The organism is Streptomyces prunicolor NBRC 13075, assembly GCF_000367365.1.
Lineage (GTDB): Bacteria > Actinomycetota > Actinomycetes > Streptomycetales > Streptomycetaceae > Streptomyces > Streptomyces prunicolor.
In genome coordinates this window covers 173,015-228,690 of sequence record NZ_BARF01000074.1, presented here as the reverse complement: position 1 = coordinate 228,690, position 55,676 = coordinate 173,015, and the positions used below count along the sequence as shown (strand labels likewise).

Below are 55,676 nucleotides of genomic sequence, written 5' to 3'. Positions count from 1 at the left end.
GCGCCCCTGAAGGGGCGCGGGGAACTGCGCGACCAGCCACGACGGCGTCGCGCAGACCCTACAAACCGCAACCAACAGGGCACTCCCCCCGCACCGTCACCCCGCCTCCCGCTCCGGTATCGCCGCAGCGTCCCGATCCGCCAGTCTTCGGAGCATCTCCAACACCCGGTCCCGGGACTCGTCCGCCGCGTCGATCGCCTCCATGCACTGCCAGTACGTCCCCTCGTCGTCCGCCGCGCAGGCGATGCCGACGAGGGCGATACCGACCTCGCCCAGCAGGATGCCGAGGCACAGCAGGGCGAGGCGCGCATCACCCAGCTCAGTGAGCTGGGCCGCGCGTAAGTCCTCGATGGCCAGCACCGGGGTGTCCAGCACTCCGCAGCCCCGGCCCGCCAACTCGGTCAACCCCAGTGCCTCGCCCCGCAGTTCGGGCGGCCCGAAGACCGCGAGGCGGCTGCCTATCGCCTGGGCGAGGGCCTGCGCCTGCCACACCTCCGTCATGGTCTGAGACACGTCGCCGCTTCCGGCCAGGGCGCGCCTGCTCGTCACGATGAGCCGCATCGCGTCCATGCGCTGCCCCCGTCATATCCCGACGTGCTGTGCGCACGTCCGCCCGAACTCCCTTGTCCACTACCCAGAGTGAGAGTCCCTGAGACGAAAAGCCAGAGGAAGGCGGAAATCTGTGGACAACAAATCGGTTGCGGACAGATGAATGACTCCGGAGAGTGAAAATGGACGCGCGGACTCCCCCAATCGATCGCCTACGGCGAGGACTTGTCGGCTACGGCGAGGACTTGTCGGCTACGACGAGGACTTGTCGGCTACGACGCCGGAAACCTGCCCTCGTTCCGGTCGATCTTCGCGTCGAGCGCGGCGAGCGGGTCGATGCCGAGCACCTCGCACAGTTGCAGCAAGTACGCGAGCACGTCGGCGACTTCGTCCCGCACCCGGTGCGCGCTGTCCGGGTCGTCCATGACCCGCGTCGACTCCTCGGGGGTCAACCACTGGAAGATCTCGACGAGTTCGGAGGCCTCCACGCTGAGCGCGGAGGCGAGGTTCTTGGGGGTGTGGTACTGCTGCCAGTTCCGCGCGGCCGCGAACTCGGCCAGTCTGTGCTGCAGTTTCGCCACGTCGAGATGTTCTGTCACGGGTCCAGGTGTACCACTGTGACCCCGTCGATCCGGGTGGCCCAGGATGCGTCGCTCACCGCGCCGACCAGCCGGATGTGCCCGCGCTCGCACATCCGCGCCGCGAGCTGCAGCAGTTCGGTCCGTTGCCGTACGTCGAGTGCCCGGTCGAGGCCGTCGGCGAGGACGGTCAGGGTCTGCATCGCGGCCGGGACCTCGCCGGGCGGGTCGATCTCCAGCACCCCGGGGCCGGTGAGGAGCACCAACGCGATTGCCGCGTAGCGGAGTTCACCGTCGCCGAGTCGTTCGAAGCCGGTGCGTAAGCCGTCGCCCCGGTCGAGCACCGCGCGGAGCATCCCGTCGCGGAGTGGTTCCGCGAGCACGTCCACCACGGGTCCGGCGCATCCGGTACGCACCGAGGTGACGAGTTGCCCGTGCCGTCGCCCGCATTCGCTCCGGGTGCGCCACAGCACGTCGGCGAGGTTGCCGCAGTCCCGCAGCAACCGCCCGTCGCCCATCGGTACGGCGTCGCGCATCCGCTCGGGCACCGGATCGCAGGCGAAGACGGAGCGCAGGGCGACCACCATCTGCTCGGCGGCGGCGAGGACTTGGCGCTGCCCGTCGGTCTTGCCGGCGACCCGCAACGGCAACAGGGCGGTACCGAGCCGGTCGTCCGGCAACGGTGCGCGGGTGACCGGCGACGATCCCCCCGTGTGCCAGGAGGCCTGCACCGTACGGCGCGTCGGGTCGCGCAGCGCGGTCTCCAGGAGGACCAGGCCGCCCGACGTCAACCGCTCGCCCACGATGCGCAGTTCGGGCTCGGCCTGGACGGCGACGTCGAGCCGTACCGGCCCCTCGGGCCCGTCCGCCGTACAGCCGATCCGGAACCCGCGTCGGCGTTGGGCGTCGGGCCGGGCCCGCTCCGGGACGCAGGCGACCGGGTCCGGGAACACCGCCCCGACCTCGACCCCGGCGCCGAGCCGCGCGAGCGCCTCGTACGCCAGCAGCGCGCTCGTCTTGCCGTACCCGCTGGGCCCGGCGAAGAGGGTGAGTGGCCCGAGCGGGAATCCGGCGCCCCGGTGCGTGGCGAACGCCGAGAGCCGCAGCTCGGTGAGGTGCGGCCGGTCGGCGTGCGCCTCGAAACGCCCGGGGTTCATCGGCGCGGGCGCCCTCGACGACGGCGGGGTGACACCGTCCGACGGCTCCGGCGCGGGCCGGGCCCGGGGCGAGCGGGCTTCGGGCGATCGCCCCTGTGGCGGCACGGACTCGGACGATCGGGAGGACGTGGGCGAGCCGGAGAAACGGGAGGAGCCCGACGAATGAGATGACTGGGGTGAATGTGCTGACGCGGCCATATCCGGACCGTAGGCCTCCGCCGTCAGGCGAACCGTTCCGCCCCGGGGACCTTCCTACGATCGAGCGACGGGCGCGCTCACCTCAGACTCCCGGGACCCCGGCCCCCTCCATCAGCCCCCGGACTTCCGTCCCGGGCGGTGTGAGCAGGAACACGTTCCGGTCGACGCGGGTCATCCCGCTCGCCAGGCCGAAGACGACGCCCGTGCTGAAGTCCAGCACCCGCTTGGCGACCTCGGTCTCCGCGCCGGTGAGGTCGAGCAGCACCGGTATGCCCGCCATCAGGGTCTCCGCGACCTCGCGCGCGTCCCCGAACACATTCACCCGGAGGACGACGAAGCGGCGGCGCGGCTCGGTCTCGGCCTCGGGTATCGCCCGGTGGCCCACGGCGGACGGCCAGGCGTCACGCCCCCGCAGCGGCACTACCTGGGCGAGCCCTTCCCACTGTTCGTCGGTGACATCGTGGCTGTTCACCGGCATGCTCCGTCCTGGGTCGCGCTGGCAGTCTGCATCCGTCGATTGTTGCGCACTGTCACCCGTTCGGCCCAACTGCGACACACTCCGCGACAAGATCGGGCGCATCTCACACCGGCCCCCGGCCCGTTGTGCAGCGGGTGTAACCCCTCATGATCGAGCCGCGTGACCTCGGCGTAACGGGCAATTCGTAGCGTCTACGGCATGACGACGAGCCTCCAGACGCAGCGGGTACGGACGGTCTGCTCGTACTGCGGTGTGGGCTGCGGGATGCTGCTCGACGTCGGCGCGGGTCCCGACGGCAGGCCTACGGTCCTCAGGGCGTCCGGCGACAAGGCGCACCCGGCGAACGCCGGGCGGCTGTGCACCAAGGGCGCGACCACCGCCGAGATGCTCGCCGCACCGGGCCGGTTGACCGGGGCGCTCGTGCGCGACGAGCGGGGCGAGGAGCCGGTGCCGACGCCCGTGACCAACGCGATCGCCGAGACCGCGCGGCGCCTGCGGAAGATCGTCGACGAGCACGGACCGGACGCGGTCGCCCTCTACGTCTCCGGGCAGATGAGCCTGGAGGCGCAGTACTTGGCGAACAAGCTGGCCAAGGGGTTCGTCCGGACGAACCAGATCGAGTCCAACTCCCGGCTGTGCATGGCGAGTGCGGGCGCCGGTTACAAGTCGTCGCTGGGTGCGGACGGGCCGCCGGGGTCGTACGAGGACTTCGAGCGGGCGGACGTGTTCCTGGTCATCGGCTCCAACATGGCCGACTGCCACCCGATTCTCTTCCTGCGGATGATGGAACGGGTCAAGGCGGGCGCCAAGTTGATCGTCGTCGACCCGCGCCGGACCGCCACCGCGGCGAAGGCGGACCTCTTCCTCCAGATCGCGCCGGGCACCGATCTCGCCCTGCTCAACGGCCTGTTGAGGCTGCTGCACGAGAACGGGCACACCGACCCGGAGTTCATCGCCGCCCACACCGAGGGCTGGGAGGCGCTGCCCGCCTTCCTCGCCGACTACGCGCCGGACGCCGTCGCCGCCCTCACCGGTCTCGCCGAGGACGACCTCCGTACGGCTGCCCGGCTGATCGGCGAGGCGGGCGAGTGGATGAGCTGCTGGACGATGGGCCTCAACCAGTCCACGCACGGCACTTGGAACACCAACGCCCTCATCAACCTGCATCTCGCGACGGGCGCGATCTGCCGCCCCGGCAGCGGCCCGTTCTCCCTCACCGGCCAGCCGAACGCGATGGGCGGCCGTGAAATGGGCTACATGGGACCGGGGTTGCCGGGCCAGCGGTCCGTACTCGTCGACGCGGAACGGGAGTTCACCGAGGAGGTGTGGGGCCTGCCGCCGAGGACGATCCGCTCGGACGGCGTCGGCCGGGGCACCGTCGAGATGTTCCGGAAGATGGCCGACGGCGACATCAAGGCCTGCTGGATCATCTGCACCAACCCGGTCGCCTCGGTCGCCAACCGACGGACCGTCATCGAGGGCCTGGAAGCAGCCGAGTTCGTCATCACCCAGGACGTCTTCACCGACACCGAGACCAACGCCTACGCCGACGTCGTCCTCCCCGGCGCGATGTGGACCGAGTCCGAGGGCGTCCTCGTCAACAGCGAACGCACCCTCACCCTCGCCCGCCCCGTAGTCGCCCCACCCGGCGAGGCGATGGCCGACTGGCGCATCATCGCGGCCGTCGCCTGCGCGATGGGCTACGAGAAGGGCTTCACCTACGACAGCGCGGAGCAAGTCTTCGATGAGATCCGGCAGTTCTCGAACCCGGTGACCGGCTGGGATCTGCGCGGGGTGACCTACGAGAGGCTGCGGTCCACGCCGGTGCAGTGGCCGGCGGCGGCGGAGGACGGGCCGGACCGCAATCCCATCCGGTACGTGGGCGGGGGCGACCTGCGCTTCCCAACTGCCAGTGGGCGAGCGGTCTTTCACGCCCGCGCGCACCTGCCCGCCGCCGAACTTCCCGACGACGACTACCCGTTCGTGCTGAACACCGGGCGGCTCCAGCACCAGTGGCACACGCTCACGAAGACGGGCAAGGTCGCCAAGCTGAACAAGCTGAACCCCGGGCCCTTCGTGGAGCTGCATCCGCTGGACGCACGGGAGTTGGGGATCGCCGAGGGCGACTCGGTGGAGGTCGCGTCGCGGCGGGGGCGGGCGGTGCTGCCGGCCGTGGTGACCGACCGGGTGCGCCCCGGGGGCTGCTTCGCACCGTTCCACTGGAACGACCTCTTCGGTGAGTATCTGAGCGTCAACGCGGTGACGAGCGACGCGGTGGATCCGGTGTCGTTCCAGCCGGAGTTCAAGGTGTGCGCGGTGTCGTTGGTGAAGGTGGCGAGTGCGGCACCGGTTCCAACACCGGCTCCGGAGAAGGAGCTTGTGCCGACCTCGGTGACCCCGGGCGCGAATCCCTTCGGGCTCGATCCCGCCCCGCCGCCCGTCCTCTCCGCGCAGGAACGCCTCTATCTCACCGGCTTCCTCGCCGGTATCGAGTCCGGCGCCCCGGGTGTGCCCACACTCCCGCCGGACGCGCCCTTCAGTGCCGAGCACGCGCTGTGGGTCAACGGCGTTCTCGCCGGGATGTATTCGAGGTCGACGACACCCACTCCCCCGATGCAACCGCAGCAACAGCCGCAGCCCGCCCGGCAGATAGTCGTCCTGTGGGCCTCCCAGACCGGCAACGCCGAGGAGTTGGCGGCGGTCACCGCCGAACGGCTGGGCTCGGCCGGGCACCGGGCGACCCTGGTCGGCATGGACCAGGCCGACGTCGGCGCACTCCCCGCCGACGCCGATCTCCTCTTCATCACCAGCACGTTCGGCGACGGCGACGCCCCCGACAACGGCTCCGGCTTCTGGGACACGCTCGCCGGTGAACAGGCGCCACGGCTCGACGGAGTGCGGTTCGCGGTGCTCGCCCTGGGCGACTCGTCGTACGGCGACTTCTGCGGGTACGGGCGCCGACTGGACGCGCGGCTCGACGAGTTGGGCGGGGTGCGGCTGGCCCCGCGCACCGACTGCGAGCCGGACTTCGAGCCGTCGGCGGATGCCTGGCTGGGCCAGGTGCTCACGGCACTGGGCACCGAAAGGGCCACCGGGACCGCAGCCGCCAAATCGCCGCCCCGGTCCCCCAAGCCCACTCCCACCAGCGCCCGTCTAGTCGGCAACCGCCTGCTCAGCCGCCCCGGCGCGAGCAAGGAGGTCCGCCGCTTCACCTTCGACACCAGCGGCACCGACCTCACGTACGAGACCGGTGACGCGCTCGGCGTCCGGCCGGTCAACTCCCCCTCGCTGGTGGACGAATGGCTCGCCGCCACCGGTACCGATGCCGCAGCGGTCGTAGAACTGGAAGGCATGGGAGAACTCCCCTTCGCCGAAGCGCTCCACCGGCAGTTGGACATCACCCGTATCACCCCGGACCTGCTGCGCTTCGTGGCCGAACGGGCGCGGGACGACCGGGAGTTGCGTGGGCTGCTGCGGCCGGACAACAAGGACCGGCTCGCGCAGTGGAGTTGGGGGCGGCAGGCGGTGGATGTGCTGGCCGAGTATCCGGTGAAGGCGGGGGCGCAGGAGTGGGCCGGGGTGCTGAAGAAGCTTCAGCCGCGGCTGTATTCGATCTCGTCCAGCCCGCTCGTCGACCCGCACAGCGTCTCGTTGACGGTGTCGGTGGTGCGGTACGAGGGTCTCAACGGCCGTCCGCGCGGCGGGGTTTGTTCGCCGTTCCTTGCGGACGCCGATGTGGAGGCGGACACGGAGGTACCGGTGTTCGTGCAACGCTCCCCGCACTTCCGCCCGCCCGCCGATCCCGCGACGCCGATGGTGATGGTCGGGCCCGGTACGGGCGTGGCGCCGTTCGTCGGGTTTCTTCAAGAGCGGCGCGCGCTCGGGCATCCCGCGCCGAACTGGCTGTTCTTCGGGGAGCAGCATCGCGCGACGGACTTCTACTACGAGGAGGAGCTGGCGGGGTTGCTGGACGAGGGCGTGCTCGCCCGGCTGGACACGGCGTTCTCCCGGGACCAGCGCGCGAAGGTGTATGTGCAGGACCGGATGCGGGAGCACGGGCCGGAGTTGTGGCACTGGTTGCGGGAGGGCGCCCACTTCTATGTGTGCGGGGACGCCTCGCGGATGGCGAAGGACGTGGAGCGGGCGTTGCGTGACATCGCGGTCGCGCACGGCGGGCTGGACGAGGGCGAGGCGGCCGCGTATGTGAAGCAACTGGCGGCGGCGAAGCGGTATGTGCGCGATGTTTACTGAATGAACTGATGGTCACGGCGAGTTGAACAACGCCGTTCGAGTTTGCCCCATTTAGGCCACAACGAGGCCTTCTTACCCCTCTCACACCGGAATCTTCTCGATTGCCGACACCTCGCTCACCAGGCGCGATTAGCGTCTTGTGTCGTGCACTTGGCAGAAACACCTCAGGTGGCACCCGGTCGGCGGACACAGTCGGCGGTGTCCGCCCCGGAACCTCCCGCGCAGTGGCACCGCGTCCTCACCCTGCTCGCCGACATCAGTCTGTTCATCGGCGTCCGCTCGGTGTGGACACAGGCGGCCAGTCATCGGCTCGTCGTGGCGGCGGTCGTCTGCCTCTGCTACGCCTCGATCCTGGTGTGCGGGGTGCTGGCCCTGGTGGTGCGCCGGGCGCGGTCGCTGGCGCGGATCGATCTCGCCGTGCTGGTGACGGCGGTGCTGCTGACGCTGTCGGCGTGGTCGGTGTTCCACAGCGGCGGCGACGAGGCGGTCCTCACCACCCAGGCCGCCAGGGAGTTGGTCGCCGGACACCCGATCTACGGCCAGCCCTGGCCGTGGCTCTTCCATCCGAACCACGGCGTCGCGCTGACCCCGACGGTGACCGGCGGCTACGACTACACGTACGGCTATCCCCCGCTGGAGACGCTCCTGACGGCGCCCCTGCTGTGGATCGGGCACGGCGGCGCCCCCGCGACCGCCGTCGCCACCGCGGCGCTGATCGCCGCCGCGGTCCTCATGTGGCGGCTGCTGCCGGTGCCGTGGCGGTCTGCGGCCACCCTCGCGTGCCTGGGCCTCGGCCTGCTGCCGACCTACGGCCGTCAGGGCTATCCGGCCGTGCTCGCCATGGCGTTGCTGGTACCGGTGGTGATCTGCTGGCCCCGGATCGGCAGGGGCGGCCGACTCGGTCCCGCCGGGATCGCCCAGGCCGCGTGTCTGGGGGCGGCCTGCGCGGCGCAGCAACTCCCGTGGTTCCTCACGCCGTTCCTGCTGGCCGGGATCTACGCGGTGCGGCGCGGTGAACTCGGCGCCCGGCAGGCCGCGTTGATACTGCTGCGCGTCGTCGGGATCGCCGTCACCGTGTGGCTGCTGATCAACACGTACTTCATCGTGCACGAGCCGCGCACCTGGCTGGCGGGCATCGCGCTGCCGCTGACGCAGGGCGCGGTGGTGCACGGCCAGGGCCTGGTGGACATCTCGCTGTACTTCACGAACGGCAGCGACCGGCTCGACTGGTACTCCCACGCGAGCATCCTGCTGGCGGCGGGTCTGCTCGCCGTGTTCGCGCTGTTCGTACGGCGGTTGGGGCCGGCGGCGACCGTTCTGCCGTGGTGCGCCTTCTATCTGGCGACGCGTTCGCAGGACGGCTACTACCTGATGATGACGCCGTTGTGGCTGGCGTCGGCGGTGACCGCTCCGATCACCGAGTTCCGTGACGCGTGGCAGCCGCGCCCCCGGCTGCTGTCCGGTCCGCACCGCCGCGGGGCCAGGGTCGCGGCGGCCGTGCTCCTGCTCACGCCCGCGCTGGCGGGCGCGGCCGTGGCGGCGACGGGGGCGCCGCCGATGACCATGAAACTGACGGGAGTTCGGCGCGCGGTGCCCACCGTCGTGACCCGGCTGACGGTCCAGGTGACCAATTCGTCCGGCACCCCTCTCACGCCCCACTACACGCTCACCACAGGTCAGGGCATGAGCAAGTACTGGTCCCAGGTGGGCGGCCCGGCGACGCTGCCCGCGCACAGCACGGCGACCATCGAACTCCGGCCGCCCGACGGGACGTTCACCCTGCCCCACAAGAAGGTCCGCATCCGGATGCGTGCCTTCACCGCCACCCCGCAGACACTGTCCAGCTCGGACATCCGGCTGCGGCCCGCGAATTGACGGTCTGTCAGACGGCCGTACGCAGGAAGCGGAGCGTGGTGGTGACGGTGGTCAGGCCGCGCAGCATGCCGAGCTGGTTCCAGCCCAGGCCGAACTGGTCGCGGTCCACGGTGAATTCGGCGTCCAGCGTGAGCGCCTCACCGGTCGCGTCCTTGAGGCGGGCCGTGAAGGTCTGCGGGCGGCTGATGCCGTGGACGGTCAGCTGACCGACGACGTGCACGGTGTCTCCGGTCAGCTCGGCGCTGCGCACCGCGAAGGTGATCTCGGGGAACTTGTCGGTGTCGAACAGGTCGGCGGAGCGCAGGTGCTTGTCACGCTTGGCGTTCTTGGTGTCCAGGGAAGCGGCGTCCAGGGTCAGGGTGCCGATCGCGGAGCCGTCGCCCCGGACCTCGCCCTGACCGTTGAAGGTGCCGAAGGTGCCCTTCACGTTGACCAGGCCCCACATCGTCTTGTGGCTGATGCCCACGGTGGAGGCGGTCTGGTCGAGCTGCCACACCCCGGTTTCGACGGCGACGGTCATGATCTCTCCCACTGGTTCCAGTAGTCCAAATTTGAATGAGCCTTATGAGCGCCACGCTAGCCCATTATCCAAATCTGAACAACCATCTCCTCCAAAATTGGACAACAGGTAGACTCGACACCATGGCCGACCCTGTTGAGCGCCCCGCCGACCAGCCCGAATGTCCCTCCCTGCGGGGCGACGGGCTGCTCCCGCCCGAGCTGCGCGCCTGGATGCTGCTGGTGGCGGCGACGGGCTCGGTGGAACAGGAGCTGCGCTCGGTCGTGAAGGGGAACCTCGACGTCTCGCACGACGAGTTCCTGGTGCTGTGCCTGCTGGCCGAGCAGCCGGAGGGGCTGCGGATGACCCGGGTCGCCGAGCTGCTCGGCCGCCCGAAGACCCGGCTGACGTATCAGATCGCCTGTCTCCAGCACGCGGGCCTGGTCACCCGCAAGTCCGTCTGCGGCGACAAGCGCGGCATCGAGGTCGCCCTCACCGAGAAGGCCCGCCAACTCCTGCGCGAGGCCTCGGAGTCACTCGCCGAGACGGTCAAGCGGGGGCTCGTCCAGTTCGTGGGCCGGGAGCAACGGGACGCGCTGACCGCACTGTTCCCCGACCTAGGGCCTGTCTGACGCCACTGTCGGACCCGGCCCCTACAGTGTCGAGCCATGAACTCGAGCGACGTGGGCAGCGGTGCCGATCCTTCCCAACTCGCCGTTCTCCGCGAGCTGTTGGAGACGGGCAAGCCGGTCCGGATACGCAAGGCCATCGGGGAACTCGTCCTGATCCGGGACGACGGATCGGCGCTCGCCCTGGCCGCCCGGTACATCGGCACGGCCGGGTGGAGCGCGGAAGCGCTGATCCGGATGTGGCCCAAGGTGGCCGACCCTGACGGCTTCTGCGCGGCCAGCTGGAGGACGTCAGTGCCCTGCTCGGCATGCCCGACCTCGTCGGCGTCCACGTCGGATCCTGCCCTTCCCTCGAGAACCTCCACCCGCTGCCCGACCTGCCGTTGAAGGAGGCCACGTACCCCTACAGCCTCTACTCCGGACGCCCGGTGCCGCGCCGTCCATGGTCGCCGGTGCCATCGCCGCCGCCGGCAATGGCACCCAGGACGAACCCGTCTCCGAAGTGGTCCGACGCGTTGAAACTGGGCTAGGCAGGTCAGCGCGCTAGAGGGCGCACGCGACATCCTCGTCGGCCAGTAGGTGCACGAGGGTCGCCCGGGCGCGGGCCACCCTCGAACGGACCGTCCCCACAGGGCAGTTGCTGAGTTCCGCCGCCTCTTCGTAGGGCAGGCCCAGGAGTTGGGTGAGGAGGAACGCCTCGCGGCGTTCGTCGGGCAGGACGGCGAGGAGGTCGAGCAGTGCCACGCCGTCGTCGAAGCCGGGGAGGCCCTGGGGTTGGGCCAGTTCGACGGCGAGTTGCCAGTCCTGGACGTCGGACAGGCGTGGGCGGACGGCGGCGCGGCGGTAGCTGTCGATCACCGCGCGGCGGGCGATGGACAGCAGCCAGGTGCGGGCGGAGGAACGGCCCTCGAAGCGGTGCAGGCTGCCGAGCGCCCGCAGGAACGTGTCCTGCGCGAGGTCGTCGACCGCCTGCGGGTCGGCGCCGAGGTACGCGACGTAGCGCAGGACGTCGCGGTGCAGGGCGCGCATGAGGTGGTCGACGGCGACGGAGTCGCCGTGGCGGGCGGCGAGCGCCCAGTTGGTCAGCGACTCGTCGCTCGACTCCGTCACGTCGGGCGAGGCGGGCAGGGTAGGAGTGATCACCTGAGGTCCTTCTCGGTCACCGTGAAAGGGGATCGGCCGTCCCGCGCCGCCCGGCAGAGGCGTGGCGCGGGGGTACGGCCTGGGCCCGAGGCGCGTAGGCGCGGCCCGGGGTGCCGGCTGTCGTCAGGCGACAGCGGTCCCCAGGGGCGGACCCCGAGAGGTGATCGCGTGGACGAGAAGGAGAAGCCGCGGCGCCCGTTCGGAACGGGGGCGGCGCGGCCTGAAACGCGGACGGTGCGGTGGGACAGGGAGCGCGAGCAACAGCCGTAGCGGAGCCGCGAGTCGGCCGGCGACGGACCGCAGGACTCGGAACGCGGCGCGCTCACCGTGTGCCAGCCACAGGCCGCAGAGCAGGGCGGCGAGCAGGTGGGCGGCGAGCATGCCGGGCGAGGAGGTGCCGGTGGTAGTGGCCGACATATGGCCCATGTCCATGGAGTCGGTGGCGCTCATGTGCATGGAGCCCATGTCTGCCGACCCCATGTCCATGGACACCGGCTGCCCGGTCGCCGTCCCCGTCGCGGGCTGCGCGAGCGAGAACGCCGAGTGGAGGGCGGCCTGGGTGGCGACCACCAGGGTCACTATCAGCGTGCGGCCGCGTTCACGGCCCGCCAGGGACCAGCCGGCCACTCCGGTCGCGGCGAGTCCGGCGGCCAGTGCCCACACGGGTACGTGGCGTCCGGACATCAGGACGTGGCCCAGGGCGGCGAGCACCACACAGACGGCCGCGAACATCACGGCCCGCACTGTGCGCGCACACCACCCTGCCCTCATGGCGCCTCATCCTGGCATCCGTACCTTGGTCTCAGCCGTGGGTACGGTAATTCCCTGTCCGGTACTCAGGAGCGGTCGCCGCCGGACCGGTCCTACTCCTCGATCACGAGGCCCTTCGCCGCGAGCACCGGTGCGAGGTTGCACATCTCCACGACCGTCTTTCCCGCACGGTACGCGGCGATGAACCCGGCCTCGGCGTCGACCCGTTCCTGCGAGAGGGCGGCGGCCTCGGCCGCGGCCTCGCGGCGCACGACGACCACGCCGTCGGCGTCGGCGCGCATGAGGTCGCCGGGGCGGACGAGCACGCCGCCGACGGTGATCGGCTCGCACATCGGGCCGACGGTCTCCTTGACCGTGCCCTTGATGGAGACGCTGCGGGAGAAGACCGGGAAGCCCAGGGCGCGCAGGTCCTCGGTGTCGCGGACGCCCGTGTCGGTGATCAGACCGGCGAGGCCCTTGGACTGGCAGGCGTTGGCGAGGACATCGCCGAAGGAGCCGGCCTCCTCGTAGTTGCCCGCCGAGACGACCACGACGTCGCCTGGCTGGGCGTAGGCGATGGCGGTCTGGAGCATCAGGTTGTCTCGCGGTGCGCACTGGACGGTGAACGCCGGGCCGCACAGGGACATGGTGTGGTCGACCGGCTTGATCGCCGAGTCGAGCGCCCCGAGGCGGCCCTGTGCCTCGTGGACGGTGGCCGAGGAGAAGGCGCTCAACTGCTTGACGACGGAGGACTCCGGCCGCTCAAACTTCGTGCTGACGCGGATCATGATGACCTTTCGGAGGGATCAGGCGGTGGGCGCGGAGGTCAGTTCGGCGCACGCCGTCGCGATGCGCTCGCAGGCCTCGGTGAGGACGTCCGTCGACGTGGCGAAGGAGATACGGAAGTAGCCGGGGGCGCCGTACGCGGTTCCGTGGATCACCGCCACCTGCCGGCTGTCGAGAAGGTGCAGGGCGAAGTCCTCGTCGCTCTCGATCCGGGTGCCGGCAGGGGTGAACTGCCCAATAGCTTCCCGGCAGTTGACGAGGAGGTAGAAGCCGCCGTCCGGGACCGTGCAGCTCAGCTGCGGCACGTCGTTGATGAGCTTCACGGTCTCGTCACGGCGGGCGCGGTAGACGCGCACGGTGTCCTGGACGAAGTCCTGCGGTCCGGTGAGCGCGGCGGCAGCGGCGGCCTGGCTCACGGACGAGGGGCACGAAGAGGTCTGCGACTGAAGGGTGTTGATCGCCGTCACCAGGTCGGCCGGGCCCACCCCGTAGCCGATACGCCAGCCCGTCATCGCGTACGTCTTGGAGACGCCGTTGGTGAGGAACACCCGGTCGGCCAGGCGGGGTTCGACCGCCGCGAGGGACGGGGCGTCCTGGTCGCCGTACCAGATCTCGTCGTAGATCTCGTCGGTGAGGACGCCGACGTGCGGGTGGGCGAGCAACACCTGGGCGAGGGCCTGGAGTTCGGCGGTGGTGTAGGCCGATCCGGTCGGGTTTCCCGGGGTGTTGAGGACGACCCAGCGGGTGTTCTCGGTGATCGCCGAACTCAGCCGCTCCGGCGTGAGCTTGAAGCCCTCCGCCTCGGGGCAGTCGACGATGACCGGGGTGCCGTCGTTGGCGCGGACCATGTCCGGGTACGACACCCAGTACGGGGCGGGGACGATGACCTCGTCGCCCTCGTCCAGCGTGGCCATCAGGGCGAGGAAGATGACCTGCTTCGCGCCGCCGCCGACGGTGATGTTCGCGTCGGTGACCGCCAGGCCGTGGCGCTCGCGGAGTTTGCCGGTGATCGCGGCGCGCAGGGCCGAAGTACCGTTCACCGGCGTGTACTTGGTCTCGCCCGCCTCGATCGCCTTGATCGCGGCGGCCTTCACGTGCTCCGGGGTGTCGAAGTCGGGCTCGCCCACGGTGAGGTCGAGGATGGTGAGCCCCTGGCTCTTCAGCTCGCGGACGCGCTGGGCCGCCGCCGTGCTCGGCGAGGGCTTGATACGGCTGAGGCGCTCTGCCGTCTTCACGGTGATCAGCCCTCCCTGCGCTCGAAGTTGAGGCCGCCGGGCACCTGGAAGGTGGGCAGGATCTCGATGTGGCCGATGTTGACGTGCCGGGGCGAGTCGACGGCGAACTCGATGGAGTCGGCGATGTCCTCGGGCTTCAGGGATTCGTAGCCGTCGTAGAACTCGCGCTGGGCGGCCTCCATGTCGCCCAGGAGGCGGCCGAAGATCTCGGTCTCCACGCGGCCGGGGCAGATCTCGGTGACGCGCAGGCGCTTGCCGTAGCCGTCGACGCGGAGCTGGCGGGAGAGGGTGTGCACGGCAGCCTTGGTGGCGTGGTAGATCGTGTTGCCGCCGAAGTTGTAGACGGCGGCGATGGAGCTGATGTTGACGATGTGGCCGCGGTCGCGCTCGACCATGCCGGGCATCAGCAGGCGGACCAGGTGCAGGACGGCCTGGATGTTGACGGCGACCTGCTCGTCGACGGCGAACTCGTCGGCGGTGAGGATGTTGCCGGTCCGGGAGACGCCCGCGTTGTTGACGAGGACGTCGATCTCCAGGCCGTCGAGTGCGGCGGTGAGGGCCGCGGTGTCGGTGACGTCGACGGCGTGCGGGATGCAACCGGTCTCGTCGGCAAGGGTGTTGAGCCGGTCGGCGTTGCGGGCCACGGCGTGGACTTCCAGGCCGCGCTTGGCGAGCCGTTCGACGACCACGGCTCCGATGCCGGTCGACGCTCCGGTGACGAGGGCCGTCCTGTAGTCGGAGATGGGCATGCTGAGGGCTCCTTGCTGTGCGGGGTGGGGGGCTTGTACGGGCGTGCGGGTGCGGGAGTTGCGTGAGGCGTGATGCGGGGCGCGCGGTCAGGCGTCGCGCAGGGGCAGGTGGGCGCGGTCCGTCACGCGGGACACGGCGAGCAGGGTGCCCAGGGCCGTGATCACGGCGTAGAAGGCCGGCATGTTGACGTTGCCCGTGCGGTCGATGAGGTAGGTCATCAGCAGGGGGGCCGTGCCGCCGAAGAGGGCGGACGAGACGTTGTAGCCCAGGCCGTAGGCGGAGTAGCGCACACGGGTCGGGAAGAGTTCGACGAGGAGTATGTGGATGACGCCTGTGTGGCCGGCGAACACAACGGCCATGATGCAGGCGCCGATGACCGCGAGGGCCACGTTGCCGGTGCCGATCAGCAGGTAGCAGGGGATGCCGACGATGGCCATCGCGACGGCGGATCCGGCGAGGACCTTCTTGCGGCCGATGCGGTCGGAGAGGCGGCCCATATAGGGGATGGCGATACAGATCGCGACCAGGCTGGAGGCGGTGACGAGGAGGCCCTGGACCTTGCCGAAGTGCAGCTCAGTGCTCATGAAGGTGGGCATGTAGCTGAACAGGACGTAGTAGCCGGAGCCGTTCATCAGGGGGATGAAGAGGGCCAGCAGCATCGCGCGGCGGTGCTCGGCGGAGGCGAAGGCCTCCTTGAGCGGGTTCTTGGAGAGGCCGTCCTCTTCTTTCAGGCGGGTGAAGTTCGGGGTGTCGCTGATGCGCTTGCGGATGTAGATGCCGGCGATGCCGAGCGGCACGGCGAGCAGGAACGGGATGCGCCAGCCCCAGGACTCCATGCGGGCGGAGCCGAGGCCGCTGGTCATCGCGGCGGCGACCAGGGTTCCGGTGAGCAGCGCGAGGAACGAGGCGATCTGCGCGTAGCTCGTGTACAGGCCGCGCTTGCCCTCCGGGGCGTGCTCGGCGAGGAAGCTCATCGCGCCGGAGGCCTCGCCGCCGACGGAGAAGCCCTGGGCGACGCGGAGCAGGATCAGCAGGGCGGGGGCGGCGATGCCGATGCTGGCGTAGCTGGGGAGTACGCCGATGGCCGCGGTGGCGGCGCTGATCAGCAGGATGACGAAGACCAGCATGCGCTGGCGGCCGATGCGGTCGCCGAGGTGGCCGCAGATGACGGCGCCGAGGGGGCGGAAGAAGAAGGAGACTGCGTAGCCGAGGAAGACGAGCTGGACGGCGTTGTCGGAGCCGGGGAAGAAGACGGCGGCGAGGGATCCGGCCATGAAGCCGAAGATGCCGTTGTCGTAGAGCTCGGCGAAGATCCCGACGCACCCGGCGAGGGTGACCTTGCGGGCTGTTCTGGGATCGACCGTGTTGGGGACTGGCTGAGCGGCCACGGTACTCATGGCGTCTCCTGTCTGGGCAGCAGGCGGGGGATGAGGGGCGTTACGGCTCCGTGCGGGTGCTTCCAGCGGTTTGGCGGGGAGCGGGGTGAGCGGGTGCGGGTGGGCTATGTGCGGGTGGGGAGCGGTTGTGGGTTTTGTGCGGGTCGGTGGGGGCTTGTCGCGCCCGCGCGGCGGAGCCGCAAATGTCACAGCCCCGCGCCCCTTCTTGAACGGGCCTGTGTTCGAGAAGTGCGAGGAGGTGTGGGGGCTTGTCGCGCCCGCGCGGCGGAGCCGCAAATGTCACAGCCCCGCGCCCCTTCGTGAGCGGGCCTGTGTTGGAGAGGTGCGGGGTGTCAGGTCCCCGCGCCCCCTCGTAAGCGGGCCTGTGCCGAAAAGGCGCCGGCTGTCAGGCCCCCGCAGGGGCGCGGATGCGTAGGGCCTCGAAGGCTGTGTGGACCCTGGTTCTCAGGGCGTCTATTGCTTGGCGTTGGGTGCGGTGGGTGGTTACTGCCTGGTCGAGGGTTCGGTGGCGGAAGTGGATGGTTTGGCCGGGGCGGACCTGGGCCAGGGCGGAGAGGCCGGTGGCGGTGACCACGGCTAGGACGGGGTAGCCGGCCGTGACGCCGCGGCCGCGATGCAGGACGAGGAGTTCGTCGCCCGCGGGTACTTCTACGGCGCCGATGGGGACGCCGCGGGAGAGGACCTCGCCCTGGGTGACGCGGCGGGGTACCGCGCCCTGGAGGCGCAGGCCTATGTGGTTGCTTCGCGGGGTGACCGTGAAGGGGGCGTCGAACAGGCGCCGGCCCGTGTCGCCGAACTCGGCCCGGTCGGGGCCGTCGGTGACGTCGATGGTCCAGCTGGTGGGGAACGGGGGGACCGGCGCCTTCAGGCGGAACAGGGGGATGCGGGAGAAGGGGTGGTCGATCGGCGGGCAGGCCGTGCGCAGGGTGAGTTCGTCACCGGCGCGGAGAGCGGGGCCGAAGCCGAGGATCGTGTCGGGGGCGCAGCTGCCCTGGAGGTAGTCGGCCTCGAACGAGCCGAGTACGGCCAGGTAGACGCGGAGGCCCCTGTGGATGCCGGTCACGCGAATGGTTTCGCCTGCCCTGACGGGGATCGGTTCCCATTGCGGACGTACGACTCCGTCCACGGTTACGTCAGCCGGGGCTCCGGTCACCGCGATGAGGGTGTCGCCGGAGGGGACGCACGCGAAGTCCAGGGCGGTGATCTCCAGCAGCGGGGCGCGGTCGTGGTTGCCGCACAGGACGTTGGCGACGCGTGCCGAGTGCTGGTCGGCGGCTCCGTTGGCGGGCAGGCCGTAGCGGGAGCGGCCGACGCGGCCGAGGTCCTGGACGGTGACGATGCCGGGGGTGCGGATGGTGAGGGTGTCAGCCATGGCCGACCTCCTGGCCCGCCAGGTCTGCCGGGTCCGTACAGTCCGCGAGGCTCAAGTTGGCGTAGTCGTCCCACTGTTGGGGGTCGATCGGCCGGAAGCGGAAGGTGTCGCCGGGGCGGTACGCCGTGATCGGGTCGCTGTGCAGGTCCAGGACGCGTACCGGGGTACGGCCGAGCAGTGGCCAGCCGCCGGGTGAGGGCATCGGGCAGATGACCGCCTGGCGTCCGGCGACCGCGACCGAGCCTGCGTCGACCCGGGTGCGGGGGGAGGCGAGGCGCGGTACCGGCTTCGGGAAGGGCGGGCCGTCCGTCATCGGGGCTCCGGCGGGGGCGCCGAGGCAGCGCACGGTGAGGTCGGAGCCGGAGTGCAGGGCGATGATCTCGCCCTCGGTCAGGCCGAGTTGGGCGGCGACCTCGGGGAGGTCGGGGCCGTACTCGCCGCCGTAGACGACGGGGACGACGAAGCGGCGCGGGGGTGTGGTGGGCGCGGGGTGCGGGCCTAGGCGGGCCGCCTCGTGGGCCAGGACGCGGCGGACCGTGTCGTGGTCGGTGGCGGCGCAGTCGAACTCGACGAGGAGGGCGTCGTAGGTGGGCACCACGTCGTGGACGCCGGTGAGTTGGACAGCGTTCAGGGCGTCGGCGAGGGCGTGGACGAGTTGCCAGGCGGGTTCGGCGGCGAGGCCTACGGCCTTGGCGACCAGGGCGGAGTCGCCGCAGTCGGCGATCGTCACGTTGGCATTGGCATTGGCATTGGTGTGGCCGTAACTGCCTTTTGTCGTGGGCCCGTTCACGAGCGGGTCGTCCGCGAGGAGGCTGTTCATGTCGGTCACTCCTTGCCGCTCAGGACTTTGTCGAGGGAGGTGATCTCGACGCCTGCGGTGAGGAGTTGCTCGCGGATGCGGGCGGCGAGCGCGATCGCGCCGGGGCTGTCTCCGTGCAACAGGACTGTGTCGCAGGCGACTTGGACGTCCGTGTCGTCGACGCTGCGGATGACGCCTTCGGTGACCATGCGCAGGGTGCGCCGGGCGACCTCGTCGGGGTCGTGGATCACGGCGCCGGGCTCGGAGCGGGGCACGAGCGTGCCGTCGGCGCGGTAGGCGCGGTCCGCGATGCCGACGATGCCGACGCGCAGGCCACGGGCGCGAGCCGCGTCGGCCAGCTCGCCGTCCTGCGCGAGGACGATCAGTGACTCGTCGAACGCTGCTACGGCGTCCACGACGGCGCGGGCGTAGTCGGCGCGGACGGCGACCAGGTTGCCGAGGCGGCCGTGCGGGGCGACGTGGTGCACCCGGGTGCCGTAGGCGACGGCGAAGGCCTGGAGGGCGCCGATCTGGTAGAGCACGTCCGTGCGGACCTCTTCCGGAGTGAGGTCCATCGCGCGGCGGCCGAAGCCGACCAGGTCGGGGAAGCTCGGATGGGCGCCCACGGCGACCTGCTTCTCCACACACGTCCGCACGGTGGCGTCCATGATGCGGGGATCACCGGCGTGGAATCCGCAGGCGACATTCGCGGACGTCAGCAACTCCAGAAGGGCGGCGTCGTCGCCCATTGTGTAGGCGCCGAATCCCTCGCCGAGATCGGCGACGAGATCAACCATGGGAGTCATGACGTCCTCCGGGAGGGAATGCCGGAAAGGGGGAAATCCGGGGAAGGCGGAACCGGTGAAGGAAGTGACCGGGGAAGCGAAGTCATCACGTCTTCGTGACATCCGGAAAATGATCCGCTCATATCGGACACGGACAATGAGTTTCTCGGCGATTCGTCGAGGAGTTCGTCGAGCCGTTCCGGTGTGGATGTTCCGCTCAACTTATTCCGCCGGTCGCGTGATCGCCAATATGCGTTCGGTCTGGCGTTATCGCGAACGGCTATGACCCCCCTCACACCCTCCACCCACCAGGGCTGTGCTTCGGGGTGAACGCTCCCTACGATGAGGCTTCGCTCCATCTGGAAGGCCCCGCGCAATGGACACCAGGCGTCTCTACTCGTTCATCAAGATCATCGACGCGGGGAGCATCACGCGCGCGGCCGACATCCTGCACATCGCCCAGCCGGCGCTGAGCCAGCAACTGTCCGCCCTGGAGGCACAGTTCGGGCAGCAGCTGCTGATCCGCAGCAAGCGCGGGGTCGCCCCGACCGAGGCGGGCCGGGCGCTGTACCTGCACGCGCAGCTCATCCTCCGGCAGGTGGACCTCGCGCAGGCCGCCGTCGACGTCTCCGGCCGGGCCCCCGCCGGCAGCGTCTCGGTGGGCCTCGCCCCCTACAGCCTGGGCGCGGCCCTCGCGCTGCCGCTCCTGAAGAGCGTGCGCGAGCGCTACCCGGACATCCTGCTGCACATCAACGAGAACTTCGGCGGCGTGATCAGCGAGGCGATCATGACCGGCCGCATGGACATGGCCTTCATCTACGGCGCCGGCCCGCTCCGGGGTGTCCAGTTCGAGCCCGTCCGCACCGAGGACCTGTATCTGATCGGCGCGCCCGCCGACACGGCACCGTGCGGGAAGGGCGAGGTGAACCTGGCGGAGCTGGCGAACCTGCCGCTGCTGCTGCCCAGCCGGATCCACACGATCCGGCAGGTCGTGGACGCCGCCTTCCAGCAGGCCTCGCTCCGACTGAACGTGGTGGGCGAGGTCGAGTCCGCGCTGACCCTCGTCAATGCCGTGGACGCGGGCATCGGCGCGACGGTCCTGCCGTGGTCGGCGGCGCGGGCCATTCTCGACGTCCGCACGCTGTCCGTACGGCGGATCGTGGAACCCGTGATCACGGTGAAACTGTCCGTGGTCACCTCGGACAATCAGCCGCTCTCGGAGCCCGCGCTGGCCGTGCACGATCTGTTCCTGGAGCTGATCGACAGCGACAAGAACCGAGAAGAATAAGGAAGGCCGATAGCGTCAGACGAATCCGCTATTTGTTTCCGGTGACCGCCGCGGCTAGCGTATTTCGAATAACGTCTTTCGAATGATCCGCCCGGCCGGTAATGCACGGCTGTACATGGCTGTACGCGGCTCGTCACTGGAGAAGAACATGAAGAATCGTGTCCTCGCCACCCGTGAAATCCTGCCCGGCGAAGGCCTGCAACGCCTGTCCGAGAGCGCGGAGTTGGTGGCCTGGCCCGGTGCCGCCAAGCCCGGACCCACCGACCTCGCCGCCATCGCCCCCGGCGTGAGCGGTGTACTGGCCCTCGGCAACGACCCCGTGGACGCCGCTCTCATGGACGCGGCGGGCCCCTCGCTGCGCGTCATCGCGCTGGCCAGCATGGGCTTCGACAACGTCGACCGCGTCGCCGCCGCCGAGCGCGGCATCGTCGTCACGCACACGCCCCGCGTCCTCGCGGAGACCACCGCCGACCTCACCTTCGCGCTGATCCTCGCCGCCCGCCGCCGCATCGGCGCGGCCTCCGCGAGCCTCGCGGACGGCTCCTGGGAACTGTTCCGGATGCGCGACTATCTCGGCCTCGACGTCCACGGAGCCACCCTCGGCCTGGTCGGCTACGGCCAGATCGGCCGCGCGGTGGCCCGCCGGGCCCACGGTTTCGGGATGCGCGTGATCCACCACGACCCGTACGCGCCCGACGACGACCTGTCGACCTCGGTGGGCCTGGCCGCGCTGCTCGCCGACTCCGACGTCGTGTCGCTGCACGTGCCGCTCACCGACGAGACCCGCCATCTGATCTCGGCCCGCGAACTGGCCGCGATGAAGCCCACGGCCACGCTGGTCAGCACCTCGCGCGGCGGAGTCGTGGATGAAGAGGCCCTGTTGGACGCCGTCCGTGAAGGGCGGCTGCACTCCGCCGGGCTCGACGTCTTCGAACGGGAGCCGATGGGAACGGAGTTGTCCCCCCTGGTGGCCGAGCCGCACATCGTCACGCTGCCGCACATCGGGTCGGCCACCGAGGCGACCCGGGGCGCGATGGTCGACCTGGCGGTGGACAACATCCTCGATGTGCTGGCCGAACGGCCCGCTCGTACGCCCCTGCCCGGCAGTTCGGCGGTGGCGGGCGCACCGGTCGGCGGCTGAACGCGTCAGTTCACCCGGCTTGGGTGCTGCTGAGGCCGGCCCACTGCAACAGGAACCGGAGCGCCTCGTGCGAGGGCGAGTCCGGTGGGGCCGTGTACGCGACGAGGAACTGCTCCGGATGCGTGTCGACGGTGAACTGCTGGACGTCGAGGGTGAGTTCACCGGCGACCGGATGGACGTAGGTCTTGGTGAGTTGCCGCGGTCCCCGTACCTGGTGCTCGGCCCACCAGGTGCGGAAGTCCGGGTCGCGGGCGGCGAGTTCGGCGATCAGGGTGTCAAGTGCCGGGTCGTGCGGGGTGCGGCCCGCCTCCATGCGCAGTACGGCGACGCACTCGCGGGCGGCCCGGGGCCAATCGGCGTACAGGGCCCGGAAGTTGGCATCCAGGAAGGTGAGCCGGATCAGGTTGCGTTCGGCCGGGGGCAGCGCGCCGAAGTCGGTGAGGAGGGCGACGGCAGCGCGGTTCCAGGCGAGCACGTCCATGCCCCGGTGCAGCACCATCGCCGGGATGTCGTGCATGGTGTCCAGCAACTGTCGTAGCCGCGGGGCGACTTCGCGACGTACGGGCGGCCGGGTGGACGCGCCCGGCGCGACCTCGGCCAGCGTGAAGAGGTAGGTGCGCTCGTCCGGGGCGAGGTGCAGCGCGTCGGCCAGTGCGTCCAGGACGGCGCGGGAGCCTCTGCGGGTGCGGCCCTGTTCCAGGCGGACGATGTAGTCGACGCTCACGTGCGCGAGATACGCCAGTTCCTCCCTGCGCAGACCGGGTACGCGCCGCAGTCGGCCGTCGTCGGGGAAGCCCGCCTGGTGCGGGTCGCGGTCCGCGCGGCGGGCACGCAGGAAGTCGCCCAGTTCGTTGCCGGAGGGGCCGACGGGGTCGGTGGGGCCGGAGGGGTTAGAGGTGGGCGGCGCGTCACGGTCTGCCATGGGTCCAGTGTCCTCGGGCCGGCGCGGGCGTGCCTGGTACAGAACCGCATAGGCAGAGCCGTCCCTGGTGGCGCCGGGTGGGGCGGGACGACGGTGGGGGCATGGCCGTACACCGGCCTCCCTCTCCCCCTCACCCTCACCTCCGACTGGAGTGCATCCCATGCGTACCGATGTCACCTTCCTCAGCGCGGGCCTGAAGCTCGCCGGCCACCTCTACACCCCGGACGAGGAGACGCCGGGGGTGCCGCGTCCCGCGATCGTGGTCGGGCATCCCGGCACCGGGGTGAAGGAACAGGCCTCCGGTCTGTACGCCCGTCTGCTGGCCGAGCGCGGGTTCGTCACGCTCGCCTTCGACGCCGCCCACCAGGGTGAGAGCGAGGGCGAGCCGCGCAGTCTGGAGGATCCGGGGCAGCGGGTCGAGGACCTGAAGGCCGCCGTCTCCTTCCTCGGCACCCTCGACGAGGTCGACCCCGGCCGCATCGGGGCACTGGGCATCTGCGCCTCCGGCGGCTACGCCCTCGCGGCGACCGCGACCGACCCGCGCATCCGGGCCGTGGGCGCGGTCAGCGCCGTAGACATGTCACGGCAGTTCCGGCTCGGCGCGGACGGTGCCCAGGACCCGGCGGTCATGGCAGGCATGCTGGCCGCCGCCTCCGCGGCCCGTACCGCGGAGGCCGGTGGTGCGGACGTCCAGCGTTTCCCGGTCTTCCCCGCCACCGAGGAGGAGGCGCGTGCGGGCGGCCCACATGTCTACGAGGGCTGGGAGTACTACTGCACTCCGCGCGCCGGGCACCCCCGTTCGGCCAAGTCGCTGACCTGGACGAGCGTCGACCGCATCGCCGCCTTCGACACGTTCACGTCCGTCGCGCTGATCGCGCCGCGACCGCTGCTGCTGATCGTCGGGCGGGCCGCGGTGACGTCCTGGATGAGCGTGGAGGCGTTCCAAAAGGCGGACGGGCCGAAGGAGTTGGTGTGGATCGAGGGCGCTTCGCACGTCGATCTCTATGACAAGGAGCAGTACGTGACGCCCGCCGTCGAGAAGCTGGGCGACTTCTTCGCCGCCCAGCTGACCGGGTGATCCACCCGCCTGTTCCGACCGCCTGATCCGACCGCCTGATCCGACTGTGTGATCCAGCCGACAGCAGGAAACTACACAAGTAACTTGGCAAAGTTACTTGTGTAGTTTTACGTTGGATCCATGACCACGAACCCCCCGCCGCAGCAGTCCGTCGCGACCGCTCAGCGGCTCAACGACGCGATGACCCGGCTGCGCGCCCGGCTGCGCACGGAGTCGGGGCAGCACGCGACCGGCCTGACCCTCACGCAGCTCGGCGTGCTGGCGAGCGTCGTACGGGAGGGCCCTGTCACCGCGGCGCGGCTGGCCGCGCTGGAGCGGGTCAGCGCGCAGTCCATCGCGCAGAGCCTGGCGGTGCTCAAGGCCGCCGGGCTGGTCCGCAGCGAGCCCGACGCGCAGGACGGCCGCAAGAAGCTGATGAGCGCCGACCCGTCCGCGACCGAACTGGTCGAGAAGCTGCTCGCGGGCCGCGCCTCCTTCCTGGCCCGGGCCATCGACCAGCTCGTCGCCCCGGACGAGCGCAAGGACGTAGAGAAGGCCATCGAGCTGCTGGAACGCCTCGCCACGACCGAGCTGAACGACGGCGGGATATGAGGACCGGGACCGGCAAGGTGTCTGGCCCGGCGCGCGAGCTCGTGCGCAAGCCCTTCGCCTGGACCTTCACGACCCCGCTCTATGTGGGCGCCGGACTCAACCCGGTCAACAGCTCCATCATCGCGACCGCGCTGGTGCCGATCGCCACCGAGCTGCACGTCGCGGTCGGCAGCACCGCCGTACTCGTCTCCTCGCTCTACCTGGCCAGCGCCGTGGCGCAGCCCACCGCCGGGAAGCTGGCGGAGGTGCTCGGGGCGCGCCGGATCTTCCTCGCCGGGATCGTCCTGGTGCTGCTCGGCGGTGTCGTCGGCGGCCTCGGCCAGAACCTGGCGATGCTGACCGTGGCCCGGGTGCTGGTCGGCATCGGTACCTCGGCCGCGTTCCCCTGCGCGATGGTGCTGATCCGGCGCCGCGCCCAGGACGCCGGACTCGACGCCCCGCCGGGCGGAGTCCTCGGCGGCATCGCGATCGCGGGCATGGCCACCGCCGCCATCGGCCCGCCCATCGGCGGACTGCTGGTGGGCGCCGCGGGCTGGCGCTGGGCGTTCCTGATCAACATCCCGGTGACCCTGGCCGCGATGGTGATGGCCGTGCGCTGGCTGCCCAAGGACCCGGCACTCGACCGCACGGACAACGGTTTCCGCCGGGTCGCCGACCGGATCGACCTGCCCGGCATCCTCGGTTTCGCTGTGGCGATGACCGCGCTGGTCATCTTCCTGATGAGCCTCCCCCGCCTCGGGTGGACCGCGCTCGCCGTCTTCGTGCTGGCCGCGGTGCCCACGGTCTGGTGGGAGCTGCGCAAGCCGGCACCGTTCTTCGACTTCCGCGGCCTCGCCGCCAACGGCGCCCTGACCCGGACCTATCTGCGCCAGGCGCTCTCCCTGCTCGGCACCTACACCGTGATGTACGGCGTGACCCAGTGGATGGAGGCCGCGCACGGCTTCTCCACCGTGACGGCGGGACTCCTGCTGCTGCCGATGGGCGCCGTCTCCGCGCTGCTCTCGCGCCCGCTCGCCCGCCGCAATCTGATCCGCGGCCCGCTGATCGTCGCCGCGGTGACCATGCTGATCGGCTCGGCCGGGATCATGCTGCTCTCCTCGCACAGCCCGGCGATCGCGATCGTGCTGGTGTCCCTGATCTTCGGCGTCGCCTCGGCGACCACCACCGTCGGCAACCAGACCGCCCTCTACCTGGAGGCGCCGCCCGACCAAATAGGCACCGCCTCCGGCCTGTTCAGGACCTTCGGCTACCTCGGGACGATCACCTCCGCCGTGATCGGCGGCATCGTCTTCCGCACCGGCGTGACCGACCACGGTCTGCACATCCTCGGCCTCGTCCTGGTCGGTGCGGGCCTCGCGGTCCTCCTGCTGACCGTCCTGGACCGCCGTCTGATGGGCCGCGCCACCAAGACCACCTGACCGATCCCCCTATGAAAAACCCCATCAAGGAGAACCTCGCGTGAGCACCCCCTCCCTCCCCACGATCACCTCCGAGCGCACCGCCCTGCTGGTCATGGACTTCCAGAACGGGATCGTCCCGATCGCCCCCGAATCCGACGCCCTCGTCGAGCGGGTCAAGGACACCATCGCCGAGGTCCGCGCGGCCGGCGGCGCCATCGGCTACGTCCGCGTCGCCTTCACCGAGGACGACTGGTCGGCGGTCCCGGACACCAACAAGTCCTTCAGCGCGGTCGCCGCGGCGAAGATGCTGCACCACGAGGACGACGCCACGCAGATCGACGCACGGATCGCACCCGAGGACGGCGACATCGTCGTCCGCAAGATCCGCTACGGCTCGGGCTCGACCACCGATCTCCACGAGCAGTTGAGCGACCGCGGCATCGACACCCTGGTGCTCGCCGGGATCAGCACCAGCGGCGTGGTCCTGTCCACGGTCATCGACGCGGCCGACCGCGACTACCGCGTCCTAGTCCTGTCCGACGGCGTCGCCGACCCCGACGCCGACACCCACCGGGTGCTGGTCGAGAAGGTGTTCCCGTCCCGCGCCCACGTCATCGACACCACGGTTCTACGACAGCTGCTGCGCTCCGTCTGACACAGGGCTCACGCTGGTGCCCCGGGCGCCGTCCCGGGGAAGACCACCCGGAGTTTCCGCACCTGCCTGCCTTGGCGGAACATCAGCCAGGCCAGGGTGGGCGGGCAGGGGTTCGGGACGCCGGCCGGGGTGACGGCGTCCATCTCCCAGATGGCGATGTCGCGGCTGGCCACGACATGGCGCAGCTGCTGGGTCACGCCCTTGACCCGGGTGCTCTGCATTGCCGGGAAGGGATGGAGGCGGTCTCCCTTTTTGTTGAGAACGCCGACCAGTTCGGTCTCCGCAGGCCACAACTCCAGGATCTCCGGGGGCAGTTGGCCGCGCATGGCGCCGTCGAGCGTGACCTCGGCCTCCTGTCGGCTCTCCTCGACGAGCGCGGACACGTCGTCGTGGCCCCCGGTCGCGGTCGACAGCAGCACCTTGGCCATCTTCGCCCGGGCCTGGTTGAGCCGGCTGCGCACCGTGCCGACCGGCACCTCGCAGACCTCGGCGATCTCCTGGTACGAGGTGATCCCGCTGAAGTGCCGCAGCATCAGCACCAGCCGCTGCTGCTGCGGCAGTTCCTCCACCGCGTCCCAGATCCAGTCCCGCATCGCGTGCTGCTCGACGACCCGCTCGGGGTGCGAGGGCTCGTCGTCCCGCACCCGCAACTGCTCCAGCGCGTCGAGCCCGGGCACCTCCCGCACGGCCCGCAGCCGCATCCGGGCGGCGTTCCGCACGATCGCCCGCAACCACGCCCCGACGGCCGCGGGCTCCCGTACGTCACCGATGCGCCGCAGCGCGGTCAACGCGGCATCCTGTACGGCGTCCTCGGCGTCGGGGCCGTAGCCGAGCAGGCTCAACGCGACCGCACGCATGGGCGCTTGATGGCGTGTCAGCAACAGACCCAGGGCATCGGACTCGCCGGCCTGGGCCCTGCGGGTGAGTTCCTCATCCGTGGGGTGGTCGAGGGGCACCATGAAGCCTCCATGCGCACACATCACAAGCCCTGGGCCACTCCGGGGAGTTGGACTCATGCTCTCGGGACCCCACTTCTCCCACCCCCCGATGAACGGGAGATGGACCCCACATGTCGGACCGAGGGGACCCTTGTCGAGGAAGATACGCCGCTACGGCTCCTCGACGGGCCCCCTCGACCGGATCGGTCAACTCGCCTCCACATCAGGCCTGTTCAGCGGGTCAGCCCTGTTCGGCGGACCCGGGCTCGGGCAGCCAGCTGCCGTGGAAGCCGGACGGGACCGGGTACGGCAGTTCCACGACCGCCTGCACGGAGAGGTCACCGGCGTTCAGGACGAGGAGTTCACCGGCCGCGCCGTTGTCGTCCGAGACGAGCGACATGAGCCAGCCCGCGTCCTCGTCGGTGCCGTCCGACGCCGGTACGAAGACGGCCTCGCCGGAGTAGCGGCTGCCGGGCGTCTTGTGGACGTCACCGGTCTGGCGCTCCAGGTCGTGCTTGGCGATGCCGTCGCCGTTGACCGTGTAGAGGTAGCGGTTCCGGCGCCCGGTGAGGGTCTCGTTGTGGGTGGGGAACTCGGCCTCGCGGTCGTCCAGTTGGGTCTCGGTGACCCGGCCGGCCACCGGATCCAGGGTCCACCGGTACAGGACGGAGGGGGCCTGGGTGTGACCGGGTTCGCGCACCCCGACCTGACCGTTCGGCACACCGGGGACGCTCGGCGTGCCCTGACCGGTGGGTCCGCCGATGTCGCCCCAGACCTTCCGGAACCCGGCGTCGTCGTAGCGCACCGCGTCCAGCACCACACGCCCCTGCACGTCCTCATAGGCGTTGCCCACATGGAAGACGTAGCAGGGGTCGACGTCGAACCAGCGCACGTCGGTGGAACCGTGCTCGCGGGACATGATCCCGATCCGCGCGCCGTACGCCTCGGCCCACCGGTAGGGCATGCCGCCGCGCCCGGCCAGGGTGTGGTCGAAGACGACGGGCAGGTCCATCCACACGATGTGGTTCTCGGTGATGGCGAAATCGTGCATCATCGTCGGCCCGGGCACGTCGATCGGCCGGCTGTCGAGCAACTCGCCCTCCGGGGTGACCCGGTGATAGGTGAGGTACGGCGGCGCGAACCCGGTCCCGAACAGGTGCAGTTCACCGGTGACCGGGTCCTCCTTGGGATGCGCGGTCATCGCGGTGGTCAGCTTCCCACCGAAGTCGTACGGCCCGACGGTCTCCAGCTCCGGGGTGACCCAGTAGGGCAGGCCCACCTCGCACAGGGCGAGGACGGTGTCGGCGTGCCGGATCACATGGGTGTTGGCGGGCACCGCGGCGAGGTCGACGCTGAAGTCCTCGCGGACGAAGGGATGACCCTCCAACTCCCTTGTCTTGACCCACCTGTTGCGGTACCACTCGGCACGGCCGCCACGCAGCCGGATGCCGTGCAGCATGCCGGGGCCGGTGAACCAGTGGCCCCGGTCCTCGCCGGGCAGCGGGTTCGGGCCGTTGCGCAGATAGCGGCCGTCCAGGTCGGGCGGGAGGGTGCCCCGTACGGTGAGCTCGGCCGCGGTGTACTCCTCGGGGACCGGCGCAAAGCGGCCCTGGAGGTAGAGGGGAGCAGGTGTATCGGTCTCGTTCGTCATGCTGTTTTCCTTAGAGGTTCTGTGGCTCCGTGCGCCCGAACACCCTTGGTCCGGGCCGGAGTTGGCCGCGCGGCGGCGGAGAGGGTTCAGGCGGCTCAGGCGGTGGTGCCCGACGCCGCCTGCTTGATGAACGCGGCGACCTCGGCGGGCTTGGACACGTACACGGCGTGGCTGCCGCCGGTCTCGGTCACGGTCGCGCCGGCCCGCTCGGCCATGAGGCGCTGGGCGGGCGGCGGGATCATGCGGTCGTCGGTGGCGACGAGGTAGAAACTCGGCTTGGTCTGCCAGGCGGGCTCGGTCACCGCGCCCGCCAACGCCGCTACGCCCCAAGGCACTTGGGAGTCGGCGAGGAACTGGGCGTCCTCGGCGGGCAGGTCCCCGGCGAAGGACGCGGCGAACTTCTCCCGGTCGAGGAAGAGGAACCCGTCGACGGGCGGCAGGATCGGCGGAACGGGTGCGCCGGGCGGCGGGTCGGCGATGAGGGTGTTCACGGACTCGCCCTTGTCGGGCGCGAACGCCGCGATGTACACGAGCGTCGACACGTTCTCGTGGGTCCCGGCCTCGGAGATCACCGCGCCGCCGTAGGAGTGTCCGACGAGTACGGTCGGGCCGTCCTGGGCGTCGAGGACCCGTTTGGTCGTGGCGACGTCGTCCTCGAGCGACAGTGTGGGGTTCTGGACGACGCTCACGTGGTAGCCGTCGGCGCGGAGCGCGTCGTAGACGCCCCGCCAGCCCGATCCGTCGACGAATCCGCCGTGCACGAGAACGACGTTCTTTGCGATGCTCACGATGCGCCAACTCCTTTGTGGGGTAAGTGTTTTGGTGCTGAGAGGTCAGGCAGGTCGCGGGACGGGAGCGGCCGTCACTGAACGGCCCGCACCGACGGCTGGGTCTGCTCCGGTGCCTGCGCCAGTGCCATGAGTCGGGCCTGGGCGCGGGCGGGATAGACCTTCGTGAAGACGGCCGGGGCGACCAGGCCGACGACGTGGGCGGTGATGCCCACCCAGGCCGGGGCGTCCACCGCGTTGGCGATGGCCAGGCTCACGGCGATGAAGGTGAAGCCGGCTCCCCAGGCGTTGGTGATGTAGTTGTTGACCTGGACGAACTCCGGCATGTCCCAGTACTCGCGCGGGGTCTGCCGCTTGGCGATGCCCAGCGTGAAGGGGCTGCGGACCACCAGGCTCCCCCACGCGGTGGCGGCCAGCCAGACGAACGAGATGACGTCGGTGTGGTCGGCCAGCGAGGAGTCCGGCCGGGCGACGGAGACGGCGCCGATCACGACGAAGTACGCGAGGGTGCTGATCTCCAGGACCAGCGCGTCGAAGCCGACCCCGCGGCGACGGTCGTTCAGCATCATCAGCAGCCCCGTGACGAGACCGCCTATCGCGCCCCAGCGCCAGTCGAAGGACGAGAGGACGCCGGCGACGATCCAGGGGGCGAACCCGGGCAGGTAAGCCAACATTGATTGCTTCCTCGGTGGAGGGGAATGGACGCCGACTAGATGCACGGCGGCTCTCGAAGTTCGAACCTTGCAATGTGATGCCGATCACACGACCGGCGAACACCCGCGACCTCTAACCGGATAGATCTATCCACTTAATGTAGGGTGGTGAGCATGACCTGTCGAGAGGACCTGTGATGGGAGTTGTGATGGGAACGGAGACGTCCCGCAAGAACTGGCTGCCGCTGGGAGCGGCTGTCCTGGTGCTGAACGCGGTGCAGTGGGTGGTGTCCGAGGCGGTCGCCGCGGCCGCCTGGACCACCCCGCCCTACAGCTACGCCACGAACTACATCAGCGACCTGGGCGTCACGGGCTGCGGCACGAAGTTCCAGGACCGCGTCATCTGTTCGCCGGATCACACGCTGATGAACACGTCGTTCATCGCCCAGGGGATCCTGTTCGCCGCCGGGGTGATCCTGCTGGCGGTGCCCCTGCTCACGGGCCGCGCGCGCCGTGTCGTCATCGCCCTGGCGGGCGCGCACGCGGTGGGCTTCCTGCTGGTCGGCGTGTTCCACGGCTCCGCGGACGGCCCGGGCTACAGCCTGGGGCTGCATGTCGGGGGCGCGGCGGTCGCCATCCTGTGCGCGAACACGATCGTGATCATGGCGGGCTCGCTGAAGAGCCTCCAACTGCCGCGCGCGTACCGCGTGTTCAGCGTCGCGGTCGGCACCCTGGGCCTGCTGAGCGAGGCGGGCGTGGGCGTCTCGACGAGCACGGCGGGCATCTTCGAGCGGGGCGGTGTGTACTCATGGCTGCTGTGGAGCGTCGTGACGGGCGTATCGCTCCTGGTCAGGCAGACGCGCCGGGCCGCCGAGCCGAAGATGCCGGAGAATGTCCCGGCGTGAGCCCGGAAACCCCACACCAACGCCCGCTGCGAGCGGACGCGGAACGAAACCGTCGTCTGATCATGACGACGGCCGACCGCCTGTTCGCCCGGCGGGGAGCCACGGTCCCCCTGAACGAGATCGCCCGCGAGGCGGGCCTCGGCGTCGGCACGGTCTACCGCCGCTTCCCGGACCTCCAGTCCCTGGTGGACGCCCTGTTCACGGAACGCTTCACGATGTTCCTGCACCTGGCGACCACGGCCGCGGACCAACCGGACCCGGCCCGGGCCCTACGGCAGTATCTGCTGGCGGCGGCACGGTGGCGCTCCGAGGACCGCGCCCTGGAGGTCATCCTGGCCAACGCCAGTGTCGACTCGAACCCCGTCGCCCGCACCCGCGACCAACTGGGCCGCCTCGTGGACGGCCTCGCGGAACGAGCGGTGATCGCGGGCGCGGTCCGCAAGGACTTCGTCAGCGCCGATGTGTACGCCTTCCTGAACATGATCGGCGCGGTCGCGGACCGCACGCACGACGTCGCGCCGGATGCCTGGCGGCGGTATGCGGAGGTGCTGATGGTGGGGTTCGGGCTGGAGGGGGCGACGGCGGACGGTACGTCGGCGATGACGGACGAGCAGCTGTTGGAGAGTTGGCCGAAGCCGTTGGGCGAGTAGGGGCAGCAGTCCCGCGGCAGACGCGGCGGAAGCAGTGGCCTCGGGCTCTCGATGTCCCACATGGGGACGCCCGCATCATCCGGCTTGTCAGACCAGCCGCCTGATCTCCCCACGCACCCGGTAGAAGCCACCCGCGGAGGAGTGCAGCGCGTCCACCACATAGCGCGCCCCGGGCTCCCGTATCGCGCGCGGGAACTGCACGTTCCAGCCCTGCTCATAACCCTCGGACACCACATGCACCCGCACGCGGCCACCGCGCTCGAAGCACTCCACGACGACGCCGTTCCCCGCAGCGGGAACAGTGCTGATCGTGGCGACGGAGGCGGCGGTGGTCAGCGGTGCGTACGTCGGCAGGGCGGCCGCCAGTTTGATGTCCGCGGCGACCGGGACGGTGCCCGACTGGGCGGCGTTGATCGCGGCCTCGCTCGCGTCGATGCAGGCGAGCGAACCGTCCGTGGAGACGATGTACAGCCGCTCATCGTGATACTGCATCGACAGCGCCGAACCGCCGCCCGTGCCGAGCTTCCACAGCCGGGTGCCGTCGGCGGTGAAGCAGTAGACGGAGGAGGCCGAGTCGCCGGCGAAGACGTATCGCCCGCCGGGAGACGTGGCGCAGGAGTACACGGCGGCGTCGCACTGGTAGGTGGCCTCGATCGCCCCGGAGGACTTCGCGAGCCGCTGGACGACCCGCCGGCCCGTCCCGGCGTAGACCGCGTCCTGCTCCTGCCAGCCGAAGAGCACGTTGCCGTTGGTCGCGGTGTGCCAGAGCTGGCTGGTGCCGTTCGCCGCGTACGCCGTCACACCCTGGCTGTGTCCGTGGTAGACGGCGTGGTCGTCGGCCCGCACCATCCACGCGTTGTCCCCGGACGAGTTGCGCGACCACTGGAGCTCGTCCTCGTGGTCGATGACCGTCAGACCGCCGTTGCGGTCGGAGACGTTCAGTACGCCCGCGTGGATGTCCAGCCAGAAGATGTCGACCTCGGCCGCGATGTCGTAGGCCGCGAACGGCACCTTCGAGGAGAGGTCGTAGACCCGGCCGTCGTCGCAGCCCGCGTAGATCCAGAAGTCGTCCGCCACCAGGCACTTCACGCCGTCGGGCAGGGAGTAGTGCGCCAGTACCTCGCCGTCGTGGCTCAGGTTGTAGACATTGCCCTGCTGGTTGCCGACCCAGCAGCGGTCCTCGTCCACATGGATGCCGAACGCCGAGGCGCCGGTACGGAACCGCCACAGCACCGGCGCGGTCGACCGCGCGGTCGACGGAGCGGACGTCACTTGACGGCGCGTCACGGCACGGGCGGCGCGCTGCCCTTGGACAGCGGGCGCGTACCCCTTCCGCACCTTCTCGGCTATCTTCTTCGCCGCCGCGGTCCTCGCCTTCTCGTCGGTCGGGAAGGTGGTGATCTGGCGCTGCCCGTCCACCCCGATCCGTCCGTACCGCACGGAGACGGTGGTCCCCTCGACAGTCACCTCGTAGAACTTGTGCGCACCGCCGCTCTCCTGCGACAACTCCAGATACGTCGTGTTCCCCGACTGTCGTGCCTGCGCAGCGGACACAGCGCACCCCTCCCCAAGGACCTCGTCGGCCGGTGCGGCCGATCTCCAGTGATCCCAAGCTAACGGTCACCACTGACATCGAGGTCTCGGGGCAGTGCGCACAGCCTCGCGCAGCACGAACCGTCAGGTCAGGGGGCGGGAACACCCACTTGAGCGCTTCAACCGGCAGACCTGGGCGCAGAAGCATGTGACCGCAACGCACCCTTCACCCCGACCCCCGCCAAGTTCTTCACCTTGCCTGATCAGTCGCTCAACTGCCCGTTCCCGATTACCGAAACGAAGGAGTTCCACCCGCCGACAGGGAACACAAGCACCGGCCCGTGGGGAACCTTGCTGTCCCGTACCGGGACGACAGCGGCGAAGTCGTCAGAGACCTCGACGCAAGCGCCACCGTCCTGGTTGCTGTAGCTGCTCTTACGCCAGGACGCGGCAGTCAGGTCGATGGATCGCACGTGGCTTCCTCCAACATCTGCAGGATGAACTTCCGCGACTCCGCCGGGGAAAGCGCCAGGTCGCGCACCGCATCGTACGCCTTCTGCAAACTCACAACAGGGCCGGACTCCTCGATGAGTTCGCCCCTGTATCCATTCTCGGTATACGCGACGGTCCTGCCCTCCGGGAGGAGGAGGTACCACATGTCGGCACTCACGAGACCGTGCAGACCCGCGCTCTGCAGAAGCACATGGACGGTCACGTTCGGCCGCTCGGCCACTTCGGCCACGTACTCCAACTGCCCCCGCCACTCTGACCCGTCCCGCAACGGCGTCCGCAGCACCGCCTCCGACAGGATCGTCCGGAACGGTGGCGCGTCCTTCCCCACCAACAACTCCCGCCGCCCCATCCGGGCATCGACCTGCTGCTCGAGCTCCTTCCCCTCAAGCCCGCCCGCCGCCAGCATCTCCCGCGCATACCCCGGCGTCTGCAACAACCCCGGCAGCACGCTCACCGCGAAGTGCCACAAACTCACCGCCTCCGCCTCCAGCGCCATGTACCGCCGGTACCGCTCGCGGAACTGCGTATGGTCCCCGGCGGCCAGCTCCCACAACGCGAGCAGCAACCCCGGCGTCCCGTAGTGCGTGTCCAACGCCTGGACGACCTCCGGGCTACCGAGCGTCTCGCCGTTCTCCATCTTGCCGAACAACGACCAGTCCCAGCCGAGCCGTTCACCAAGCGCCCGCAGGCTCAGCCCGCTCGCTTCGCGCAGCCTCCGCAACTCCTCGGCGAACCGCTGGCGGGGTTCCTGACTGCGGTCGGTGATGACGCGCCGTTGCGGCATACCAGTTCCTCCGGGACATGCACGTGAGCGATGTGGAACATGTGGAACCACCTCCGCGCGCGACGACGACGGGAACCCACCGCCCCGTCCGCAACCCGGCCGCCCACCTCCGGCCGCATCCTCGTAACGTCCGGACTACGCAGCGTAATTCACCCAGAACAGCCGAGTCACGCAATCAGCGGAACCGCATCACTGACAAAGCCCTGGCCGACAGGTCGATCTGCGCGTGAGCGGAGGCGTTCCGCACGTGTAGCCGAGCGCAACCACTTGGCTTCAACACCCACACCGCACACAATGCACACCCACAAAACCGCAGGTCAGGACACCTTGGCGACCGGTTCAAGAATCGCCACGCACTCCACGTGATGAGTCATCGGGAACAGATCGAACGCCCGCAACGTCCGCACCTTGTACCCCCCGTCCCGGAAGTACGCCAGGTCACGAGCCAACGCAGCCGGATCACACGCCACGTACGCGATCTTCCGCGCCCCCAGCGACGACAGATGCTCCACGGTCTTCTTGCCGGCCCCCGCCCGCGGCGGATCCAGCACGATCAGGTCGACCTCGCTGATCCCCGTCCGCGGAAGCACGCTCTCGACCTTGCCCTGCTCGATCCGCACCCGCTCGAACCCGGCGAGGTTGTGCCGGGCGTCCTCGACCGCGCGCTTGCCGGACTCGATGCCGAGGACCGCGCCCTTGTCGCCGAGGCGGTCGGCCAGCGCGCCCGCGAAGAGGCCGACGCCGCAGTACAGGTCGAGGGCCATGTCGCCCTTGCGCGGCAGCAGGCCCTGCATGACCGCCTTGACGAGGGTGTCCGCGGCCATCGGGTGGACCTGCCAGAAGCCGCCGCTGCCGACGCGGTAGGTGCGGCCGTCGGCCCGCTCGCGGACGAACGCGCGGCCGTGGACGCGGTGGATGCCGCCGTCGTGCTCCTCGACGCGCATGACGGAGACCGGGCGTTCGAGCTCGACCAGGGGCAGGCGGGCGCCGGGACGGGGCTCCAGGATGACCATGCGGTCCTGGGAACCCGTCGCCGCGATCGCCTCGACCGAGGCCATGCCGGACCAGTCGCGCTCCTCGATGCCCAGCTCGCTGACACCCAGTGCCGCGATCATGCAGTGCTCGACCGGCTCGACCTCGTGCGAACGGTGCTTGCGCAGACCGGCGTTGCCGTCCACGTCCACCGCGTACTGGACGCGCGTGCGCCACCGCGGCACCTGGCCCGCGGGCAACTTGTCGCCCTCGGCCGGCATCACCGTGCCGTCCCAGCCGGCCTCCTCGGGCGTGAGCCCCGCGAGTCGCTGCAGCTGCTCGGTGATGACCTCGCCCTTGAGGCGACGCTGGGCGCCGGGCTTGGCGTGCTGCCAGTCGCAGCCGCCGCAACGGCCGGGACCGGCGTACGGGCAGGGCGCCTCGACCCGGTCCTTGGACTCGTCCAGGATCGTCACCGCGTCGGCACGCAGGAACCGCGCGCCCTCCTCACCGTCGGTGACCCGCGCGACGACACGCTCGCCGGGCAGCGCGTGCCGGACGAACAGCACCTGCCCCTCGGACGTACGGGCGATGCAGTGCCCGCCATGGGCGACGGGGCCCACCTCGACCTCGTACTCCTCCCCCACCAGCGATTTCTTCGGTTCTGCCTGCATGGCGGGGTGACTCCAAATGCGAAAGGGGGCGAGCGAAAGGACGTACACAGGGGAACGGCCGGACAACAGCCCACCAGTCTACGTGGACCCCGCCCGACCGCTCACCACAAAGCCGTCCCGGCCGGACGCCGGCTAGAGCTTCGACTTGGAGGACGACTCGCTGTGCCGCTCCTCCGCGGGACCGCGCCGCACCGCACCCGGCGCACTCCACTCGCTCCGCTTCCGCGCCCGGTTCTTCGCCGCCTCGGAGGACTCCAGCTGGTACGGCACCGACGTCACCATCACGCCCGGCGTGAACAGCAACCGGCCCTTCAGCCGCAGCGCGCTCTGGTTGTGCAGCAGATGCTCGTACCAGTGGCCGACGACGTACTCGGGGATGATCACGGACACCGCGTCGCGCGGCGACTCCTTCCGCAGCCCCTTCACGTACTCGATGATCGGCCGCGTGATCTCGCGATACGGCGAGTCCAGCACCTTCAGCGGTACGTCGATCCCGCGCCGCTCCCACTCCTCGCGCAGCACCTTGGTCTCCGCCGGGTCCACGTTGACGCTGAGCGCCTCCAGGGTGTCCGAGCGCATCAACTTGGCGTAGGCCAGGGCCCGGAGCGCCGGGCGGTGGATCTTGGAGATCAGGACGACCGAGTGGACGCGGGACGGGCGGATGCTGTCGTCACTCGGGCCCTCGGGGGCCGCGATCTCCTCGGCGACCCGGTCGTAGTGCTTACGGATCGCGGTCATCGTGGCGTAGAAGATGCACATGCCGAGCAGCGCCACCCAGGCGCCGTGGGTGAACTTCGTGACCAGGACGACGACCAGCACCAGGCCGGTGAAGAACGCGCCGAACGTGTTGATCGCGCGGGAGCGGACCATGTGACGGCGCTTGGCCTGGTCCTTCTCGGTGGCGAGGTGGCGGTTCCAGTGCCGGACCATGCCGGTCTGGCTGAGGGTGAACGACACGAACACGCCCACGATGTAGAGCTGGATCAGGCGGGTCGAGTCGGCGCCGTAGATCGCGATCAGCAGGGTGGCCGTGCCGGCCAGCAGCACGATGCCGTTCGAGAAGGCCAGGCGGTCGCCGCGGGTGTGCAGCTGGCGCGGCAGGTAGCGGTCCTGGGCGAGGATCGAGCCGAGGAGCGGGAAGCCGTTGTACGCCGTGTTGGCGGCCAGGAACAGGACCAGCGCGGTGGCCGCGGCGAGGACCACGAACAGGAAGCTGCCCTTGCCGAACACGGCCTCGGCGACCTGGGAGATCACCGGGTTCTGGACATAGCCGGAGCCGATCGCGACGCCGTTGTGAAGGAGATCGGTGCCCGGGTTCTCGGCCATGCGGACCTTGGTCGTCATGGCCAGGGCGATGATCCCGCAGAACATCGTCACGGCCAGGATGCCCATCGCCGCGAGCGTGCTCGCCGCGTTCTTCGACTTGGGCTTGCGGAAGGCCGGGACGCCGTTGGAGATCGCCTCGACACCGGTGAGGGCCGCACAGCCGGAGGAGAAGGCGCGCAGCATCAGGAAGACCAGCGCGAAGCCCGCGAGGCCCTGGTGCTCGGCCTTGATCTGGTACGACGCGGTCGGCGCGCGCATGGTGTCGCCGAGGACGAGTCCGCGGAAGGCGCCCCACGCGATCATCACGAAGACGCCCGCGACGAAGACGTACGTCGGGATCGCGAACAGCGAGCCGGACTCCTTCACCCCGCGCAGGTTCATCAGCGTGAGCAGCACCACGACCACGACCGCGCAGATCACCTTGTGCTCGACCACGAACGGGATCGCGGAGCCGAGGTTCTCGATGCCGGAGGCGATCGAGACGGCGACGGTGAGGACGTAGTCGACGAGCAGGGCGCTGGCGACGGTGAGGCCGGCCTTGGGGCCGAGGTTGGTGGTGGCCACCTCGTAGTCCCCGCCGCCGCTGGGGTAGGCGTGCACGTTCTGCCGGTAGGAGGCGACGACGGTGAACATCAGCACCACGACCGCGACCGCGATCCAGGGGCTGAAGTGGTACGCCGACACGCCCGCGATGGAGAGGACCAGCAGCACCTCGCCGGGCGCGTACGCCACGGAGGACAGCGGGTCGGAAGCGAAGACGGGAAGTGCGATGCGCTTCGGCAGGAGCGTTTCGCCCAACCGGTCGCTGCGCAGTGCGCGCCCGATGAGGATGCGCTTGGGCACGTCGGTCAGTTTGGACACAACAGAGGATCGTAGGCCTTCGAACAGGCGATCCTCTACTTTCCGCCGCCTAACTCCCTGTCATCTGCCTCACGAGTGAAATAAGGGACGAGTGGAGTCGCGGATTCCGTCAAGATCGCCGACTCCGTGTCTATATGACAAAACCCCGCTCCCGCCGCCTCCTGGAGGTTCCATGCCCGCGACCGCAGAGCTGATCGGCGCCCTGGCCGCCCTCGTCGGCCTCGGAATCCTCACCCTGGCCAGCGTGCGCAGCATCGGACGCCGCTGACGCACAGGGGTGCCCTGGATGGACCGGGCGTGTGTAGCTTGGGCCTCGGTCTGAGACCCTGATGGGGCTGAGCATTGATTTCAGGACACCGGAAGGACGGTCGTGCACATCGTCATCATGGGCTGCGGCAGAGTGGGTTCCGCTCTCGCCCAGACCCTGGAGCAACAGGGGCACACGGTCGCCGTGATCGACCAGGACCCCACCGCCTTCCGTCGGCTGGGCCCCGGATTCGGCGGCCGCCGGGTCACCGGGGTCGGCTTCGACCAGGACACCCTGCGCGAAGCGGGCATCGAGGAGGCGGGCGCGTTCGCGGCCGTCTCCAGCGGTGACAACTCGAACATCATCTCCGCGCGCGTGGCCCGCGAGATGTTCGGCGTGGAGAACGTCGCGGCCCGTATCTACGACCCCCGCCGCGCCGAGGTCTACCAGCGCCTGGGCATCCCCACCGTGGCCACGGTCCGCTGGACCGCCGACCAGATGCTGCGCCGGCTGCTGCCCTCGGGCGCGGAGCCGCTGTGGCGGGACCCCACCGGCGGTGTCCAGCTCGCCGAGGTGCACGCCTCGGCCGCCTGGGTCGGCCAGCGGATCAGCAAGCTGCAGGAGGAGACGGGCGTCCGCGTGGCGTTCCTCACCCGGCTCGGCGAGGCGATGCTGCCCTCTTCGCAGACCGTGTTGCAGGAGGGCGACCTCGTGCACGTGATGATGCGTACGGACGAGATCGACAAGGTCGAGGCGGCGTTCGCCAAGGGCCCCGAAGAGGAGGGCGGTCACTGATGAGGGTCGCCATTGCCGGAGCCGGCGCGGTCGGACGTTCGATCGCCGGAGAGCTCCTGGAGAACGGTCACGAGATCCTGCTCATCGACAAGGCCCCGACCGCGATCTCGGTCGAGCGGGTCCCCCAGGCGGAGTGGCTGCTGGCCGACGCCTGCGAGATCACGTCCCTGGACGAGGCCGCGTTGCAGCGCTGCAACGTCGTGATCGCCGCGACCGGCGACGACAAGGTCAACCTCGTCGTCTCCCTCCTCGCGAAGACGGAGTACGGCGTCCCGCGCGTCGTCGCCCGCGTCAACAACCCGAAGAACGAGTGGCTCTTCAACGAGTCCTGGGGCGTCGACGTGGCCGTCTCCACCCCCCGCCTGATGTCGGCCCTGGTCGAGGAGGCGGTGTCGGTCGGCGACCTGGTCCGCCTGCTCCGCTTCAGCCACGGCGACGCCAACCTCGTCGAACTCACCCTCCCCGAGGAGTCCGCCCTCGCGGGCACCCAGGTCGGCGACGTGGAGTGGCCCGAGGACACGTCCCTGGTCACGATCATCCGCGGCACGCGCGTGCTGACCCCGTCCCGCGAGGACTCGCTGGAAGCGGGCGACGAGCTGCTGTTCGTGGCGGCTCAGGCACGCGAGGAGCAACTGGAGGATCTGCTGTCGGTACGCCGGGAGGACGCGGCGAGCTGATCGGCGGCGCTACGACGAAGAAGGGCGCCCTGGAAATCTCAGGGCGCCCTCTTCGTCGTAGCGGAGTAGCGGGAAGGCTATGCGTCGCGCCGGTGACGTCCCGACGTGGCGTCCTCTGTCTCGCCTGCGGCCTCGGCCGCGGCCTTGCGCTCCTTCTCGGCCTGCTCCTCCGCCTCCATCTCCGCGAACACGTCGATCGGCGCGGGCGCCTTCGCGAGGAAGACCCAGGTCAGCCAGACGGCGAGGAGGAAGGGCGGAATCTTCAACGCGACCAGGACCCAGCCCAGTTGGGCGGTGTTGGCCCACCAGTAGAGCGGGAAGAGGATCGCGCACTTGGCGAGCAGGATCAGGCCCCAGGCCCAACTGGCCTTGGTGTAGGCCTTCTTGCGGCCGGGGTTGCGGGTCCGCCAGGAGAGGTTCTCCTTGAAGACCGGGCCGAGGATGAGGCCGATCAGCGGGACGCCCGCGAGGGTCGTGACGATGTACGCCAGCGCGAGCCCCAACGTGTAGAGCATGCCGGGGAGATAGAAGTTCTTGGCGTTGTTCGTCATCATCGCGAAGACGACACCGAAGGCGACGCCGAAGACACCGCTGAAGGCGTGCTTGACGGTGTCCCGCATCACCAGCCGGACCACGACCAGGGCCAGCGCCACGGCCAGCGCGGCGATCGCGGACCAGTGCAGGTTCTTGTTGATGGTGAAGATGCTGACGAAGAGCAGGCCGGGCAGGACCGTTTCGATCATGCCGCGCAGACCGCCGAACGCCTCGAAGAGGGCCGCCTCGGTCACCGCCCGGACATCCTGCTCGCTGTCTTCGGCGTCCACAGTGTCCGCGGTCGGCTTGTCGAGCGACGTCACCGGCTACTCCCGTCCGAGGGGTTTCAGTTCGTATTTCGGGTTGAAGAGCACCCGGCGGCCCCTGCTCATCGAGATCCGGCCGGACGCGATCAGCTTGCGCCCCGGTTCTATCCCCACGATGGAGCGCCTGCCGAGCCACACCACGTCCAGGGCGGCCGAACCGTCGAACAGCTCGGCCTCCAGGGCCGGAACTCCCGCCCGGGGGCGCAGCGTGACCGTGCGCAAGGTACCAGTAACCGTCACGATCTGTCGGTCGTGGCAGTCGCCGATCCGCACACAGCCCTCGGTCTCGGCGTCCTCACGCAGCTCCTCGGACTCCAGGTCCTCCTGCGAGGTGGAGAGCCGGTCGAGCATGCGCCGGAACCGGCCCGCCTGCTTTTCGGAACGAGGAACAGCGCTCATATCTGAAGCGTACCGGGGTCCACCGACAGTGACGTACCCACGGCCTCGCGGGTCAATACACCTGGCGACACCTAGCGCTCGAACCGATATCCCATGCCCGGCTCCGTGATGAAGTGCTTCGGATGCGCGGGGTCCGTCTCCAGCTTGCGCCGCAGCTGCGCCATGTACACACGGAGGTAGTTCGTCTCGGTCCCGTACGACGGCCCCCACACCTCCTGGAGCAGCTGCTTCTGGCTGACCAGCCGCCCGGTGTTGCGCACGAGCACCTCCAGTAGATGCCACTCCGTGGGAGTGAGCCGTACGTCCCGGCCGTCCCGCTGGACCTTCTTGGCGGCCAGGTCGACGGTGAACTCCTCGGTCTCGACCAGGACGTCGTCCTCGCCGCCCCCGGTGGGCTCGGCCCGGCGCACGGCGGCCCGCAGCCGGGCCAGCAGCTCGTCCATCCCGAACGGCTTGGTGACGTAGTCGTCGGCGCCCGCGTCCAGCGCCTCGACCTTCTCGTCGGAGGAGTGCCGCGCGGACAGCACCAGGATCGGCACCCGGGTCCAGCCGCGCAGTCCCCTGATCACCTCGACGCCGTCCATGTCGGGCAGCCCCAGGTCGAGAACGACCACGTCCGGGTGTCGGGAGGCGGCGAGGTCGAGGGCGGTCTTGCCGTCGGCGGCCGCGTCGACCTCGTACTTCCGCGCCTTGAGGTTGATCACGAGGGCCCGCACGATCTGCGGCTCATCCTCGACCACGAGGACCCTGGTCATGAGGCCTGCCTTTCCGGTTGTACGTCAAACACGTCATGCGCGTCTTCTACGACGCCGTCCGCCGCGCGGAGCGTGAGCACCATGGTGAGGCCGCCACCGGGTGTGTCCTCGGCGTTGAGGGTGCCGTTCATCGCCTCGGTGAAGCCGCGCGCCACGGCGAGCCCGAGTCCCACTCCGGCGCCGCGCGGGGCATCGCCGTAGCGCTGGAAGGGCTCGAATATGCGGTCCTTGGCCTCGTCCGGGACTCCCGGGCCCCGGTCGACCACCCGGACCTCGACGCGGTCGGCGATGGCGCTGGCGGACACCAGGACGGTTTCGCCGGGCGGGCTGTACTTGACCGCGTTCTCGACCAGGTTGGCCACCGCCCGCTCCAGGAGCCCGGGGTCGACGGCCACCATGGGCAGCGTCTCCGGGATGTCGAGTTCGGCGCTGCCTTCAGGGACCCCGCCGAGCGCCATCGGCACCACCTCGTCGAGGTCGATCTCGCGGATGATCGGCGTGACCGTACCGGTCTGCAGGCGGGACATGTCGAGCAGGTTGCCCACGAGATGGTCGAGCCGGTCGGCGCCGTCCTCGATGCCCTCCAGCAGCTCGGCCTGATCCTCTTCGGACCACGCCACGTCATCGGACCGCAGACTCGACACGGCCGCCTTGATGCCGGCCAGCGGGGTCCTCAGATCGTGGCTCACGGCCGCCAGGAGTGCCGTACGGATGCGATTGCCCTCGGCGAGCGCGCGGGCCTGGTCGGCCTCCTCCCGTAGGCGCCTGCGATCGAGGACCACGGCGGCCTGCGCGGCGAAGGCGGCCAGCACCCGGCGGTCGGAGGCGGGCAGGACGCGACCGGTCAGCGCGAGGGCCATGTGGTCGCCGACCGGCATGTCCACATCGCCGTCCTCGGGTCGCTCCAGCGGCGCGCCCACGCCGACCCGGCCCGCGCAGGTCCAGGGGTCCACATCGCTCTTGCGCTCCAGCAGGGCGACGGACTCCATGCCGAAGGTCTCCCGGACGCGCTCCAGGAGGGCCTCCAGGCTTGTCTCGCCGCGCAGCACGCTGCCCGCGAGGAAGGACAGGATCTCCGACTCGGCGCGCAGTCTGGCGGCCTGCTGGGTGCGTCGCGCGGCGAGGTCGACCACGGAGGCCACGGACACGGCGACGCCTACGAAGATCGCGATGGCGACGATGTTCTTGGGGTCGGCGATCGTCAGCCGGTGCAGCGGGGGCGTGTAGAAGTAGTTCAGCAGGAACGATCCGACAGCCGCCGAGACCAGTGCCGGCAGCAGCCCGCCGAGCAGCGCCGCCGCCACCGTCAGCGACAGGAACAGCAGCATGTCGTTGGCGAGCCCGAGATGGACGGCGTTCAGCAGCAGCGCGAGCCCCACCGGCCCGACGACCCCGACCAGCCACCCCGAGACGATCCGCGCCCGCCCGAGCCGCGCACCCCGGGACACGGGCAGCCCGCGCCCCTTGGCGACCTCTTCGTGGGTGACGATGTGGACGTCCAGGTCAGGACCGGACTCGCGGGCGACGGTGGCCCCCACCCCCGGCCCGAAGACGTACTGCCAGGTCTTGCGGCGCGAGGAGCCGAGGACGATCTGCGTGGCGTTCACCCCGCGCGCGAAGTCGAGCAGCGCGGCCGGGATGTCGTCGCCGACGACGTGGTGGAAGGTGCCGCCGAGGTCCTCGGCGAGTGTGCGCTGGAGGGCGAGTTCCTTCGGGGAGGCCGAGGTCAGCCCGTCACTGCGGGAGATGTAGACGGCCAGCACCTCACCGCCGGCCCCCTTCTCGGCGAGCCGCGCGGCCCGCCGTATCAGCGTCCGCCCTTCGGGACCGCCGGTCAGCCCTACGACGATCCGCTCGCGGGAACCCCAGATCGCCGACACCTGGTGCTCGCTGCGGTACTCCTGGAGGTACTCGTCGACCCGGTCGGCCACCCACAGCAGCGCCAACTCCCGCAGGGCGGTGAGGTTTCCGGGCCGGAAGTAGTTCGAGAGGGCCGCGTCGACCTTGTCGGGCTTGTAGATGTTGCCGTGCGCCATCCGGCGGCGGAGCGCCTGGGGCGACATGTCGACGAGTTCGATCTGGTCGGCCCGGCGGACGACCTCGTCCGGCACGGTCTCCTGCTGCCGTACGCCGGTGATCGACTCGACGACATCACCGAGGGACTCAAGGTGCTGAATGTTGACGGTGGACACCACATCGATACCGGCGGCGAGCAGCTCCTCGATGTCCTGCCAGCGCTTGGTGTTGCGGGAGCCCGGGATGTTGGTGTGGGCGAGTTCGTCCACCAGGGCGACGGCGGGGGCCCGGCGCAGCACCGCGTCGACGTCCATCTCGGTGAAGACGGTCCCCCGGTACGCCAGCTCCACGCGCGGGACCTGCTCCAGGCCGTGCAGCATCACCTCGGTGCGGGCCCTCCCGTGGTGCTCCACGAAGGCGACCACGCAGTCCGTGCCCCGCTCCACCCTGCGGTGGGCCTCGGACAGCATGGCGTACGTCTTGCCGACGCCCGGTGCCGCACCGAGGTAGATCCGAAGCTTGCCGCGTCCCATGGCCCCATTGTCTTCCCGTCACACCCGTGTACGCAGCGTCGACTTTACGGCCAATAAGTCCGACAAATGGGGTGACCGGTGCACTCAGGGACGTCTTTGACGCAACCCTGATGCCCGTACGGTGCCGTACGGGCATCAGGGTCCGGCACTCTTCAGGAGGTTCAGTTGGGGTTGTCGCCGTGGGTCAGGGTCTCCCAGGCCACGAAGAGGTTGTTGCTGCCGGCCGGGCGGTTGTTCAGGGTGAGCGTCTGGGTGTTGGTCATCGCGATGCCCAGGCGGTTGTGCAGGGCGTTGTAGCCGACCTCGGTGACCGGCCCGAGCCCGAGGGTCAGCGACCCGCCGCAGAGCCAGCTCGGGACGGCCGTGCCCAGCTGATACTTGGCCTGGAACCCGAGCGCCTGCCGCAGCCGCTCCCCCACGTCGGTGCCGTAGAGGTCGGTGCCCTGGATCCGGCTGGTCTCGGCGACGTGCGAGACCGACGAGAGGCCGTACCCGGTGTGCGTGAAGTCGCGGCACGTCTCCTGGGTGAGCCCGGTGACGAAGGTCGACTGGCCCTGCCAGTAACTGACGATCTTCGCCGTGGTGTTGAGGTTCTGGCTCGGCACGGTCTTCGGTACGGAACCGTCCGAGGCGAGGTAGATGTACGCGGCCGTGCGCGTCCGGAAGATCGCCATGGCCTTGTCGTACGACGTCTTGTCCTCGAGGAAGACGGAGATGCCGACGGCGGCGTCCATCATCGTCAGCTCCCAGTTCCCGTTGGAATTGGAGCCGTTGATGATCTCGGGCAGGTACACGTTGCGCAACATGGTCGAGAAGCGGGCCGAGTTGGTCCATGTCCCGGTGTACGTGTACTTGATGATCTCGGCGGCCTTGGGCCAGGAGGAGCCGGCCCAGCCGGTCTGGAGGGGCGCGTTGCTGTTGGTGTGGCTGGTGATCGTGGCCGACCAGGCGTCCATGATCTCGATGGCCTTCTGGGCGTAGCGCGCGTCCTTGGTGATGTACCAGGCGAGCGCGTCGGTGAAGGCCGCGATCGCGTCCTCGCGCTCGTCGGTGCAGCCGTAGTTGGGGTTGGAGTACGAGCCGCACTCGACGACGGCTCTGGGCTTCGGGGTCCGGGTCAGGCTGGCGTAGGAGCTGGCCATCATCTGGTCGTAGGCGCCCTTCCAGGGCTGGGCGCCGGCGAGGACCTCGGTGCGGGCGAAGTCCAACTGGCTCCGGGAGACGTCGACTCCGGGATGGACGAAGGTGGCGGGGGCGGCTTGGGCGACGGTGCCGGGCTGGGCGAAGAAGCCCAGGACCACGGCCGTGACGACGGAGAGCAGGGCAGCGCGGCGCACGGTGACTCCGTTCTCGTATGTGAACACAGAGCACCCTCATGAACTTGGGCGTTGAGCCGAGACCATAGGTACGGACCAATGAACCGTCAAGAGTGCGCGCACGACGAAGGGCCGCACCCTGGACGGGGTACGGCCCTTTTTCGCCTGTTCCGGTGTTCCGTTCCGGCGCTCTGTTCCCGCTAGCGGACCTCGGTGATCTCCGGTCCGCGCTGAAGCTGGCCCATGCCGCCGGAGAAGCGGGAACCCGCCTCCTCCTGCTGGACGCCCTCGGGAACCATCTGGGCGTCGTTCGGCAGCTTCAGGACGATCGGGTCGCGGGGCGCCATCGGGCCCTCGCCGCGCACGACGACCGTGTCCCGGAAGATCTGCTCCAGCAGACCGGCCGCCTGCGGCTGCACCGCGCCCTGCCCGGAGATCACTCCGCGCAGGAACCAGCGCGAACCGTCCACACCGACGAACCGCACGACCTGGAACCCGCCCGTGCCGTCCGGCAGTTGCACCGGAACCTGCGCGCGCAGCTCCCAGCCCAGCGGCCCCTCGACCTCGTCGACGATGCCGCCCTGCTGGGTGATGCCGCTGGCGATCTCCTCGCGAACCTCACCCCAGATGCCCTCGCGCTTGGGGGCGGCGAAGGCCTGCAACTGGATGGCACTGTCCTTGAGGACCACGGTGGCTGCGACGATCGCGTCACCCGCGACCTCGACCCGCAACTCCATGCCGTCGACTCCCGGCACGAACAGACCGCCCAGGTCCACCCGGCCCTCGGCGGGGTCGCCGATCTCCGAGTCGTCCCAGGGTCCGTCGGGGCGGGGCTCCGGTTCGAGCTTCACGCGCTCGACCGCTTCGTCCGCCTCAGTGTCGACATTGTCGACGACCTGCTCGGCCTCGCTCGCCGCGTCCTCGGCGGCAGTGCCCTTCTTGCGACGTCCGAACACGTCACTGTCCTTCCCGGTCGGATACGACCGAAGCGTATCGATTCCCACCCGTGGTGCCGCCCACGGCGGCGTGACCGCCGGTGGACCCGAAGCCCCCCTCGGCCCGCGCCGAATCGGGAAGCTCCGCGACCTCCTGGAAGCGGACCCTCTCGACCTGCTGGACGACCAGTTGGGCGATCCGGTCGAAGCGCTCGAACCGTACCGACTCGTACGGGTCGAGATTCACCACGATCACCTTGATCTCCCCACGGTACCCGGCATCAACCGTCCCCGGGGCATTCACCAGGGCGACACCGCAGCGGGCGGCGAGCCCCGAACGAGGGTGCACGAAGGCCGCGTACCCCTCGGGGAGAGCGATAGACACCCCCGTGGGCAGTACGGCCCGTTCACCCGGCTTCAGTTCCCGGCTCTCCGTGGTCCGCAGATCGGCTCCCGCGTCGCCGGGATGCTCGTACGACGGAAGCGGTACGTCGGGGTCGACGCGGCGGATCAGCACATTCAGGGGGCTACGGCTCACGGGTTCACCTCGAAGGCACGGGTACGCCGGACCTGGTCCGGGTCGTCCATGGCGGCCCGGATCTCCTGCGGGCGGCCGTTGTCGGTGAAGTGGTCGACCTTGACCTCGACGAAGAGGGCGTCGGCGCGCACCGCGACGGGCCCGTCCGGGGCGCCGATGCGTCCGGTGGCGGTCGAGTAGATCTTCCGGCCGGCCACGGCCGTCACCTCGGCCTCCAGGTACAGCACGGTGTCCACGGGCACCGGCCGGACGAAGTCGGTCTCCAGGCGGCCGGTCACGGCGATCGTCCGCAGCAGCCAGTTCAGCGAACCGAGGGTCTCGTCCAGCGCGCTGGCGAGCACTCCGCCGTGCGCGAGGCCCGGGGCGCCCTGGTGGGCGGCCCGCACGGTGAACTCGGCGGTGATGGTCACGCCCTCACCGGCCCGCGCCTCCAGGTGCAGCCCGTGCGGCTGCTCGCCGCCACACCCGAAACACTGTTCGTAGTGCGCACCGAGCAGCTCACCCGGCGCGGGCGCGTCAGGGTGCCGCACCGGTTTCACGGCGTCGGACGGAGGCTTAAGAGCTGGAGAAGTACCACTCACAGCCGCAGACCTTACCCGCGCGTCGGTAGGTTCCGGACACCGTGCCAAGCTTGGCTCCATGCAGCTTTCCGCCTCCCCCTACGACGAGCGCCTCACCGCCCCCCGTTCGTGGTGGTTCATCTCGTTCCTGGTGGGCGTCTCCTTCGCCCTGATCCTGCTGCCCTTCGGCACCCTGCCGCTGCTCGGCGGCCTGGTCGGCGGCACCGCGGTCGCATCCGTGATGGCCAGCGCCTACGGCTCGCTCCGCATCCGGATCGTGGGCGACCAGCTGATCGCGGGCGAGGCGAAGATCCCGGTGACGGCCCTGGGAGAGGCGGAGATCCTGGACCCGGAGGAGGCGCGTGCCTGGCGGACCTACAAGGCCGACACCCGCGCCTTCCTGCTGCTGCGCTCGTACATCCCGAGGGCGCTGCGCGTCGAGGTCACCGACCCGGACGACCCGACGCCGTACCTGTATCTGTCCACCCGTGAGCCGGAGCGGCTGGCGGAGGCCCTGAAGACTGCCCGCGCGGCAGCCGTCTAGGACCTCTTCAGCGACCGAGTTCCTTCGGGATCTCGCCCATCCGCAGCGGGTCCGGCGGGGTCTCCAGGGGTGGCAGTTCGGGCAGCGCGTCCCACGGGACCTGGGCCTTGCGCAGATCCTTGCGGATGCGCTCGGCGAGTTTCCTGGTGTCCCGGCGGTTCATGACCGCTCCGACGGCGGCGCCGACCATGAAGGGCATCAGGTTCGGCAGGTCGCGGACCATCCGTTTCATGATCTGCTGGCGCAGCTCGCGCTTCATGTGCCCGTTCAGCGCGGCGCTCATGGTCGACGGCTTGGTCACGTCGATACCGCGCTCCCCGGACCAGGAGTTCAGATATGTGGTGCTGCGCTGCCGGAGGTCGCCGGGCGGACGGGCGCCGTAGACCTCGTAGAGCTCGGCGATCAGTTTCAGCTCGATCGCGGCGACGCCGGTGATCTCGGCGGCCAGTTCGGTGGGCATCGCGGGCGGCACCGGCAGCATCGCCGCGGCACCGATGCCCGCGCCGACGGTCGACGTCGCGTTCGCCGCGCCCGCCACCAGTTTGTCGGCGAGCTGCTCGGGGCCGAGGCCCGGGAACTGTCGCCGAAGCGCCTGAAGGTCCCGTACGGGGATCCGCGGGGCGATGTCGATGATCCGGTCGGCGAGGTACGCCAGACCGGCCCTGGCCCGGCTGCCGCCCTTACGGACGCCTTCCTTGGCCTTGTCCCGGATGACCGCCACCCGTCGTTTGGCGACGGGGGCGGCTGCGGGAACGTCCGCCGGCACCGGGAGGTCAGCCCGGTCAACCGCCGGTTCGAGCGAGGCTGATCCGGTTTCGGATGAGCCCCGCTCGTCGTCACGCGCGCCATGAGGACCGTCTGTCGGCCCTTCGTCCGCTCCCGGCCGGCGGGAGCGGCGCTTCCAGGGTGGGGTCGAGCCAGTCACGGCCGACCCCTCCTCAGTCGCAGTCGCGGCAGATCGGCTGGCCGTTCTTCTCGCGGGCCAGCTGGCTGCGGTGGTGCACCAGGAAGCAGCTCATGCAAGTGAACTCGTCCTGCTGCTTGGGCAGCACCCGGACGGCCAGCTCTTCGTTCGAGAGGTCCGCTCCGGGCAGTTCGAGGCCCTCGGCCGCCTCGAATTCGTCGACGTCCACTGCGGAAGTCGACTTGTCGTTCCTACGCGCCTTGAGTTCTTCAAGGCTGTCCGAGTCGACGTCGTCGTCGGTCTTGCGTGGGGTGTCGTAATCCGTTGCCATGTCGCGCTCTCCCCCTCTGGGTGTCTGCGGTGTCTCCAGCGCACGTAACGCGTGAGAGGCCGGACTTGTGCCCGACCTGAGGCGGAGATTTTGCCTCACATCAAGGTCTGTTACTCAATCGACACCCAACCGGACCCCTCAAGAGTGATCGGCTTGGATGGCGAAGGGGACCGTACACGGTCCTCGTGCCGCTCTTCAAAGGCACCTCACCGTGTACTTCCCGTGATCAAGACCCCCGAAAACCCGGATTTTCCCGGCTTTCCGACAGGGTGCATGATCACGGAGAGTAGATGGCCCGAAAATCGCGCTTGTGATCGATCACACACGGGGTTGCCGGAGAAGCGGCCAGAAAATTCCGCGCAAAGCGAACATCCTCGTGTGTCGGCGACATGATCTCAGATGGGCAGGGTGACTCGCATCACGAGTCCACCCCCCTCACGTGGCTGGGCCGCGATATGGCCGCCGTGTGCGCGCGCCACGGACCGCGCGATCGACAGACCGAGGCCCACACCCTTGTCACTGCCTGTTCGTTCCGTACGCAGCCGTCTGAAGGGCTCGAAGAGGTTGTCGATCTCGTACGCCGGGACCACCGGACCCGTGTTCGAGACCATGAGCACCGCCTGGCCGTGCTGGACCTCGGTGGTGACCTCGACCCAGCCGTCCTCGGGCACGTTGTACCGCACCGCGTTCTGCACCAGGTTCAGGGCGATCCGCTCCAGCAGGATGCCGTTGCCCTGGACGACCGCGGGTTTCTGCTCGCCGCGGATCACCACGCCCTTGGCGGCCGCCTCGGCGTGCACCTGGTCGACGGCCTGCTCGGCGACCTCGGCGAGGTCCACGGGCTTGCGCTCCACGATCTGGTTGTCGCTGCGGGCCAGCAGCAGCAGACCCTCTACGAGCTGCTCGCTGCGCTCGTTGGTGGCGAGCAGCGTCTTGCCCAGCTGTTGCAGCTCCACGGGGGCGCCGGGATCGGACAGATGCACTTCCAGGAGCGTGCGGTTGATCGCCAGCGGGGTGCGCAGCTCGTGCGACGCGTTCCCCACGAAGCGCTGCTGGGCGGTGAAGGCCCGCTGCAGCCGGTCCAGCATCTCGTCGAAGGTGTCCGCGAGTTCCTTCAACTCGTCGTCCGGGCCGTCCAGTTCGATCCGCCGGGACAGGTCCGAGCCGGCCACCGCACGGGCGGTACGGGTGATCCGGCCCAACGGCGAGAGCACCCGGCCCGCCATCGCGTACCCGAAGGCGAAGGCGATGATCGCGAGGCCGAGCAGGGCCAGCAGCGAGCGGCTGAGCAGGTCGTCCAGGGCGTGCTGGCGCTGTTTGTTGACGCACTGGTCCATCGCGTTGTTGAGCGTGGTCGCCGACGGATCGGACGGGAAGTTGCAGGTGCTGCTGCCGACCGAGCCGGTGATGACCTTGAAGGGCAGCTCACTGCCCACGTTCAGCGCATGCGCCGCGAGCAGGTAGATGATCGACAGCAGCAGGATGCCGGCGATCAGGAACATGCCGCCATACAGCAGCGTGAGCCTTATGCGGATGGTGGGACGCAGCCAGGGGAACGGCGGTTCGGGCCTTCTGGGGTCCCACGTGGGCTTCGGGGGCGCCTGGGGAGGCGCGGGAGTCGTCGCCACGGTGGATCAGATCCGGTAACCGGAGCCGGGGACGGTGACGATGACCGGGGGCTCACCGAGCTTGCGGCGCAGGGTCATCACGGTGACGCGCACGACATTGGTGAACGGGTCCGTGTTCTCGTCCCAGGCCTTCTCCAGGAGTTGCTCCGCGGAGACGACCGCGCCCTCGCTGCGCAGCAGCACCTCCAGGACGGCGAACTCCTTGGGCGCGAGCTGGACTTCCTTGCCGTCGCGGAACACCTCGCGGCGGTTCGGGTCGAGCTTGATGCCGGCCCGCTCCAGGACGGGCGGCAGCGGCACGCTGGTGCGCCGGCCGAGGGCACGCACGCGTGCCGTCAGCTCGCTGAACGCGAAGGGCTTGGGCAGATAGTCGTCGGCGCCGATCTCCAGGCCCTCGACACGGTCGCTGACGTCGCCGGACGCGGTGAGCATCAGCACGCGTGTGGCCATACCGAGCTCGACGATCTTGCGGCAGACGTCGTCGCCGTGCACGAGCGGGAGGTCACGGTCGAGGACGACCACGTCGTAGTCGTTGACGCCGATGCGCTCCAGGGCGGCCGCACCGTCGTACACGACGTCGACGGCCATGGCCTCCCGGCGTAGTCCGGTGGCCACCGCATCGGCGAGCAGCTGCTCGTCCTCGACGACGAGTACGCGCACGTCGCTTGTCCTTCCTCTGTCCACCCGCGTAGCGCGCCTCGGCGCACACGGGCAGGGTCTTCGTGGCTGTGTGACCTCCATCCTGCCCTTTTCGGCCATAAGTCGGCTGTAAGGCGGCCGGGCGCAAGATGAAGGTCCGGTGTGAGGCCCGGGAATGCGGGATTTTCTCGGTGGGTTGAGGTTTCCACGGAAGGGAGCGCGGGGAGGACGGCTTTACACCCCGCGATCACGCTCTGCACGTGGCAAGCCACCTTGTGGTACGTCCAACCGCTTCCGCAGAGCGGGCGTGGGTGTCCGGCACCGTCGCCGCCCAGCCAGGGCAGCGCTGGGCACCCCATCCGCAGACGTGATCGCCCCTTCCGAATGGCACACCCCCGTGCCAAACGACCCACGACCCAGGACGAGGGGGCGCAGCATGGACGCATTCACCGCAGGACTTCTGCAGCGCATAAGGGCGACCGAGACCGACCTGACGCGGGCTCGTGACGAGGGCGACGACTTCCTCGTCGAGGTGGAACAGGCCGAGCTCGACGACCTGCGCCGCCTCGCCGCCGACCACGGTGTGGAGGTCGGCGCGACGAGCGTCTGATCAGTGCGGTCAGCAGGACGACAGAACCCCGGCGAATCCAGCGCCGGGGTTCTGTCGTTTTCCGCCCCTGAAACCTACGACGTTGAGCTCAACCCTGGTTGCGGGCCCACCAAGTCCAACTGTCCCCACGTGGACGGCCGAGAGGGAGCCGTAGGGGCGCGCCGAAGGCGACCGAACCAATAGAGGTGCGCGCGTGGGCGCCTGATCAGCACGGGCCCACCTGCGCAGCACCTTCCCGACACCGGCCCAGGCGCCCCCGACCACTCACGTCAGTCGTGCCAGGCCCCGAAGTCCTCCAACAGCCGCTGGAGAGGCTCGAAGACGCCCGGGGTGCCCGCGATCGCCAGATCGCGTGCGGGGCGTTCTCCGGGGCGTCCACCGGTCAGGGCGCCTGCCTCACGGGCGATCAGGTCGCCTGCAGCCAGGTCCCACGGGTTCAACCCCCGCTCGTAGTAGCCGTCCAGGCGGCCCGCGGCCACATCGCACAGGTCGACCGCAGCCGAGCCGCCCCGCCGGATGTCACGCAGCAGCGGGATCAACTTCTGCGCCACGTCGGCCTGGTGGGTGCGGACCTCGGTGACGTAGTTGAAGCCGGTCGAGACCAACGCCTGCTCCAGGGGTGCCGCGGGGCGGCAGGCGAGCCTGCGTTCGCCCTCCCACGCGCCCGTGGCCCACGCCCCGCCGCCGAGCACCGCGTGGAACGTCTCACCACGCATCGGGACCGCGACGACCCCGGCGACGGTCTCGCCGTGCAGCTCGGCGGCGATGGAGACGGACCAAGTGGGCAGTCCGTACAGGTAGTTGACCGTGCCGTCGAGCGGGTCGATGATCCAGCGGACGCCGCTGGTGCCCGTGACCGAGGCGCCCTCCTCGCCCAGGAAGCCGTCGTCGGGGCGCTGTTCGGAGATCAGGTCGGTGATCAGCTTCTCGGCCGCGATGTCCATCTCGGTGACGACGTCGATCGGGCTGGACTTCGTGGCGGCGACCGCGAGGTCGGCCGGGCGGCCGTCCCGCAGCAGGGCGCCGGCCTTGTAGGCGGCTTCCTGGGCGAGTGCGAGCAGTTCCTGGTGCAGGGGGTCGGTCACGGCGCTCCTCAGGCGTAGGGGCTGTCGGCGCCCGCGGCGGCGGGGCGGGGGGCGCGGGCGGGGCAGCAGCCCACCGGACAGAGGTTGTGACCGGCGCCGAGCGCACCCAGGGCGCAGGGCGTGACCTGCCGCCCGCTCTCGACGGCGGCGCGCTCCAGGATCAGCTCGCGGATCGCGGCGGCGAAGCGCGGATCGGCGCCCACGGTGGCCGACCGGCGTACGGGCAGGCCCAGTTCCTCCGCCTTGGCCTTGGCCTCCGTGTCGAGGTCGTAGAGGACCTCCATGTGGTCGGAGACGAAGCCGATGGGTGTCATGACGACCGCGGGGGCGCCGGCCGCGTGGCGCTCCTCCAGGTGGTCGCAGATGTCGGGCTCCAGCCACGGGATGTGCGGGGCGCCGGAGCGGGACTGGTAGACGAGCTGCCAGGGGTGGTCGACGCCGGTGCGCTCGCGGACGGCGTCGGCGATCAGCCGGGCCACGTCAAGGTGCTCCTCGACGTACGCCCCGCCGTCCCCGTGGTCCTCGACCGGGCCGGAGCTGTCCGCGGCGGCGGTCGGGATGGAGTGGGTCGAGAAGGCGAGGTGCGCGCCGTCCCGGACGTCCTCGGGGAGGTCGGCGAGGGATTCGAGGACCCCGTCGATCATCGGCTCCAGGAAGCCGGGGTGGTTGAAGTAGTGGCGCAGCTTGTCGACCTTGGGGAGGTCGAGGCCCTCGGCCTCAAGGGCGGCCAGCGAGTCGGCGAGGTTCTCCCGGTACTGGCGGCAGCCCGAGTACGAGGCGTAGGCGCTGGTGGCGAGGACCAGGATGCGGCGGTGGCCGTCGGCGACCATCTCGCGCAGGGTGTCCGTGAGGTACGGGGCCCAGTTGCGGTTGCCCCAGTAGACCGGCAGGTCCAGGCCGTGGTCCGCGAAGTCCTTGCGGAGGGCGTCCAGGAGGGCGCGGTTCTGGTCGTTGATCGGGCTGACCCCGCCGAACAGGAAGTAGTGCCGGCCCACTTCCTTGAGGCGTTCCTTGGGGATGCCTCGCCCACGCGTCACGTTCTCCAGGAACGGAACCACGTCGTCCGGGCCTTCGGGGCCGCCGAACGAGAGCAGGAGCAAGGCGTCGTAGGGGGTGGCATCGAGCACGTCTGGCATGCCTCCGATCCTGCCACCCGCCACTGACAGCCGGGAAACGGCGGGGTACCGGACGGGGGTCGGGACGGAGATCCGGACGGGGATGGGGGCGGAGATCCAGTCGCCTCACGGCCAGGTGCGTCGGGGCCGACCTGCTCGTAAGCTGTATCAGCCGCGTTCGCACCTTACCGAGCCGCCACCACATCATCACCGAGCCGCCCCTGCTCCTTTTCGACCGGAGACCCCCGTGCCCAGCCCCTATCGCGCCCTCTTCGCCGCACCCGGCTCCAAGGGCTTCTCCGCCGCGGGGTTCCTCGGCCGTATGCCCCTGTCGATGATGGGCATCGGCGTGGTCACGATGATCTCCCAGATCAACGGGCGCTACGGGCTCGCGGGCGCCCTGTCGGCCACCATCGCGCTGGCCGCCGCCGCGATCGGGCCGCGGATCTCGCGGTGGGTCGACCAGTACGGGCAGCGGCGGGTGCTGCGTCCGGCGACGCTCGTCGCGTTGACCGCGGCGGCTGGGCTGCTGCTGGCCGCGCGCTTCGCGTGGCCGGACTGGGTGCTGTTCGTGTGCGCCGCCGGCATCGGATCGGTGCCGAGCCTGGGGGCGATGGTCCGCGCGCGTTGGGCGG

Annotated in this window: 55 protein-coding genes (1 of these 55 cut by a window edge); 17 read left to right on the top strand and 38 right to left on the bottom strand. The window is 69.9% G+C overall.

What is annotated here, in order from left to right:
* Window positions 1-96: 96 nt before the first annotated feature.
* The 4 genes from SPR02S_RS32005 to SPR02S_RS31990 form a co-directional block, all read right to left on the bottom strand.
* Window positions 97-570: a DUF6099 family protein gene (locus SPR02S_RS32005; protein ID WP_019061112.1), complete on the bottom strand. Its 474-nt coding sequence runs from the start codon at window positions 568-570 to the stop codon at window positions 97-99.
* A gap of 251 nt (window positions 571-821) precedes the next feature.
* The gene (locus SPR02S_RS32000) at window positions 822-1,148 is read right to left on the bottom strand and encodes a nucleotide pyrophosphohydrolase (protein WP_019061111.1); all 327 of its coding nucleotides are present in this window, start codon (window positions 1,146-1,148) and stop codon (window positions 822-824) included.
* Window positions 1,145-2,284 carry an AAA family ATPase gene (locus SPR02S_RS31995; protein ID WP_019061110.1) on the bottom strand — a complete coding sequence of 380 codons (1,140 nt, stop codon included), beginning with the start codon at window positions 2,282-2,284 and terminating at the stop codon, window positions 1,145-1,147. The genes SPR02S_RS32000 and SPR02S_RS31995 overlap by 4 nt, the downstream gene beginning before the upstream one ends.
* A 280-nt stretch (window positions 2,285-2,564) precedes the next feature.
* Window positions 2,565-2,960, bottom strand: a complete 396-nt coding sequence (locus tag SPR02S_RS31990) for a cell division protein SepF (protein ID WP_019061109.1) — start codon at window positions 2,958-2,960, stop codon at window positions 2,565-2,567.
* A gap of 198 nt (window positions 2,961-3,158) precedes the next feature.
* Between SPR02S_RS31990 and SPR02S_RS31985 the strand changes: the two genes are divergently transcribed.
* Both SPR02S_RS31985 and SPR02S_RS31980 read left to right on the top strand, forming a co-directional pair.
* Window positions 3,159-7,211 carry a bifunctional nitrate reductase/sulfite reductase flavoprotein subunit alpha gene (locus SPR02S_RS31985; RefSeq protein ID WP_026151048.1) on the top strand — a complete coding sequence of 1,351 codons (4,053 nt, stop codon included), beginning with the start codon at window positions 3,159-3,161 and terminating at the stop codon, window positions 7,209-7,211.
* A gap of 198 nt (window positions 7,212-7,409) precedes the next feature.
* A complete protein-coding gene (locus SPR02S_RS31980) occupies window positions 7,410-9,086 on the top strand; it encodes a hypothetical protein (RefSeq protein ID WP_019061107.1) in 1,677 nt (558 codons plus the stop codon).
* A gap of 7 nt (window positions 9,087-9,093) precedes the next feature.
* On the opposite strand, the gene SPR02S_RS31975 is transcribed toward SPR02S_RS31980, so the two are convergent.
* Window positions 9,094-9,606, bottom strand: a complete 513-nt coding sequence (locus SPR02S_RS31975) for a YceI family protein (RefSeq protein WP_026151047.1) — start codon at window positions 9,604-9,606, stop codon at window positions 9,094-9,096.
* Window positions 9,607-9,728: 122 nt separating this feature from the next.
* Between SPR02S_RS31975 and SPR02S_RS31970 the strand changes: the two genes are divergently transcribed.
* Together SPR02S_RS31970 and SPR02S_RS31965 are read left to right on the top strand one after the other, a co-directional pair.
* A complete protein-coding gene (locus tag SPR02S_RS31970; RefSeq protein ID WP_019061105.1) occupies window positions 9,729-10,217 on the top strand; it encodes a MarR family winged helix-turn-helix transcriptional regulator in 489 nt (162 codons plus the stop codon).
* 36 nt (window positions 10,218-10,253) lie between these two features.
* Window positions 10,254-10,601 carry a hypothetical protein gene (locus SPR02S_RS31965; RefSeq protein ID WP_019061104.1) on the top strand — a complete coding sequence of 116 codons (348 nt, stop codon included), beginning with the start codon at window positions 10,254-10,256 and terminating at the stop codon, window positions 10,599-10,601.
* A 156-nt stretch (window positions 10,602-10,757) separates the two neighbouring features.
* Here the strand turns inward: SPR02S_RS31965 and SPR02S_RS31960 are convergent, their stop codons facing one another.
* The 9 genes from SPR02S_RS31960 to SPR02S_RS31920 form a co-directional block, all read right to left on the bottom strand.
* Window positions 10,758-11,357 (bottom strand): sigma-70 family RNA polymerase sigma factor, encoded by a 600-nt coding sequence (locus tag SPR02S_RS31960; RefSeq protein ID WP_019061103.1) that lies wholly within the window; start codon window positions 11,355-11,357, stop codon window positions 10,758-10,760.
* 123 nt (window positions 11,358-11,480) lie between these two features.
* Entirely contained in the window at window positions 11,481-12,089 is a 609-nt protein-coding gene (locus tag SPR02S_RS31955; protein WP_019061102.1) for a hypothetical protein, read from the bottom strand.
* A 131-nt stretch (window positions 12,090-12,220) separates the two neighbouring features.
* Window positions 12,221-12,895 carry a 4-carboxy-4-hydroxy-2-oxoadipate aldolase/oxaloacetate decarboxylase gene (locus SPR02S_RS31950; protein ID WP_019061101.1) on the bottom strand — a complete coding sequence of 225 codons (675 nt, stop codon included), beginning with the start codon at window positions 12,893-12,895 and terminating at the stop codon, window positions 12,221-12,223.
* 18 nt (window positions 12,896-12,913) lie between these two features.
* A complete protein-coding gene (locus SPR02S_RS31945) occupies window positions 12,914-14,128 on the bottom strand; it encodes an aspartate transaminase (RefSeq protein ID WP_019061100.1) in 1,215 nt (404 codons plus the stop codon).
* A 5-nt stretch (window positions 14,129-14,133) separates the two neighbouring features.
* Window positions 14,134-14,877 (bottom strand): SDR family oxidoreductase, encoded by a 744-nt coding sequence (locus SPR02S_RS31940; RefSeq protein ID WP_019061099.1) that lies wholly within the window; start codon window positions 14,875-14,877, stop codon window positions 14,134-14,136.
* Window positions 14,878-14,964: 87 nt separating this feature from the next.
* Window positions 14,965-16,275 (bottom strand): MFS transporter, encoded by a 1,311-nt coding sequence (locus SPR02S_RS31935; protein WP_019061098.1) that lies wholly within the window; start codon window positions 16,273-16,275, stop codon window positions 14,965-14,967.
* Window positions 16,276-16,660: 385 nt separating this feature from the next.
* On the bottom strand, window positions 16,661-17,647 hold the full coding sequence (locus SPR02S_RS31930) for a 5-oxoprolinase subunit C family protein (protein ID WP_019061097.1): 987 nt from the start codon (window positions 17,645-17,647) through the stop codon (window positions 16,661-16,663).
* Window positions 17,640-18,467, bottom strand: coding sequence for a 5-oxoprolinase subunit B family protein (locus SPR02S_RS56725; RefSeq protein ID WP_019061096.1), 828 nt, complete (start codon window positions 18,465-18,467; stop codon window positions 17,640-17,642). The genes SPR02S_RS31930 and SPR02S_RS56725 overlap by 8 nt, the downstream gene beginning before the upstream one ends.
* A gap of 5 nt (window positions 18,468-18,472) precedes the next feature.
* A complete protein-coding gene (locus SPR02S_RS31920; RefSeq protein WP_020684231.1) occupies window positions 18,473-19,252 on the bottom strand; it encodes a LamB/YcsF family protein in 780 nt (259 codons plus the stop codon).
* Between the two features lie 355 nt (window positions 19,253-19,607).
* On the opposite strand from SPR02S_RS31920, the gene nac reads away from it, so the two are divergent.
* Together nac and SPR02S_RS31910 are read left to right on the top strand one after the other, a co-directional pair.
* Window positions 19,608-20,519: a nitrogen assimilation transcriptional regulator NAC gene (gene nac / locus SPR02S_RS31915; RefSeq protein ID WP_019061094.1), complete on the top strand. Its 912-nt coding sequence runs from the start codon at window positions 19,608-19,610 to the stop codon at window positions 20,517-20,519.
* Between the two features lie 148 nt (window positions 20,520-20,667).
* Window positions 20,668-21,660, top strand: coding sequence for a 2-hydroxyacid dehydrogenase (locus tag SPR02S_RS31910; RefSeq protein ID WP_043258625.1), 993 nt, complete (start codon window positions 20,668-20,670; stop codon window positions 21,658-21,660).
* A gap of 10 nt (window positions 21,661-21,670) precedes the next feature.
* Here the strand turns inward: SPR02S_RS31910 and SPR02S_RS31905 are convergent, their stop codons facing one another.
* Window positions 21,671-22,582 (bottom strand): helix-turn-helix transcriptional regulator, encoded by a 912-nt coding sequence (locus SPR02S_RS31905; protein ID WP_019061092.1) that lies wholly within the window; start codon window positions 22,580-22,582, stop codon window positions 21,671-21,673.
* Window positions 22,583-22,742: 160 nt separating this feature from the next.
* On the opposite strand from SPR02S_RS31905, the gene SPR02S_RS31900 reads away from it, so the two are divergent.
* The 4 genes from SPR02S_RS31900 to SPR02S_RS31885 all read left to right on the top strand — a co-directional run bounded on the left by SPR02S_RS31900 (window position 22,743) and on the right by SPR02S_RS31885 (window position 26,306).
* Window positions 22,743-23,660, top strand: a complete 918-nt coding sequence (locus tag SPR02S_RS31900) for an alpha/beta hydrolase (RefSeq protein ID WP_019061091.1) — start codon at window positions 22,743-22,745, stop codon at window positions 23,658-23,660.
* Window positions 23,661-23,780: 120 nt separating this feature from the next.
* Window positions 23,781-24,251: a MarR family winged helix-turn-helix transcriptional regulator gene (locus SPR02S_RS31895; RefSeq protein ID WP_019061090.1), complete on the top strand. Its 471-nt coding sequence runs from the start codon at window positions 23,781-23,783 to the stop codon at window positions 24,249-24,251.
* Window positions 24,248-25,669 carry an MFS transporter gene (locus tag SPR02S_RS31890; protein WP_019061089.1) on the top strand — a complete coding sequence of 474 codons (1,422 nt, stop codon included), beginning with the start codon at window positions 24,248-24,250 and terminating at the stop codon, window positions 25,667-25,669. The genes SPR02S_RS31895 and SPR02S_RS31890 overlap by 4 nt, the downstream gene beginning before the upstream one ends.
* A 40-nt stretch (window positions 25,670-25,709) precedes the next feature.
* The gene (locus SPR02S_RS31885; RefSeq protein WP_019061088.1) at window positions 25,710-26,306 is read left to right on the top strand and encodes a cysteine hydrolase family protein; all 597 of its coding nucleotides are present in this window, start codon (window positions 25,710-25,712) and stop codon (window positions 26,304-26,306) included.
* Window positions 26,307-26,314: 8 nt separating this feature from the next.
* Here the strand turns inward: SPR02S_RS31885 and SPR02S_RS31880 are convergent, their stop codons facing one another.
* The 4 genes from SPR02S_RS31880 to SPR02S_RS31865 all read right to left on the bottom strand — a co-directional run bounded on the left by SPR02S_RS31880 (window position 26,315) and on the right by SPR02S_RS31865 (window position 30,357).
* Window positions 26,315-27,265: an RNA polymerase sigma factor gene (locus tag SPR02S_RS31880; protein WP_019061087.1), complete on the bottom strand. Its 951-nt coding sequence runs from the start codon at window positions 27,263-27,265 to the stop codon at window positions 26,315-26,317.
* A 220-nt stretch (window positions 27,266-27,485) separates the two neighbouring features.
* Window positions 27,486-28,895, bottom strand: a complete 1,410-nt coding sequence (locus tag SPR02S_RS31875) for a carotenoid oxygenase family protein (RefSeq protein WP_019061086.1) — start codon at window positions 28,893-28,895, stop codon at window positions 27,486-27,488.
* A 95-nt stretch (window positions 28,896-28,990) separates the two neighbouring features.
* Window positions 28,991-29,683 carry an alpha/beta fold hydrolase gene (locus SPR02S_RS31870; RefSeq protein ID WP_019061085.1) on the bottom strand — a complete coding sequence of 231 codons (693 nt, stop codon included), beginning with the start codon at window positions 29,681-29,683 and terminating at the stop codon, window positions 28,991-28,993.
* A gap of 74 nt (window positions 29,684-29,757) precedes the next feature.
* Window positions 29,758-30,357, bottom strand: coding sequence for a hypothetical protein (locus SPR02S_RS31865; RefSeq protein ID WP_019061084.1), 600 nt, complete (start codon window positions 30,355-30,357; stop codon window positions 29,758-29,760).
* A gap of 188 nt (window positions 30,358-30,545) precedes the next feature.
* Between SPR02S_RS31865 and SPR02S_RS31860 the strand changes: the two genes are divergently transcribed.
* Both SPR02S_RS31860 and SPR02S_RS65775 read left to right on the top strand, forming a co-directional pair.
* Window positions 30,546-31,241: a DUF998 domain-containing protein gene (locus SPR02S_RS31860; protein WP_019061083.1), complete on the top strand. Its 696-nt coding sequence runs from the start codon at window positions 30,546-30,548 to the stop codon at window positions 31,239-31,241.
* A 62-nt stretch (window positions 31,242-31,303) separates the two neighbouring features.
* Entirely contained in the window at window positions 31,304-31,891 is a 588-nt protein-coding gene (locus SPR02S_RS65775; protein WP_019061082.1) for a TetR/AcrR family transcriptional regulator, read from the top strand.
* An 87-nt stretch (window positions 31,892-31,978) separates the two neighbouring features.
* On the opposite strand, the gene SPR02S_RS31850 is transcribed toward SPR02S_RS65775, so the two are convergent.
* The 5 genes from SPR02S_RS31850 to SPR02S_RS31830 form a co-directional block, all read right to left on the bottom strand.
* Complete coding sequence (locus SPR02S_RS31850; protein WP_019061081.1) at window positions 31,979-33,445, bottom strand: WGR domain-containing protein; 1,467 nt, start codon at window positions 33,443-33,445, stop codon at window positions 31,979-31,981.
* A gap of 242 nt (window positions 33,446-33,687) precedes the next feature.
* The gene (locus SPR02S_RS31845) at window positions 33,688-33,897 is read right to left on the bottom strand and encodes a DUF397 domain-containing protein (RefSeq protein WP_019061080.1); all 210 of its coding nucleotides are present in this window, start codon (window positions 33,895-33,897) and stop codon (window positions 33,688-33,690) included.
* Entirely contained in the window at window positions 33,879-34,721 is an 843-nt protein-coding gene (locus SPR02S_RS31840) for a helix-turn-helix domain-containing protein (RefSeq protein WP_019061079.1), read from the bottom strand. The genes SPR02S_RS31845 and SPR02S_RS31840 overlap by 19 nt, the downstream gene beginning before the upstream one ends.
* A 317-nt stretch (window positions 34,722-35,038) precedes the next feature.
* Entirely contained in the window at window positions 35,039-36,367 is a 1,329-nt protein-coding gene (locus tag SPR02S_RS31835) for a class I SAM-dependent RNA methyltransferase (RefSeq protein ID WP_019061078.1), read from the bottom strand.
* Window positions 36,368-36,499: 132 nt separating this feature from the next.
* Complete coding sequence (locus SPR02S_RS31830; RefSeq protein ID WP_019061077.1) at window positions 36,500-38,554, bottom strand: APC family permease; 2,055 nt, start codon at window positions 38,552-38,554, stop codon at window positions 36,500-36,502.
* A gap of 370 nt (window positions 38,555-38,924) precedes the next feature.
* On the opposite strand from SPR02S_RS31830, the gene SPR02S_RS31820 reads away from it, so the two are divergent.
* Both SPR02S_RS31820 and SPR02S_RS31815 read left to right on the top strand, forming a co-directional pair.
* Window positions 38,925-39,596 carry a potassium channel family protein gene (locus SPR02S_RS31820; RefSeq protein WP_019061075.1) on the top strand — a complete coding sequence of 224 codons (672 nt, stop codon included), beginning with the start codon at window positions 38,925-38,927 and terminating at the stop codon, window positions 39,594-39,596.
* Window positions 39,596-40,273 (top strand): potassium channel family protein, encoded by a 678-nt coding sequence (locus SPR02S_RS31815; protein WP_019061074.1) that lies wholly within the window; start codon window positions 39,596-39,598, stop codon window positions 40,271-40,273. Before SPR02S_RS31820 ends, SPR02S_RS31815 begins: the two co-directional genes overlap by 1 nt.
* A 77-nt stretch (window positions 40,274-40,350) precedes the next feature.
* Here SPR02S_RS31815 and SPR02S_RS31810 read toward each other — a convergent pair whose 3' ends face one another.
* From SPR02S_RS31810 to SPR02S_RS31775, 8 genes are all read right to left on the bottom strand, one after another.
* Entirely contained in the window at window positions 40,351-41,130 is a 780-nt protein-coding gene (locus SPR02S_RS31810) for a DUF3159 domain-containing protein (RefSeq protein ID WP_019061073.1), read from the bottom strand.
* Window positions 41,131-41,133: 3 nt separating this feature from the next.
* Window positions 41,134-41,532: an OB-fold nucleic acid binding domain-containing protein gene (locus tag SPR02S_RS31805; RefSeq protein ID WP_078623066.1), complete on the bottom strand. Its 399-nt coding sequence runs from the start codon at window positions 41,530-41,532 to the stop codon at window positions 41,134-41,136.
* 71 nt (window positions 41,533-41,603) lie between these two features.
* The gene (locus SPR02S_RS31800; protein ID WP_019061071.1) at window positions 41,604-42,287 is read right to left on the bottom strand and encodes a response regulator; all 684 of its coding nucleotides are present in this window, start codon (window positions 42,285-42,287) and stop codon (window positions 41,604-41,606) included.
* A complete protein-coding gene (locus SPR02S_RS31795; RefSeq protein ID WP_019061070.1) occupies window positions 42,284-44,836 on the bottom strand; it encodes an ATP-binding protein in 2,553 nt (850 codons plus the stop codon). Before SPR02S_RS31795 ends, SPR02S_RS31800 begins: the two co-directional genes overlap by 4 nt.
* A gap of 161 nt (window positions 44,837-44,997) precedes the next feature.
* Window positions 44,998-46,173, bottom strand: a complete 1,176-nt coding sequence (locus SPR02S_RS31790) for an alginate lyase family protein (protein WP_026151043.1) — start codon at window positions 46,171-46,173, stop codon at window positions 44,998-45,000.
* A gap of 179 nt (window positions 46,174-46,352) precedes the next feature.
* On the bottom strand, window positions 46,353-47,108 hold the full coding sequence (locus SPR02S_RS31785; RefSeq protein ID WP_019061068.1) for a DUF3710 domain-containing protein: 756 nt from the start codon (window positions 47,106-47,108) through the stop codon (window positions 46,353-46,355).
* Between the two features lies 1 nt (window position 47,109).
* Window positions 47,110-47,625, bottom strand: coding sequence for a dUTP diphosphatase (dut, locus tag SPR02S_RS31780; protein ID WP_026151042.1), 516 nt, complete (start codon window positions 47,623-47,625; stop codon window positions 47,110-47,112).
* Window positions 47,622-48,206, bottom strand: coding sequence for a PaaI family thioesterase (locus tag SPR02S_RS31775; RefSeq protein ID WP_026151041.1), 585 nt, complete (start codon window positions 48,204-48,206; stop codon window positions 47,622-47,624). Before SPR02S_RS31775 ends, dut begins: the two co-directional genes overlap by 4 nt.
* Before the next feature lie 58 nt (window positions 48,207-48,264).
* Between SPR02S_RS31775 and SPR02S_RS31770 the strand changes: the two genes are divergently transcribed.
* Entirely contained in the window at window positions 48,265-48,729 is a 465-nt protein-coding gene (locus SPR02S_RS31770; RefSeq protein WP_019061065.1) for a DUF3093 domain-containing protein, read from the top strand.
* A gap of 7 nt (window positions 48,730-48,736) precedes the next feature.
* Here the strand turns inward: SPR02S_RS31770 and SPR02S_RS56720 are convergent, their stop codons facing one another.
* The 4 genes from SPR02S_RS56720 to SPR02S_RS31750 form a co-directional block, all read right to left on the bottom strand.
* Window positions 48,737-49,654 carry a hypothetical protein gene (locus SPR02S_RS56720; protein WP_026151040.1) on the bottom strand — a complete coding sequence of 306 codons (918 nt, stop codon included), beginning with the start codon at window positions 49,652-49,654 and terminating at the stop codon, window positions 48,737-48,739.
* Between the two features lie 13 nt (window positions 49,655-49,667).
* On the bottom strand, window positions 49,668-49,964 hold the full coding sequence (locus tag SPR02S_RS31760) for a DUF4193 domain-containing protein (protein WP_005481602.1): 297 nt from the start codon (window positions 49,962-49,964) through the stop codon (window positions 49,668-49,670).
* 395 nt (window positions 49,965-50,359) lie between these two features.
* Window positions 50,360-51,592, bottom strand: a complete 1,233-nt coding sequence (locus tag SPR02S_RS31755; RefSeq protein ID WP_026151039.1) for a sensor histidine kinase — start codon at window positions 51,590-51,592, stop codon at window positions 50,360-50,362.
* Window positions 51,593-51,598: 6 nt separating this feature from the next.
* On the bottom strand, window positions 51,599-52,252 hold the full coding sequence (locus tag SPR02S_RS31750; protein WP_019061062.1) for a response regulator transcription factor: 654 nt from the start codon (window positions 52,250-52,252) through the stop codon (window positions 51,599-51,601).
* Between the two features lie 415 nt (window positions 52,253-52,667).
* On the opposite strand from SPR02S_RS31750, the gene SPR02S_RS64065 reads away from it, so the two are divergent.
* The gene (locus SPR02S_RS64065; RefSeq protein WP_019061061.1) at window positions 52,668-52,841 is read left to right on the top strand and encodes a hypothetical protein; all 174 of its coding nucleotides are present in this window, start codon (window positions 52,668-52,670) and stop codon (window positions 52,839-52,841) included.
* Between the two features lie 269 nt (window positions 52,842-53,110).
* Here SPR02S_RS64065 and SPR02S_RS31740 read toward each other — a convergent pair whose 3' ends face one another.
* A complete protein-coding gene (locus SPR02S_RS31740; protein WP_019061060.1) occupies window positions 53,111-53,926 on the bottom strand; it encodes an inositol monophosphatase family protein in 816 nt (271 codons plus the stop codon).
* Window positions 53,927-53,934: 8 nt separating this feature from the next.
* Window positions 53,935-55,062: a ferrochelatase gene (locus SPR02S_RS31735; RefSeq protein WP_019061059.1), complete on the bottom strand. Its 1,128-nt coding sequence runs from the start codon at window positions 55,060-55,062 to the stop codon at window positions 53,935-53,937.
* A gap of 226 nt (window positions 55,063-55,288) precedes the next feature.
* Between SPR02S_RS31735 and SPR02S_RS31730 the strand changes: the two genes are divergently transcribed.
* A protein-coding gene (locus tag SPR02S_RS31730; RefSeq protein WP_019061058.1) for an MFS transporter crosses the window boundary here: on the top strand, window positions 55,289-55,676 show its 5' end (the start). Its footprint extends 857 nt past the window's final position; the window shows 388 of its 1,245 coding nt (coding positions 1-388); the start codon lies at window positions 55,289-55,291; its stop codon lies off the right edge, out of view.

What these genes read in the sequence shown, in the direction of transcription:
- SPR02S_RS31985 (WP_026151048.1), top strand. Translation starts at nt 3,159, where the DNA reads ATGACGACGAGCCTCCAGACGCAGCGGGTACGGACGGTCTGCTCGTAC.
- SPR02S_RS31815 (WP_019061074.1), top strand. Translation starts at nt 39,596, where the DNA reads ATGAGGGTCGCCATTGCCGGAGCCGGCGCGGTCGGACGTTCGATCGCC.
- SPR02S_RS31895 (WP_019061090.1), top strand. Translation starts at nt 23,781, where the DNA reads ATGACCACGAACCCCCCGCCGCAGCAGTCCGTCGCGACCGCTCAGCGG.
- SPR02S_RS64065 (WP_019061061.1), top strand. Translation starts at nt 52,668, where the DNA reads ATGGACGCATTCACCGCAGGACTTCTGCAGCGCATAAGGGCGACCGAG.
- SPR02S_RS31910 (WP_043258625.1), top strand. Translation starts at nt 20,668, where the DNA reads ATGAAGAATCGTGTCCTCGCCACCCGTGAAATCCTGCCCGGCGAAGGC.
- SPR02S_RS31890 (WP_019061089.1), top strand. Translation starts at nt 24,248, where the DNA reads ATGAGGACCGGGACCGGCAAGGTGTCTGGCCCGGCGCGCGAGCTCGTG.
- SPR02S_RS31950 (WP_019061101.1), bottom strand. Translation starts at nt 12,895, where the DNA reads ATGATCCGCGTCAGCACGAAGTTTGAGCGGCCGGAGTCCTCCGTCGTC.
- SPR02S_RS31760 (WP_005481602.1), bottom strand. Translation starts at nt 49,964, where the DNA reads ATGGCAACGGATTACGACACCCCACGCAAGACCGACGACGACGTCGAC.
- SPR02S_RS31905 (WP_019061092.1), bottom strand. Translation starts at nt 22,582, where the DNA reads ATGGCAGACCGTGACGCGCCGCCCACCTCTAACCCCTCCGGCCCCACC.
- SPR02S_RS31990 (WP_019061109.1), bottom strand. Translation starts at nt 2,960, where the DNA reads ATGCCGGTGAACAGCCACGATGTCACCGACGAACAGTGGGAAGGGCTC.
- SPR02S_RS32005 (WP_019061112.1), bottom strand. Translation starts at nt 570, where the DNA reads ATGGACGCGATGCGGCTCATCGTGACGAGCAGGCGCGCCCTGGCCGGA.
- SPR02S_RS31805 (WP_078623066.1), bottom strand. Translation starts at nt 41,532, where the DNA reads ATGAGCGCTGTTCCTCGTTCCGAAAAGCAGGCGGGCCGGTTCCGGCGC.
- SPR02S_RS31865 (WP_019061084.1), bottom strand. Translation starts at nt 30,357, where the DNA reads ATGTTGGCTTACCTGCCCGGGTTCGCCCCCTGGATCGTCGCCGGCGTC.
- SPR02S_RS31735 (WP_019061059.1), bottom strand. Translation starts at nt 55,062, where the DNA reads ATGCCAGACGTGCTCGATGCCACCCCCTACGACGCCTTGCTCCTGCTC.
- SPR02S_RS31995 (WP_019061110.1), bottom strand. Translation starts at nt 2,284, where the DNA reads ATGAACCCCGGGCGTTTCGAGGCGCACGCCGACCGGCCGCACCTCACC.
- SPR02S_RS31970 (WP_019061105.1), top strand. Translation starts at nt 9,729, where the DNA reads ATGGCCGACCCTGTTGAGCGCCCCGCCGACCAGCCCGAATGTCCCTCC.
- SPR02S_RS56725 (WP_019061096.1), bottom strand. Translation starts at nt 18,467, where the DNA reads ATGAACAGCCTCCTCGCGGACGACCCGCTCGTGAACGGGCCCACGACA.
- SPR02S_RS31860 (WP_019061083.1), top strand. Translation starts at nt 30,546, where the DNA reads ATGGGAACGGAGACGTCCCGCAAGAACTGGCTGCCGCTGGGAGCGGCT.
- SPR02S_RS31900 (WP_019061091.1), top strand. Translation starts at nt 22,743, where the DNA reads ATGCGTACCGATGTCACCTTCCTCAGCGCGGGCCTGAAGCTCGCCGGC.
- nac (WP_019061094.1), top strand. Translation starts at nt 19,608, where the DNA reads ATGGACACCAGGCGTCTCTACTCGTTCATCAAGATCATCGACGCGGGG.
- SPR02S_RS31920 (WP_020684231.1), bottom strand. Translation starts at nt 19,252, where the DNA reads ATGACTCCCATGGTTGATCTCGTCGCCGATCTCGGCGAGGGATTCGGC.
- SPR02S_RS31840 (WP_019061079.1), bottom strand. Translation starts at nt 34,721, where the DNA reads ATGCCGCAACGGCGCGTCATCACCGACCGCAGTCAGGAACCCCGCCAG.
- SPR02S_RS31930 (WP_019061097.1), bottom strand. Translation starts at nt 17,647, where the DNA reads ATGGCTGACACCCTCACCATCCGCACCCCCGGCATCGTCACCGTCCAG.
- SPR02S_RS31880 (WP_019061087.1), bottom strand. Translation starts at nt 27,265, where the DNA reads ATGGTGCCCCTCGACCACCCCACGGATGAGGAACTCACCCGCAGGGCC.
- SPR02S_RS65775 (WP_019061082.1), top strand. Translation starts at nt 31,304, where the DNA reads ATGACGACGGCCGACCGCCTGTTCGCCCGGCGGGGAGCCACGGTCCCC.
- SPR02S_RS31800 (WP_019061071.1), bottom strand. Translation starts at nt 42,287, where the DNA reads ATGACCAGGGTCCTCGTGGTCGAGGATGAGCCGCAGATCGTGCGGGCC.
- SPR02S_RS31940 (WP_019061099.1), bottom strand. Translation starts at nt 14,877, where the DNA reads ATGCCCATCTCCGACTACAGGACGGCCCTCGTCACCGGAGCGTCGACC.
- SPR02S_RS31770 (WP_019061065.1), top strand. Translation starts at nt 48,265, where the DNA reads ATGCAGCTTTCCGCCTCCCCCTACGACGAGCGCCTCACCGCCCCCCGT.
- SPR02S_RS31955 (WP_019061102.1), bottom strand. Translation starts at nt 12,089, where the DNA reads ATGTTCGCGGCCGTCTGTGTGGTGCTCGCCGCCCTGGGCCACGTCCTG.
- SPR02S_RS31875 (WP_019061086.1), bottom strand. Translation starts at nt 28,895, where the DNA reads ATGACGAACGAGACCGATACACCTGCTCCCCTCTACCTCCAGGGCCGC.
- SPR02S_RS31835 (WP_019061078.1), bottom strand. Translation starts at nt 36,367, where the DNA reads ATGCAGGCAGAACCGAAGAAATCGCTGGTGGGGGAGGAGTACGAGGTC.
- SPR02S_RS31965 (WP_019061104.1), top strand. Translation starts at nt 10,254, where the DNA reads ATGAACTCGAGCGACGTGGGCAGCGGTGCCGATCCTTCCCAACTCGCC.
- SPR02S_RS31975 (WP_026151047.1), bottom strand. Translation starts at nt 9,606, where the DNA reads ATGACCGTCGCCGTCGAAACCGGGGTGTGGCAGCTCGACCAGACCGCC.
- SPR02S_RS31935 (WP_019061098.1), bottom strand. Translation starts at nt 16,275, where the DNA reads ATGAGTACCGTGGCCGCTCAGCCAGTCCCCAACACGGTCGATCCCAGA.
- SPR02S_RS31795 (WP_019061070.1), bottom strand. Translation starts at nt 44,836, where the DNA reads ATGGGACGCGGCAAGCTTCGGATCTACCTCGGTGCGGCACCGGGCGTC.